55 protein-coding genes, 2 tRNA genes and 1 rRNA gene (1 of these 58 cut by a window edge) are annotated in these 57,671 nt (G+C 44.6%); 43 read left to right on the top strand and 15 right to left on the bottom strand.

The genetic code is table 11. The features are described from left to right. The 6 genes from FGL80_RS02610 to FGL80_RS02585 form a co-directional block, all read right to left on the bottom strand. A protein-coding gene (locus FGL80_RS02610; protein ID WP_147001788.1) for an acetylornithine transaminase crosses the window boundary here: on the bottom strand, positions 1-116 show its 5' end (the start). 1,006 nt of this gene lie to the left of the window's left edge; the window shows 116 of its 1,122 coding nt (coding positions 1-116); its start codon is at positions 114-116; its stop codon lies off the left edge, out of view. A 13-nt stretch (positions 117-129) separates the two neighbouring features. After that, positions 130-867 carry an acetylglutamate kinase gene (gene argB / locus FGL80_RS02605; protein ID WP_055307306.1) on the bottom strand — a complete coding sequence of 246 codons (738 nt, stop codon included), beginning with the start codon at positions 865-867 and terminating at the stop codon, positions 130-132. Positions 868-888: 21 nt separating this feature from the next. Continuing rightward, on the bottom strand, positions 889-2,106 hold the full coding sequence (argJ, locus tag FGL80_RS02600) for a bifunctional glutamate N-acetyltransferase/amino-acid acetyltransferase ArgJ (RefSeq protein ID WP_055307307.1): 1,218 nt from the start codon (positions 2,104-2,106) through the stop codon (positions 889-891). Positions 2,107-2,125: 19 nt separating this feature from the next. Then, on the bottom strand, positions 2,126-3,166 hold the full coding sequence (argC, locus tag FGL80_RS02595; protein ID WP_147001787.1) for an N-acetyl-gamma-glutamyl-phosphate reductase: 1,041 nt from the start codon (positions 3,164-3,166) through the stop codon (positions 2,126-2,128). A gap of 121 nt (positions 3,167-3,287) precedes the next feature. Continuing rightward, positions 3,288-3,794: a YbhB/YbcL family Raf kinase inhibitor-like protein gene (locus tag FGL80_RS02590; protein ID WP_055307309.1), complete on the bottom strand. Its 507-nt coding sequence runs from the start codon at positions 3,792-3,794 to the stop codon at positions 3,288-3,290. Position 3,795: 1 nt separating this feature from the next. Further along, entirely contained in the window at positions 3,796-4,185 is a 390-nt protein-coding gene (locus FGL80_RS02585) for a hypothetical protein (RefSeq protein WP_055307310.1), read from the bottom strand. 96 nt (positions 4,186-4,281) lie between these two features. Between FGL80_RS02585 and FGL80_RS02580 the strand changes: the two genes are divergently transcribed. Further along, a complete protein-coding gene (locus tag FGL80_RS02580; RefSeq protein ID WP_010001397.1) occupies positions 4,282-4,587 on the top strand; it encodes a helix-turn-helix domain-containing protein in 306 nt (101 codons plus the stop codon). Between the two features lie 31 nt (positions 4,588-4,618). Beyond that, complete coding sequence (locus tag FGL80_RS02575) at positions 4,619-5,458, top strand: alpha/beta fold hydrolase (protein WP_055307311.1); 840 nt, start codon at positions 4,619-4,621, stop codon at positions 5,456-5,458. A 34-nt stretch (positions 5,459-5,492) separates the two neighbouring features. Here the strand turns inward: FGL80_RS02575 and FGL80_RS02570 are convergent, their stop codons facing one another. Continuing rightward, positions 5,493-6,155 (bottom strand): potassium channel family protein, encoded by a 663-nt coding sequence (locus FGL80_RS02570; RefSeq protein WP_010001394.1) that lies wholly within the window; start codon positions 6,153-6,155, stop codon positions 5,493-5,495. A gap of 19 nt (positions 6,156-6,174) precedes the next feature. Continuing rightward, on the bottom strand, positions 6,175-7,578 hold the full coding sequence (locus FGL80_RS02565; protein ID WP_055307312.1) for a TrkH family potassium uptake protein: 1,404 nt from the start codon (positions 7,576-7,578) through the stop codon (positions 6,175-6,177). A gap of 243 nt (positions 7,579-7,821) precedes the next feature. Here FGL80_RS02565 and FGL80_RS02560 point away from each other — a divergent pair, with 243 nt between their 5' ends. From FGL80_RS02560 to FGL80_RS02545, 4 genes are all read left to right on the top strand, one after another. Beyond that, a complete protein-coding gene (locus FGL80_RS02560) occupies positions 7,822-9,378 on the top strand; it encodes an ABC transporter ATP-binding protein (RefSeq protein WP_010001391.1) in 1,557 nt (518 codons plus the stop codon). After that, positions 9,378-10,514 (top strand): ABC transporter permease, encoded by a 1,137-nt coding sequence (locus FGL80_RS02555; protein WP_029510031.1) that lies wholly within the window; start codon positions 9,378-9,380, stop codon positions 10,512-10,514. Before FGL80_RS02560 ends, FGL80_RS02555 begins: the two co-directional genes overlap by 1 nt. Before the next feature lie 2 nt (positions 10,515-10,516). Further along, positions 10,517-11,473, top strand: coding sequence for an ABC transporter permease (locus tag FGL80_RS02550; protein ID WP_029510030.1), 957 nt, complete (start codon positions 10,517-10,519; stop codon positions 11,471-11,473). A 221-nt stretch (positions 11,474-11,694) separates the two neighbouring features. Next, positions 11,695-12,921 (top strand): NupC/NupG family nucleoside CNT transporter, encoded by a 1,227-nt coding sequence (locus FGL80_RS02545; RefSeq protein ID WP_055307313.1) that lies wholly within the window; start codon positions 11,695-11,697, stop codon positions 12,919-12,921. A 23-nt stretch (positions 12,922-12,944) separates the two neighbouring features. On the opposite strand, the gene FGL80_RS02540 is transcribed toward FGL80_RS02545, so the two are convergent. Further along, complete coding sequence (locus tag FGL80_RS02540) at positions 12,945-13,859, bottom strand: lactate/malate family dehydrogenase (RefSeq protein WP_147001786.1); 915 nt, start codon at positions 13,857-13,859, stop codon at positions 12,945-12,947. A 228-nt stretch (positions 13,860-14,087) separates the two neighbouring features. Here FGL80_RS02540 and FGL80_RS02535 point away from each other — a divergent pair, with 228 nt between their 5' ends. From FGL80_RS02535 to FGL80_RS02525, 3 genes are all read left to right on the top strand, one after another. Beyond that, a complete protein-coding gene (locus FGL80_RS02535) occupies positions 14,088-14,819 on the top strand; it encodes an AzlC family ABC transporter permease (protein ID WP_010001386.1) in 732 nt (243 codons plus the stop codon). A 2-nt stretch (positions 14,820-14,821) separates the two neighbouring features. Next, positions 14,822-15,142, top strand: a complete 321-nt coding sequence (locus FGL80_RS02530) for an AzlD domain-containing protein (protein WP_147001785.1) — start codon at positions 14,822-14,824, stop codon at positions 15,140-15,142. A 149-nt stretch (positions 15,143-15,291) separates the two neighbouring features. Further along, a complete protein-coding gene (locus FGL80_RS02525) occupies positions 15,292-16,629 on the top strand; it encodes an amino acid permease (protein WP_055307316.1) in 1,338 nt (445 codons plus the stop codon). Positions 16,630-16,653: 24 nt separating this feature from the next. Here the strand turns inward: FGL80_RS02525 and FGL80_RS02520 are convergent, their stop codons facing one another. Genes FGL80_RS02520 through trpX form a run of 3 tightly spaced genes read right to left on the bottom strand, consistent with a single transcriptional unit; the run spans position 16,654 to position 19,302 of the window. Beyond that, positions 16,654-17,409: an ABC transporter ATP-binding protein gene (locus FGL80_RS02520; protein ID WP_055307317.1), complete on the bottom strand. Its 756-nt coding sequence runs from the start codon at positions 17,407-17,409 to the stop codon at positions 16,654-16,656. After that, complete coding sequence (locus tag FGL80_RS02515) at positions 17,402-18,301, bottom strand: ABC transporter permease (RefSeq protein ID WP_055307318.1); 900 nt, start codon at positions 18,299-18,301, stop codon at positions 17,402-17,404. The genes FGL80_RS02520 and FGL80_RS02515 overlap by 8 nt, the downstream gene beginning before the upstream one ends. Continuing rightward, a complete protein-coding gene (trpX, locus tag FGL80_RS02510) occupies positions 18,298-19,302 on the bottom strand; it encodes a tryptophan ABC transporter substrate-binding protein (protein WP_055307319.1) in 1,005 nt (334 codons plus the stop codon). The genes FGL80_RS02515 and trpX overlap by 4 nt, the downstream gene beginning before the upstream one ends. A 474-nt stretch (positions 19,303-19,776) precedes the next feature. Here trpX and FGL80_RS02505 point away from each other — a divergent pair, with 474 nt between their 5' ends. The 4 genes from FGL80_RS02505 (at position 19,777) to trhA (ending at position 22,222) form a co-directional block, all read left to right on the top strand. Beyond that, positions 19,777-20,172, top strand: coding sequence for a fluoride efflux transporter FluC (locus tag FGL80_RS02505; protein ID WP_147001784.1), 396 nt, complete (start codon positions 19,777-19,779; stop codon positions 20,170-20,172). Further along, a complete protein-coding gene (locus FGL80_RS02500; protein ID WP_055307320.1) occupies positions 20,169-20,510 on the top strand; it encodes a fluoride efflux transporter FluC in 342 nt (113 codons plus the stop codon). Before FGL80_RS02505 ends, FGL80_RS02500 begins: the two co-directional genes overlap by 4 nt. 55 nt (positions 20,511-20,565) lie before the next feature. After that, positions 20,566-21,447 carry a DegV family protein gene (locus FGL80_RS02495; protein WP_010001375.1) on the top strand — a complete coding sequence of 294 codons (882 nt, stop codon included), beginning with the start codon at positions 20,566-20,568 and terminating at the stop codon, positions 21,445-21,447. Positions 21,448-21,583: 136 nt separating this feature from the next. Continuing rightward, complete coding sequence (gene trhA / locus FGL80_RS02490) at positions 21,584-22,222, top strand: PAQR family membrane homeostasis protein TrhA (RefSeq protein ID WP_055307321.1); 639 nt, start codon at positions 21,584-21,586, stop codon at positions 22,220-22,222. 88 nt (positions 22,223-22,310) lie between these two features. Here the strand turns inward: trhA and FGL80_RS02485 are convergent. Next, positions 22,311-22,383: transfer RNA gene (locus tag FGL80_RS02485), tRNA-Lys, on the bottom strand. 189 nt (positions 22,384-22,572) lie between these two features. Between FGL80_RS02485 and FGL80_RS02480 the strand changes: the two genes are divergently transcribed. Next, positions 22,573-23,424: an undecaprenyl-diphosphate phosphatase gene (locus FGL80_RS02480; RefSeq protein WP_010001373.1), complete on the top strand. Its 852-nt coding sequence runs from the start codon at positions 22,573-22,575 to the stop codon at positions 23,422-23,424. 36 nt (positions 23,425-23,460) lie between these two features. On the opposite strand, the gene FGL80_RS02475 is transcribed toward FGL80_RS02480, so the two are convergent. Beyond that, positions 23,461-24,105, bottom strand: coding sequence for a hypothetical protein (locus FGL80_RS02475; protein WP_055307322.1), 645 nt, complete (start codon positions 24,103-24,105; stop codon positions 23,461-23,463). 92 nt (positions 24,106-24,197) lie between these two features. Continuing rightward, entirely contained in the window at positions 24,198-24,851 is a 654-nt protein-coding gene (locus FGL80_RS02470) for an NAD(P)H-hydrate epimerase (protein WP_029510015.1), read from the bottom strand. A 135-nt stretch (positions 24,852-24,986) separates the two neighbouring features. Here FGL80_RS02470 and FGL80_RS02465 point away from each other — a divergent pair, with 135 nt between their 5' ends. The 29 genes from FGL80_RS02465 to FGL80_RS02325 all read left to right on the top strand — a co-directional run bounded on the left by FGL80_RS02465 (position 24,987) and on the right by FGL80_RS02325 (position 57,663). Next, positions 24,987-25,610, top strand: coding sequence for a carbonic anhydrase family protein (locus FGL80_RS02465; protein WP_055307323.1), 624 nt, complete (start codon positions 24,987-24,989; stop codon positions 25,608-25,610). Between the two features lie 90 nt (positions 25,611-25,700). Then, on the top strand, positions 25,701-27,212 hold the full coding sequence (locus FGL80_RS02460; protein ID WP_147001783.1) for a peptide chain release factor 3: 1,512 nt from the start codon (positions 25,701-25,703) through the stop codon (positions 27,210-27,212). Between the two features lie 529 nt (positions 27,213-27,741). Further along, positions 27,742-29,013, top strand: coding sequence for a uracil-xanthine permease family protein (locus FGL80_RS02455; protein WP_055307325.1), 1,272 nt, complete (start codon positions 27,742-27,744; stop codon positions 29,011-29,013). Between the two features lie 396 nt (positions 29,014-29,409). Then, complete coding sequence (gene atpB / locus FGL80_RS02450; protein ID WP_029510011.1) at positions 29,410-30,135, top strand: F0F1 ATP synthase subunit A; 726 nt, start codon at positions 29,410-29,412, stop codon at positions 30,133-30,135. A gap of 149 nt (positions 30,136-30,284) precedes the next feature. Continuing rightward, positions 30,285-30,512 (top strand): F0F1 ATP synthase subunit C, encoded by a 228-nt coding sequence (gene atpE, locus FGL80_RS02445; RefSeq protein WP_010001510.1) that lies wholly within the window; start codon positions 30,285-30,287, stop codon positions 30,510-30,512. Positions 30,513-30,538: 26 nt separating this feature from the next. Further along, on the top strand, positions 30,539-31,048 hold the full coding sequence (gene atpF, locus FGL80_RS02440) for a F0F1 ATP synthase subunit B (protein ID WP_010001511.1): 510 nt from the start codon (positions 30,539-30,541) through the stop codon (positions 31,046-31,048). Between the two features lie 11 nt (positions 31,049-31,059). Then, positions 31,060-31,602 carry an ATP synthase F1 subunit delta gene (atpH, locus tag FGL80_RS02435; protein ID WP_055307326.1) on the top strand — a complete coding sequence of 181 codons (543 nt, stop codon included), beginning with the start codon at positions 31,060-31,062 and terminating at the stop codon, positions 31,600-31,602. Positions 31,603-31,614: 12 nt separating this feature from the next. Then, entirely contained in the window at positions 31,615-33,129 is a 1,515-nt protein-coding gene (atpA, locus tag FGL80_RS02430; protein WP_010001514.1) for a F0F1 ATP synthase subunit alpha, read from the top strand. A 15-nt stretch (positions 33,130-33,144) separates the two neighbouring features. Further along, complete coding sequence (locus tag FGL80_RS02425; RefSeq protein ID WP_055307327.1) at positions 33,145-34,053, top strand: F0F1 ATP synthase subunit gamma; 909 nt, start codon at positions 33,145-33,147, stop codon at positions 34,051-34,053. A gap of 105 nt (positions 34,054-34,158) precedes the next feature. Beyond that, on the top strand, positions 34,159-35,559 hold the full coding sequence (gene atpD, locus FGL80_RS02420; RefSeq protein WP_010001517.1) for a F0F1 ATP synthase subunit beta: 1,401 nt from the start codon (positions 34,159-34,161) through the stop codon (positions 35,557-35,559). A 14-nt stretch (positions 35,560-35,573) separates the two neighbouring features. Next, positions 35,574-36,014, top strand: coding sequence for a F0F1 ATP synthase subunit epsilon (locus tag FGL80_RS02415; RefSeq protein ID WP_010001518.1), 441 nt, complete (start codon positions 35,574-35,576; stop codon positions 36,012-36,014). A 330-nt stretch (positions 36,015-36,344) separates the two neighbouring features. Further along, entirely contained in the window at positions 36,345-37,391 is a 1,047-nt protein-coding gene (locus FGL80_RS02410; RefSeq protein ID WP_055307328.1) for a phosphate/phosphite/phosphonate ABC transporter substrate-binding protein, read from the top strand. A gap of 153 nt (positions 37,392-37,544) precedes the next feature. Then, positions 37,545-38,291: a phosphonate ABC transporter ATP-binding protein gene (gene phnC / locus FGL80_RS02405; RefSeq protein ID WP_055307329.1), complete on the top strand. Its 747-nt coding sequence runs from the start codon at positions 37,545-37,547 to the stop codon at positions 38,289-38,291. After that, on the top strand, positions 38,291-39,112 hold the full coding sequence (gene phnE / locus FGL80_RS02400; protein WP_055307330.1) for a phosphonate ABC transporter, permease protein PhnE: 822 nt from the start codon (positions 38,291-38,293) through the stop codon (positions 39,110-39,112). The genes phnC and phnE (FGL80_RS02400) overlap by 1 nt, the downstream gene beginning before the upstream one ends. A gap of 11 nt (positions 39,113-39,123) precedes the next feature. Further along, entirely contained in the window at positions 39,124-39,933 is an 810-nt protein-coding gene (phnE, locus tag FGL80_RS02395; protein ID WP_055307331.1) for a phosphonate ABC transporter, permease protein PhnE, read from the top strand. A gap of 42 nt (positions 39,934-39,975) precedes the next feature. Continuing rightward, entirely contained in the window at positions 39,976-41,484 is a 1,509-nt protein-coding gene (locus tag FGL80_RS02390; protein ID WP_055307332.1) for a bifunctional metallophosphatase/5'-nucleotidase, read from the top strand. Positions 41,485-41,634: 150 nt separating this feature from the next. Then, positions 41,635-42,261 (top strand): LysM peptidoglycan-binding domain-containing protein, encoded by a 627-nt coding sequence (locus FGL80_RS02385; protein WP_055307333.1) that lies wholly within the window; start codon positions 41,635-41,637, stop codon positions 42,259-42,261. Between the two features lie 148 nt (positions 42,262-42,409). Then, complete coding sequence (locus FGL80_RS02380; protein ID WP_055307334.1) at positions 42,410-43,324, top strand: transcriptional regulator; 915 nt, start codon at positions 42,410-42,412, stop codon at positions 43,322-43,324. A 25-nt stretch (positions 43,325-43,349) separates the two neighbouring features. Beyond that, positions 43,350-44,597 (top strand): NADH-dependent flavin oxidoreductase, encoded by a 1,248-nt coding sequence (locus FGL80_RS02375; protein WP_055307335.1) that lies wholly within the window; start codon positions 43,350-43,352, stop codon positions 44,595-44,597. Positions 44,598-44,721: 124 nt separating this feature from the next. Further along, positions 44,722-44,793, top strand: a tRNA-Glu gene (locus tag FGL80_RS02370). 135 nt (positions 44,794-44,928) lie between these two features. Then, a complete protein-coding gene (gene helD, locus FGL80_RS02365; protein ID WP_055307336.1) occupies positions 44,929-47,295 on the top strand; it encodes an RNA polymerase recycling motor HelD in 2,367 nt (788 codons plus the stop codon). Next, positions 47,292-47,966: a type I pantothenate kinase gene (locus FGL80_RS02360; RefSeq protein WP_055307337.1), complete on the top strand. Its 675-nt coding sequence runs from the start codon at positions 47,292-47,294 to the stop codon at positions 47,964-47,966. The genes helD and FGL80_RS02360 overlap by 4 nt, the downstream gene beginning before the upstream one ends. 127 nt (positions 47,967-48,093) lie before the next feature. Further along, positions 48,094-49,596 carry an MDR family MFS transporter gene (locus FGL80_RS02355; RefSeq protein ID WP_055307338.1) on the top strand — a complete coding sequence of 501 codons (1,503 nt, stop codon included), beginning with the start codon at positions 48,094-48,096 and terminating at the stop codon, positions 49,594-49,596. 1 nt (position 49,597) lies between these two features. Then, a complete protein-coding gene (locus tag FGL80_RS02350; protein ID WP_055307339.1) occupies positions 49,598-50,278 on the top strand; it encodes a DUF4811 domain-containing protein in 681 nt (226 codons plus the stop codon). A 125-nt stretch (positions 50,279-50,403) separates the two neighbouring features. Further along, positions 50,404-51,849: a glycosyltransferase gene (locus FGL80_RS02345; RefSeq protein WP_055307340.1), complete on the top strand. Its 1,446-nt coding sequence runs from the start codon at positions 50,404-50,406 to the stop codon at positions 51,847-51,849. Then, a complete protein-coding gene (locus tag FGL80_RS02340) occupies positions 51,846-52,679 on the top strand; it encodes a hypothetical protein (protein ID WP_055307341.1) in 834 nt (277 codons plus the stop codon). Before FGL80_RS02345 ends, FGL80_RS02340 begins: the two co-directional genes overlap by 4 nt. 80 nt (positions 52,680-52,759) lie before the next feature. Then, positions 52,760-53,977 (top strand): phosphoglycerate kinase, encoded by a 1,218-nt coding sequence (locus FGL80_RS02335; RefSeq protein WP_010001539.1) that lies wholly within the window; start codon positions 52,760-52,762, stop codon positions 53,975-53,977. A gap of 122 nt (positions 53,978-54,099) precedes the next feature. Further along, the gene (gene cysS, locus FGL80_RS02330) at positions 54,100-55,512 is read left to right on the top strand and encodes a cysteine--tRNA ligase (RefSeq protein WP_055307342.1); all 1,413 of its coding nucleotides are present in this window, start codon (positions 54,100-54,102) and stop codon (positions 55,510-55,512) included. Positions 55,513-56,113: 601 nt separating this feature from the next. Beyond that, positions 56,114-57,663, top strand: a 16S ribosomal RNA gene (locus FGL80_RS02325). The last annotated feature ends 8 nt before the right edge of the window (positions 57,664-57,671 follow it).

Below are 57,671 nucleotides of genomic sequence, written 5' to 3'. Positions count from 1 at the left end.
ACGCCAATGCCGCTGGTTAAATCACTATAGGCCTGTCCTTGGTCGTCAAACCAAGTGGCATTTTGCGCTTGGATAAAAGTCACGGGTGCACGGTGATAATTAGGAAAGAGGGTCATAAGGTACTCCTTGTTAAAGTGTAACGACCGTGCCCGGTTGGGTGACGGTGTTGGTGATATGGACATGATGAACCCCGCGTTTGACCGCGCTTAAGGCACTGTTGATTTTTGGAATCATGCCACCAGTGACGAGGTGATCAGCGGTTAATTGTTGCGCCGTTTTTTTGGTGAGTTTTTGTAATAAGCAACCACTGACTTTCACGCCGGCAACGTCAGTGAGTAAATACAAGGCGTCAGCGTGGAGTTGTTTGGCAATGGCGGTGGCTGCGTGGTCAGCGTTGACATTTAACCACTGGCCGTCATTTGTCATGGCAAGGGGGGCGATAATTGGGATTAAATTTTGCTGCCAAAGTTGTTGGATGAGCTGGGTGTTGACTTGGTGAATAACGCCCACATAGCCATAAAGTGCCTGATCCAACACATGGCCGGTTAACAGTTGATTACTACCGGCATTAAGTCCGATGGCTGCGATGCCGTGTTGCCGAAAGGCTTCGGTTAGCGCTGGTTGCACTTGGCCGAGGAGCGCCATTTGTGTGATATGAAGGCCTTGCACGGTGGTGACCCGAATACCGTTAAATTTTTGTACCGGTTCGTTGAATTGCGTCATCAAATTAGAAATCTGATCACCACCGCCATGGACGATGGCCACTTGAATATGTTGTTTTTGCCAGTGTTTAATCGTGTCAAAAAACGCAGGCGTGAGCTGTTGGGCGGCATTACCGCCAATTTTAATGATGTATTTTTTGGTCATCGCTTCGCTCCTTGGTGTAACTTATGTGGTGTAGAGGGCGTTAATTTTTACATAGTCGTAAGTCAAATCCGATCCCCAGGCTTGGCCGGTGGCTTCTCCATTGTTGAGATCAATTTGAATCGTGATGTGCGGGTCTTCTAGTGAATTTGCCAGTGCTGTCTGGTTAAAGGCAACAGGGGCGCCAGCTTGCATGACTGGGTAGTCATTAATGCTGATGGCAATGGTATCTGGGGTAATAGCCGTTTCGGTAGCGCCAATGGCGGCAATAATGCGACCCCAATTGGGATCTTTGCCAAACATGGCGGTTTTCACCAATGATGAGCCGACCACCTTTTTGGCAATGAGTCGGGCGGCGGTGGCCGAAGCCGCATGGGTAACGGTGACGGTGATAAGTTTCGTTGCCCCTTCGCCATCGTTGGCAATCGCAATGGCCAGCGTCGTGGTCACGTGATGTAGCATCGCTTTAAATTGTTCGTAGGTAGCATCGGCTTGTGTAATCAGTGGATTGCCAGCAAGGCCATTGGCCATGACTAAGACCATGTCGTTGGTACTGGTATCGCCATCAATGGTGATTTGGTTAAAACTCGTCTCGACGTCTTCTGCCAAGGCTTGTTGCAATAGCGAACTGGTAATATTAGCATCCGTGGTGATAAAGCCAAGCATGGTGGCCATGTTGGGATGAATCATACCGGAACCTTTTGCGACGCCGCTCATTGTGACTTGTTTTCCGGCAATGGTGCCTTGAATGGTCACGGCCTTTTCGTTGGTATCCGTGGTCATAATGGCGTGGGCAAACCCTTTGGGGTCACCGTCATGCTGAAGCTGGTGAATGCCTGTGGTCACGGTGTCAATAGGGAGTATTTGCCCGATAACACCAGTTGATGCGACGCCCACCAAGTTGGGCGCAATACCCAATTTATCCGCGGTCGTCGTTTGCATCATTTTGGCGTGCGTCAAACCAATTTGCCCAGTCACCGCGTTGGCATTGCCAGAATTGACAACGATCGCTTGTAGCTGGCCGTTTTGAATGGTTTGTTTGGTAACTTGGACGGGGGCGGCTTGGATTTGGTTGGTTGTAAAGACGCCGGCTACCGCAGCGGGCACGTCGCTGATCAGCCAGCCCAAATCTTTGGCTTTGTGTTTTAAACCAACATGTTGCCCGTCGGCGTGAAAGCCTTTTGGTGCGGCAATGCTGGGATGAGATAAGGTTGTGAATGGTGCGTCTAGTGTTTGGGTCATGTTTTTCCTCGGTATCGTGTTAAGCATATTGCGCAATGAGATTTAAACCAGTCGTTTCCTCAAAATGGTACAGATGATTCATATTTTGAATGGCTTGGCCGGCGGCACCCTTAATCATGTTATCCAGCACGCTGACAATCGTGAGATAGTGGGTGATGGGATTATAGGTGATGCCGATATCTGTGAAATTCGTCCCGACGACTTGCTTGATATCTGGTAGGGTATCTAGTGGCATCAACCGGACAAATGGTTTGTCGGCGTAGGTCTGGTGATAAAGGGTGTGAATGGCTGTGGGGGTTAAGGGCTGCTTTAATTTCACATAAGCACTGACGAAAATACCGCGGTTAATGGGGAGCAGTGAGGTTGTGAATTGAATATGGGCTAGACTGGGCTGCCAGCGTTGTAACTGTTGCATGATTTCTGGTAAATGTTGATGTTGATTCGCCTTGTACATCATCATATTTTCGTTGACAGTGACAAAATGGTTCGCCGTCGTTAACGATTTCCCAGCACCAGAGAGCCCACTTTTGGCATCAATGACAATGCTGTCGGTATCGAGTAACTGTGCTTGGGCCAGCGGTGCTAAAGCTAGGAGGGTGGCGGTAGCGTAGCAACCGGGGTTAGCGATGTAGGTTTTATCGTTGCTATAAAAATCGGCGAGACTGTAGCTGGCTTGGTCCAACAATGCTTGTGGTGCGGCGGGTTGATGATACCATTGTGTATAGTCTTTGGCGTTCAAACGAAAGTCCCCAGATAAGTCAATGACGGGAAAGTGTTGCGCAATAAATGGCGCAGCGAGCGTTTTGGTGACGCCACTTGATGTGGCGAAAAAAACTAAATCGGCGTTTTGCATAATATGCACTGGGTCAACGAGTGTTGGTGTCATTTTATACAGTGACTGCAAATGAGGGAAGGTTTGGTCAATCGTTTCCTGGGTCTCAGTTGTTTGATGAATTGAGACGATCTGCACGTATGGATGAGCGTGAAGTAAGCGTAGTAATTCCATTCCGGCATAGCCGGTGACGCCAACGATGGCCACTTTAATTTGAGTTGCTGTCATACTATTTCCTCCCGAGTCGTTGCTGTAAATCATAAAGCGTCATGAATTTAAATACAACAAATATGCAATCAGGTGTTGAATAATCCTAATTTTCTGCATAAAAAAACACCTCAATGAGGTGTTAAGCGCGGGCAGGCAGTTCTACGATTGCCATATCCAGTACGTGGCCTTGGCTTTTGGTCCGCAGTTCGTTTAAGAAGAAGCCATCTTGGAGATCCAGTTGCGTATCAAGGGCAAAGACGGTCAGCGTGTAGTTGTGCGTTTGATCCGGTGGCATAGGGCCGATGTAGGCTTGGTTGACCGCCGGATTGGCCGGTTGTTGGCACTTTTGCACAAAATGCCATGTTGAGTTCGTGCCCGAAACCGCTTGACCCGTTGCGCGCAAGTCTTCCGGCACATTGCCAACAGGGACATTGGCGGCGAGCCAATGAATCCAAGGAAATCCACCAACGGGGATGGCGTCATAGTCAATCAGACTGATTGACAGTGATTGTGTGCCGTCAGGGATATCCGTGATTGTGATAGGAAAGTTTGTGGTCGGCATGTCTTGTGTCCGATATTTTGCCGGTGCAAATTTGGCATACTTATCGGGAATGAAACCATTTTCGAGTGGCACAGTAAGCTGCATGTTATTCTCCAATTAAATTTTTCTTGGCTTGGGCCAAACGGGCACGAACGGCAACAGACATGTGACGGTTATAGCGCCGGACCGTGCTGACGGCATCAATGACAGCCGTTGTGCGCGCATCAAGGTCGCTGATGTTAGCGATGTCAGCGCGTGTTTTGGCTTCAAATCGTTCAATAAAGGCCAGCTGAAGTGCCAGTTCGTTCGCCCGCAGCGTTTCCGAGGCTGCGTGTTTGCCAGCGTCAGTTAGGGCTTGCACAGCGGCCGGATAACCTTCAAAAAAATCATCTGGATCAGTGGTATTTTCCCAGGTAATCGGCGTGTCGTCGGTGACGGGGGTGGGTTCTGGTGTCGTGTTAGTGGCTTTCTTTTTAAAGAAATTAAATAAAGACATGAGGCCAACCTTTCGTGATAAATTGCTTATCTTTATTGTACCGAACATCTGTTTTATTTGGTACAATAAATTTAACATTTAAACCTGGGGAAAATTATGGCAGCACGGAAAACAGTATTTAACGATAAACAGCGTATTTTGAGGCTCTATTCGGCTTTAATTAGCCATCGCGCTTTGTCGATTGAAGAAATCGAAGACATGTTTTTTATTGGCCGCAAGACTGTGCAACGGGATATCTCTGAAATTCGTGATTTTTTGCATGACCTGCAAATTGGGGAACCGATTCAATCCGAAATTGTCTATGATCGTAACTCACGCAAGTATAAATTAACCGAAATGGATAATTTGTTCCGCGTTTTCGATAAAATTAATCAAATTGATGAAAGCGATCCAATCGATTAAGTGCGTTAGTCAGCCGAAATGAGGTGGCCAAATGGCAAAGTACCACGTAAAAAGGGTTGTGCTTGTGATGGTCGTATTGGGACTACTGGCCAGTGTGGGCTTGTGGTTTGCGACGCAAAAAGTTGCCCGACCCGCTTCTCGTCAAACCATTATTTTATTGCATGGTTATGGGAGTAGCGCGCGGGCAACGAAGGCGTTGGCGACCGCGATTCAGGCGCAAACGCATTTGAAACGGCGCCAACAAGTCAACGTGTCACCGCAAGGTATGGTGAAATTGTCGGGAACGACGCACCAACTACAACAAGGTGGCATTTATCAATTGAATTTTGACGATAAACAAACAACTGCCCAGCAAGCTAGCGCAGCACTCGCGCGCTTATTACAAACGTTAAAAGCGCGTCATGTCAATCAAGTTGTCCTAGTTGGGCATTCGATGGGGGCGACTGCTGCGTTGCATGTGCTGTTGTCGCACCCAATACAAGATACGACGTATCCAACTGTTACGCATCTGGTTACCATTGCTGCGCCGTTTAATTCTGGTTTGGGGTCAGGCGGTTTTGACCATGCATTTGATCACAATACGATTGACCCGGCAACAAAACGCCCACGGTTGCAAGATGCGAGTTATCGTTACTTTGAGCAACATCGCGCTAATATGCCCGAACAAACGAAAATATTAAATGTGATGGGTGATATCGGGGATGGCAGTGATGGCGTCGTGACGAATTTTAGTTCGTGCGCGTTAAAATTTTGGGTCAAAAAAGACCAAATTTATCAGACTTTGACAATCAGGGGACCAAAAGTCCAACACAGTCAGGTTCGAGACAAGCCAGCCGTGACGCGACAAGTTGCCCAATTTATTATCGAATAATGGCATAAAAAAACACCGGTTAACCGGTGTTTTTTTACTTATTTGTCATTTGGTCGAAGTCATCTACCATATCTTTTGGTCCGACAACCGAGAGAATATCGAGAGGGTGCACACGATAACTAGATTCCGGTGCCACAATGACTTCACCATCGTGGCGTACAGCAATAACGTTCAAGCCGAATTTTTTGCGAATTTTTAATTCCGAGAGGGTCTTGCCGGTAAAGGCTGGATTCACAATTTGGACTTCGGCCATTGAATAATCATCTGATAGTTCAATGAAGTTTAACATGTTAGGGGCGAGTAACTTACGGCCGATTCGTTCACCCATTTCACGTTCCGGTTGAACGACGAAATCAGCCCCAATTTTCGTTAACACTCGTAAATGGGTCCGATTTTCAGCTTTGGCAATCACGTTTTTAGCCCCAAGGTCTTTGGCGTTGATGGTGGCTAAAATACTGGCTTGCATATTATGACCAATGGCAATCACGACATGATCGAAGCTCGCGATATCTAATTTACGTAAGACATCATCTTCTTGGGCGTCAGCGATGACGACTTGAGTGGCGATGTCGCGATAATCGTTGACTTGTTCTTCGTTAATATCAATGCCAAGCACATCTTGGCCATTGGCCACTAACGTTTCCAGTAAGGCACCACCAAAGCGGCCCAGACCAATAATAGCATAGGTTTGACGCATTTTTTTATCCTTTCAAATATTAACCGATAATGACAGATTCTTCAGGGTATTGATAAGGGGCGTGTTCGGTGTGCACATTGAGCACAGAGAACATGACCGTATAGACGCCGACACGACCAATAAACATCGTGAGCATAATGACACATTGGCCAAAGTCTGTGAGATGTGGCGTGAGGCCAAGGGATAATCCGGCAGTAGCAAACGCACTGACGACTTCAAAGACGATGTATTCGAGACCAAAATGGGCATCGGTACCTTGAGTGAGGAGGAGCAAAAATGATAGACCAGCCAGGAAGACCATTGAAACAAAAACAAGGAGTAGTGCGCGGGTAATATTTTCATCAGTAAGACGGCGATGTGCAAAGGTCACATCTTTTTTACCGCGCAGCGCAGCATGTGTTTTGAGTAATAAAACGCCTAAGGTAGTTGTTTTTAACCCGCCAGCAGTAGAACCGGGGGTGCCACCAACATACATTAAGATCATCGTGACTAAGATGGTGGCTTGTGACATGTCGGTAAAGCTGAATTGAGAAAAGCCAGCTGTCCGATAGGAAATAGACATAAAAAGCGTATTGAAGGCACGATTGAGTGGTGACAGGGTGTGTGCAATGGCCAAATTACTTTGGGTGATTTCATAAAGTAGCCAACCACCAACAATTAGGGCACCAGTCATGACTAAGGCGAGTTTTGAATGTAAACTTAATTTTTTAGTCCGTGAATACAACAAAACATCACGCCAAACCAAAAATCCTAGCGAACCGGCCACAATTAAAGCGGCAAAAATGAACATCACCCAAGGCTGACTCGTATACGCTGCCCCGTTACCAGGTAGCGTCGTGAACCCCGCATTTCCAAAAGCCGAAATGGCATGAAAGAGGGCAAAGAAACTGCCTTTTTTGATACCAAAATCATTGATAAAGAAAGGTGCCAGACAGAGTGCCCCGACAATTTGAATGATAATGGATAACTTGATGACGTAACCAAAAACTGCGCGTGTATCGTACAGGTTTTCGAGACTATAGACTTCTTGGATCATCATCCGGTTACGTAAGTCCATCTGTCGCTTGGTTGCCGTGAACAATAACACAGAAAAGGACATAAAACCTAGCGCGCCAACTTCAATCAAACACATGATGACAATTTGACCAAACAGTGTCCAGTGCGTGGCTGTGTCAACAACTGTGAGTCCTGTCACTGACGCAGCTGATGTCGAGGTGAATAAGGCATTGAGAAAACTATGTCGCATGTTACCATAGTGGCTGATGGGTAACATTAAGAGAAGGGCGCCAATCGTGATGACGGACAGGAACCCAAGGGTCAACCGTTGTGGCATCGAAAAATAGGACCAAAAAGTCCGTTGATGCGATTGATTATGAAATTTTTTCATTTCCGCCGCAGTGGGGAGTTCAATTTTTCGTGACATGCCTCTATTATAGCGTAATTTTATGCGGCGGAACAAAAGCAATGCAGATTTTTAAAACGTTTAGCAGCGGGATGTATAGTAAATCAATTGAAATAATTGCACCATAGCAAACATGGTATAATATTATTTGAAGAATTTTCCACGAACAGCATTTGTCCGTGGAATTTTTTGAAAATATATCAGAAAGTGAAAACGCGGTGATAATGTGCAAATACTGCCATTTCCCGCGCGCTGAGAAAATAAATGACCGAATCATTACCAGTCATTGAGATGCGTCATATCGTCAAAAAATTTGGCGATTTCGCAGCCAATGATGACATTAATTTAAAAGTCCAACAAGGTGAAATTCACGCGTTACTTGGTGAGAACGGTGCTGGGAAATCAACTCTGATGAATATTCTCACAGGCTTGTTGCAACCAACTTCAGGTGAAATCTTGATTAATGGGCAGCAAGTAACTGTTGATTCACCCTCAAAGGCAGCTGCTTTGGGTATTGGGATGGTGCATCAGCACTTTATGCTCATTGATGCCTTTACGGTGACTGAAAATATCATCTTGGGGTCTGAAGTGACGAAAGGCTTGTCACTCGACACCAAGTCAGCAGCCAAAAAGATTCAAGCATTGTCTGAACAATATGGCTTGCAAGTTGATCCCTATGCGAAGGTTTCTGATATTTCCGTGGGTCAGCAACAACGTGTTGAAATTTTGAAAACACTCTATCGTGGTGCTGATATTTTGATTTTTGATGAACCAACAGCGGTTTTGACCCCACAAGAAATCGAAGAATTAATTGCTATTTTGCATAACTTGGCCAAAGAAGGGAAATCAATTATTTTGATTACCCACAAGTTAGATGAAATTCGGGCGGCTGCTGACACGGTGACGGTTATTCGTGCCGGGAAGTCAATTGATACGTTCCCGGTGGCCGGCGTGTCATCACAAGAATTGGCTGACTTGATGGTTGGTCGTGAAGTGAGCTTTAAGACTGACAAGATTGATGCCACGCCTGGCGAAACGGTGTTGCACATTGACAATCTTGAAGTGCATGATGCACGTGGTGTGGCCGCGGTTAAAGACTTTTCACTGGACGTTAAGGCTGGTGAAATTGTCGGTATTGCTGGAATCGATGGCAATGGACAAACAGAATTAATCCAAGGCATTACGGGATTGACCAAAGTACAGTCAGGTCAGGTAGTTTTGCAAGGACAAGACATTACCAATAAGAAGCCACGCCAAATCACAGAAGCCGGTGTAGGGCATATCCCTGAAGATCGTCTCCGGTTTGGAATGGAAGTTGATATGACGTTGTCAGAAAACTTAGCATTGCAAACGTACTATAAGGCGCCTTTGTCACAACACGGCGTGTTGCAGGCTGATGCAATGGACAAGTTGGCTAACGAGTTGGTCAAGGAATTTGACGTGCGTTCGGCTGGTATTCATGTCTTGGCTGGGTCGATGTCTGGTGGTAATCAACAAAAAGCCGTGATTGCCCGTGAGTTGAATCGTGATAACGAATTGGTAATTGCCGCCCAACCAACACGTGGACTTGATGTCGGCGCGATTGAATATATCCATCAACGTTTGATTGATCAACGTAATGACGGTAAAGCGGTGCTGGTCGTCAGCTTTGAATTAGATGAAATTTTGAATTTGTCTGATCGTATTGCCGTGATCAATGCGGGTAAAGTTGTCGGGATTGTTGATGCAAAAGATACAAATAAACAAGAATTAGGATTGCTGATGACAGGGATGAGTCTAGCCGACGCCCGTGCAGCGCTTAAAGAAGAGGTACACGCCTAATGGCAGCACAAAAAAATTCATTTTCTGTGGCCTTATTCTCAGTCCTTTTTGGGTTGATTATTGGGGCCGTTATTATGCTGGTTTTCGGGTACAATCCGATTTCTGGTTATGTGGCGTTACTGGGTTCAGCCTTTGGTTCAATGCAAGACATCGGTGGTGTCTTGACTCAAATGACGCCATTGATTTTAACAGCGCTTGGCTTTGCCGTGGCGCAAACAGCTGGATTCTTTAACATTGGGTTATCTGGTCAAGCCTTAGCTGGCTGGGTTGGTTCAGTCTGGTATGCGTTGAGCTTTCCAGATATGCCGGCTTATCTGATGATGCCAAGTTCTATTTTGCTTGGTGTTGGGTTAGGTGCGATTGCGGGCGCTATTCCGGGTTGGTTACGCGCCCAGTTTGGTGCCAGTGAAGTGATCGTGACCATCATGATGAACTATATCTTGTTGTTCTTAGGGAATAACATTTTGCAAAATACGATGTCAAAGAGCATTAAAGAATCAGCCGAAACGACCAAGCAAGTTGGCGCCAATGCGTCATTGCAAATGAAGTGGCTGACGGATTTGACGCAAGGCTCAAGTATTTCAGCGGGTATTTTCATTGCTTTGATCATGATTGTTGTGATCTGGTTTGTGATGACTAAGACAACGCTTGGCTTTGAAATTCGTGCCGTTGGTTTGAATGCAGATGCGGCAAAGTATGCAGGGATGTCAGACAAGCGTAATGCAGTGATTGCCATGGCCATTTCTGGTGGTTTAGCTGGTTTAGCTGGTACCATTGAAGGGCTTGGGAACTATCTGAACTTCTTTACGCAAAACGGTTCGCCAGCCATTGGTTTTGATGGGATGGCGGTTGCGTTGCTTGGTAGCGGCTCATACCTTGGTATCTTAGCATCCGCAGCAATCTTCTCAGTATTGAAGATTGGTGGTCTAGGAATGCCGATGTCATCAGGTGTCCCATTTGAATTAGTTGATATTGTGACAGCCTCAATTATCTTCTTCGTGGGCGCAAAGTATTTGATTCAATTGATTCAAAAGCGTGTCCATGAAATGGACGAAAAAGCAGCTGAAGCAGCTGCGATTAAGAAGGCAGCCAAAGCCGAGTCGGTTGCCGGTAAAAATCAGAAAGGCGGTGAATAAAGATGTCATTAATGGCGATGTTATCACTCGTAATTTCTAGTACATTGGTTTACTCAACGCCGTTGATTTTCACGTCAATTGGTGGCACGTTCTCAGAACGTGGCGGCGTCGTCAACGTTGGTTTGGAAGGTATTATGGGCATGGGCGCATTTGCGGCGGTTGTCTTTAACCTGACATTTGCTAGCACATTAGGTTCAGCCACACCATGGTTTGGTTTGCTTGCCGGTGCTGTGGTTGGGTTGCTTTTCTCTTTGTTGCACGGTGTCGCAACGATCACATTGCGTGCGGATCACATTATTTCGGGTACCGTGATTAACTTGATGGCCCCAGCTTTGGGTGTGTTCTTAATTAAAGTCCTTTATGGTAAGGGACAAACTGTGCCAATCTCACAAGACTTTGGTTATACGTCAATTCCAGTTTTGTCACACATTCCGATTCTTGGGGATCTCTTCTTTGCGAAGACGTCTGGGCCAGCTTGGCTAGCAATCGTGGTGGCAGTGCTATCTTGGTACGTGATTTTCAAGACGAAGTTTGGTCTGCGTTTGCGTTCAGTTGGTGAAAATCCGCAAGCGGCTGATACATTAGGCTTGAATGTGGCACGTTTGCGCTATTCAGGCGTTATGCTTTCGGGCTTGCTTGGTGGTGTTGGTGGTGCCGTGGTTGCACAATCAATTTCATTGAACTATTCAGCCAGCACTATTGTGGGTCAGGGATTCATGGCGATGGCAGCGATGATCTTTGGTCGTTGGAATCCAATTGGTGCATTGGGTGCTTCGCTCTTCTTTGGTTTGTCACAATCACTTGCCGTGGTTGGTGCACAGTTGCCAGGTTTGAAGAATGTCCCATCAATTTGGCTACAAATCGCACCGTATGTCTTGACGATTATTGTGCTTGTCTTCTTCTTTGGTAAGACACGCGCGCCAAAGGCAGATGGTGTCAACTATATTAAGGCAGCTTAAATAAGCTGATTGATTAAAATCCTAGCTGGATCCAGCTAGGATTTTTTTGCCCGAAAATAAGGTTAGATACTGCCAAAGATGAGCGACAATATTTTAATTTATAATCATTTTTTGTTGTTATATCGCTATCCTGTTACAATAGACAGAGACATAAATTTTCTAATGAAACGTGATAGCTCATCACCATGGCAGAAAAGCGAGAGAGTTAAGAGGTAATTAAAATGCTTGTGATCATGAACATACTCAGTATTCCCATATTTATTGGGATTGCGTATTTGTTTTCAAACGATAAAAAAAATATTCAATGGCGATCAGTGGTGACGGTGTTAGGCATTGAATTATTATTGGCGTGGTTTTTCACGCAATTTAAAATGGGCCAAATTGCCGTTCAGGGTGCGGCTGACGGGTTTAACTGGTTAGTTTCAGTGGCCGCAGAAGGAACGGCTTTTGCCTTGCCTGATTGGTTGACAGCTAATAATGGCGGTCCGAACTTTGTGACGTCGGCCTTATTGCCAATTTTATTGGTTGTGCCATTATTTGATATTTTGACATATATTGGCTTGTTACCATGGTTTATTAAATGGATTGGTAAGGGGTTGGCCTTTATTACAGGACAACCAAAATTTGAAGCCTTTTTTTCCATTGAAATGATGTTTTTGGGGAATACGGAAGTGTTGGCTGTGTCAAAAACGCAGCTTGATCAGATGTCAGCCCGGCGTAATTTCACTTTGGCGATGATGTCGATGAGTTGTGTGACCTCAGCCATTATTGGATCTTACACGCAAATGGTGCCAGGTAAATATGTGTTGACAGCAATTCCGTTAAACATCTTAGGGGCAATCATCATTTCCGCCATCCTGAATCCCACTAAAGTGGCACCCGAAGATGACGTGATTGTCGGTGTTGCTGACGATAACAATCAAAAAGCGCCTTTCTTCTCATTTTTAGGTGATTCGATTCTTGGGGCAGGGAAGTTGATTTTGATTATCACCGCAACAGTCATCGCCTTTGTGTCATTAGCGGCTATGATCGACCAGTTATTGAGTTTAACTGGCCTACGCTGGTTGACGTTGGAAAATATGTTTGGCGTGGTCATGTTCCCGTTTGCCTGGCTCTTAGGTTTTAATGCCCATGAAGCCTTTCAAATTGCCCAGTTCATGGGTACTAAGTTAGTAACCAATGAATTTGTCGTCATGGGTGAAGTATCCAAAAACATCATGGCGCAAAAAGGGCTATTTGCTAATGAACATGCGCGAATTGTCTTAACTGTGTTCTTGACGAGTTTTGCCAACTTTGGCACATTGGGGATGATTATTGGCGCCTTTAAAGGGTTGGTCGATCAGGAAAAGAATGATTACCTTAGCGCGCGCGTCCCTTATATGTTGCTTGCAGGTATTTTAGTTTCACTAGTTTCAGCGGCAGCCGCTGGGTTGTTTGTTTGGTCATAAAAAAGCGCAGAAATGCGCTTTTTTTATAGATAGGCCGCTGTTTTCTCGGCAATGGCAGTGGCCGATTGCTTGAGGCTGTCCTGTTCAGCAGCTGTGAGTGTTAAAGAAAAGTCCCCAACAATACCACCACGACCAATAATGGCAGGCGTTGAAATATAGCTGTCGAATTGCTGGTCGTAATGGGAAACAATCGCTTCTTGGTGGGCATCTGACAGTACAAGTTGGGCTAATGCTACAGCGGCATGGGCAATGGCAAAGTTGGTATACTTTTTACCAGCAAAGACAGTAAAGCCACCATCGCGCGCATCGGCGGCAATTTGGGCCAAATCAAGCTGGTAGGTGGCGGCCAACTCAGTTGCGGTTTGGCCAAGTGCCCGAACAGTTGACCAGGCGGCAAATTGTGACGCACCATGTTCGCCTAACATATAGCCACTGACGCTGCGTGGATCAATGCCCAGGGCGTCACCGAGGGCGCTTTTCAAGCGGGCAGTGTCTAAATAAGTCCCCGTGCCAAAAACTTGCGGGGTTGGTAAGCCGGTCACTTGTTGATAAAGGCCAGTCATCACGTCGACTGGATTAGAAATGACAATTAAGACACCTTGAAAACCCGCGTTTTTTAAGCCAGTTCCGACTTGTTGCACTTCTGGTGTATTGGCGCGTAATTCCGTGAAACGATCCCCACCAGGCTGGATGAGGTCAATATGACCCAGCGCTGAAATGACGACATCAGCATCGGCTAAGTCAGCGGTTGTGCCGGCAGTTACTGTCACATGTTGGGGTAATAAACTAGCGGCATCACGAAAATCAAGTACTTCTGATGCCAATTTATCTGGGTTTTTATCAACTAGAATCAATGTATCTGCGAGACCTTGGCTCACAATCAGATGGGCAACTGTTGCGCCAACATGACCAATCCCGACAATACCAATTTTTCGCATAAAACCACCTCGTTAATTTAAAATGTGTTATTGATTAGATTGTACACATTTTTATAGGAAAAAGCCAAATTTTGCTCATGTTTCACGTGAAACAGCATAAGTTGCGGATAGTAAAAATGAGCTAGGGAAATAGGCGAGAATAGGCGCTGATTGCGTGATAATTATTGGTTTAATTTGTGATAAAATAGAAACTTGTGTGATACTTTAAAAATATTAAGGGAGTTCATCATGTCATTGATGTCCAAAACCGATTTCCGCAAAGTGTGGTATGCTGTGCTACCACTTTTTGTCAGTTACTTACCATTAGGACTGGCGAGCGGTATTTTACTAGAATCGGTACATTTCAACGTCTTTCAGACGTTCTTGATTTCAGTGCTTGTTTTTTCAGGTGGCGGCCAATTTTTAGTGGTGGCGCTGCTGGCAACGCAAAGTAGTGTCAGCACAATCTTAATGATGGTGTTCTTTTTAGAACTACGTTATGCCCTTTTGGGGGCAACCTTGTCACGCTATCTTAAGCATGAAAGTAACGGGTTCTTAGCAATCTTTTCACAATCGATGAATGACGAAAATTATGCTGTCAATCATTTGAAATTTATGACCGATAGCTCTTGGGATGGTCAAAAGGCCCTCTGGGTTAACTGGCTGTCGATGTTTGCTTGGACCTCAGCGAACATGGTAGGGACGCTTGGTGCCCAATTTATCAAGATTGATAGTAGTTTAGTGCATTTTGCACTGACTGCCATGTTTGTTTATATGCTTGTGATGCATGTGAAAAATAAAAAGCGTCTGGTGGCCGCAGTGGTCTCTGCTGTATTAGCCGTACTCTTTATGGTCACGATTAAAAACACCTTTGGAATTGTGTTAGCAACACTAGTTGCGTCTTATGCTGGACATAGTTTTGAACAGTGGCAGCACAAGCGCCGTGCTCTCGCTAATCCAGCGGTTGCTGTGGAGGAATAAGGATGTCGGATTTAGCAATTTACGGTCTTATTTTCGGGTTGTTTTTAGCCGCGTACATACCGCGGGTGCTCCCAATTTTCTATTTTTCAAAACGGCAAATTCCTAGTTGGTTCCACGACTGGATGAAGTATGTGCCTATTTCCTTGTTTGCGGCTTTAGTGGCAAAAGATGTGTTCATTAAAGGCACAACATTTGAATGGCGTTGGCCATATGTTGTGACGGTGATCATCGTCTTCTTGGTTGCTTATAAGAGTCGCTCAATGGTGATTTCGGTGATTACCGGCTTGATTACAATTTATTTAACAACGCTATTTTTAGGTTAAAAGTCTGCTTCGGCAGGCTTTTTTTAATGATCTCACTACTGGGGAACTATACATGAATACTTTTCATCTAAAGATGAAAAAGTTTAGTTTTATTTCTCGATGTGTATCCTCTAAGATGAATATAAACGTTATTTAAGGGGGAAAGAGTCATGACACAAAAACATCAGCTGGCACGGACGCTATCAGGTCGGCATATTAACATGATTGCCCTCGGCGGAACGATCGGGACCGGTTTGTTTTTAGGTGCAGGGGGATCTATTCAAAAGGCTGGACCAGCCATTTTATTGGTCTATATCATTACCGGTTTCTTCGTTTTTGCTATGATGCGGGCATTGGGCGAGTTATTACTGTCTGATGACGATCAGACCACCTTTATTGGATTTATCAAAAAATATCTCGGACCACGCGCTGGCTTCGTGATGGGGTGGACTTATTGGATTGGTTGGATTATTATTGCGATGGCTGAATTAACGGCCATTGGACAGTATATGCAGTTTTGGCTGCCAGGAACGCCAGCTTGGTTGTGGGAATTGCTCTTTTTAGGGTTATTGTACACCATGAACATTGTGGCGGTGAAAGCCTTCGGCGAAGCAGAATTTTGGTTTGCTTTGATTAAAATTGTAGCGATTGTGGCCATGATTGTAACGGGAATCATCATGGTTGTTGGCCATGTGCGGACGTCAGCTGGCGTAACACAACTGTCAACATTGTGGTCACATGGTTTAGTGGCTGATAATGGGCGTCAGCTTTTAACGACTTTCCAAATGGCTTTCTTTGCTTTCTTGGGTGTTGAATTTGTCGGCATTGCCGCTTCAGAAACACAAAATCCGATTAAAACGATTCCAAAATCAATCAATTCCATTATTATTCGTATTTTGATCTTTTATGTTGGGGCCTTATTGGCTATTATGATCATTCAACCCTGGACGGATTACAATGCTGATCACTCACCGTTTGTCCAAGTCTTTTCAAATATTGGGATCAGCACGGCAGCCGGGATCATTAATTTTGTCATTCTGACAGCTGCGGCTTCGTCACTGAACAGTGCCTTGTTTACGACTGGGCGCATGCTCTTCTCACTATCACCGAAAAAAAGTTATTTGGCGCAAGTGAATCGGCGTTGGATTCCGCTGCGGGCGATCACAGCATCGACTATCCTGGTCGCGTTGGCCATCGGTTTGAACTATGTCTTCCCAGAAGATGCTTTTAGTCTGGTGACTTCAACGGCGTCAGCGACATTTATTGGGATTTATGTTGCCTTGTTGGTGACGCATCTGAAATACCGTCGCTCAGCTGATTTTAAACAAGGTGAACAACATTTTAAGATGCCCTGGGCACCTGTATCAAATTATTTGACGATTGCCTTTATGTTAGGCATTTTTGTGATTTTACTATGCTCACCGGCAACTATGGGGACAACGATTTTTGCTATCGCATGGTTTATTGTACTCACCGTTTTGAGTTTATTGCGTGTTAAAAACAACTAAAAAAACCGCCGAAAGGCGGTTTTTTTAAGCCATGAAATAAGTTAAAATCTTGGTTTCATCTAAAGCGGCTTTCTCGTCGTCACGTACATCGAGCACAATTTGACCCGCATTGAGAATAATTAAGCGGTTACCATACTTTAAAGCATCGGCTAAATTATGGGTAATCATCAAGGCGGTGAGGTGATTTTTGACCACCTGGTCGTTTGTGGCATGCATGAGTTGTTCAGAAGTTTTGGGATCTAGCGCTGCGGTATGTTCGTCAAGCAGTAACAATTCCGGTTTGACGCGGGTAGCCATGAGAAAACTCAACGCTTGGCGTTGCCCACCCGAGAGATCACCAGTTGCAGTTTGCAAGCGAGTATCTAAATTGTTCCCCATGACCTTGGTCAGTTGGGCATATTCAGCCAATTTTTCTTTGGTAAGTCCGCGTGGCCGTAACGTCCGTTTTTGCCCACGCTTTTCGGCTAATAACAGATTTTCAGCGACGGTCATCCGTGGGGCTGTCCCCATTTTAGGATCTTGGAAAACGCGTGCGATGGTGTCAGTTCGGGAAACGGCTGTGGTATGGGTAATGTCTTGTCCGTTATGCAATAAAGTGCCTGACGCAACGGAGAGATTACCGGCAATGGTGTTAAACAGGGTGGATTTCCCGGCACCGTTGGTCCCAAGAACGGTAATGAAGTCACCGTCATAAATATCAAAGTTGAGATGATCAAGAATTTTGACGTTGTCACCAACGGTTACAACAATGTCTTGTAGTGAAAATACAGGTTTAGTCATGTGGTGTGACTCCTTTTTTGATGACGTGTTCCAGCCGTAAAGCCTGACGTAATTGTGGTAACATCATGGCAACTGCAAGGACAATCGCTGAAATCAAATTCAAATCATTTGTTGAGAAACCAAGTTGCAAAACGGCTAATAGGACCAGACGGTAAATAATTGAGCCGACAATGACGGCAACGAGGCGTTCGTTCAAAGACAACTCACCGAAGGCGACTTCACCAATGATAATCGAGGCCAGCGCAATGACAATCACACCAATACCCATGTTGATGTCGGCATAGCCGTTGTTTTGTGCGATCACAGCACCGCCAAAGGCGATTAAACCATTGGAAAGCATCAAGCCCATAATCGTCATGCGATCGGTCTTAATGCCAATAGATTGTGCCATTATGGCATTGTCACCCGTGGCAATAAAAGCTTGCCCAAGTTCTGTTTGCAAAAAGAAGATCAGGCCGAGGGTGATGACAGTGATAATCACAAAGCCGACCACAACGGCATCAAAATACTTTGGCAAGCGTTGGAGAAAGGGCGCTGAGAAAATGGATTGTTGGTTGAGCAAGGAAATATTGGCTGAACCCATAATGCGTAAATTAATTGATAATGATGCCGTCATGACTAAGATACCAGCCAAGAGAATCGGAATCCGGCCTTTGGTGTAAAGCAAGCCAGTGGTTAAACCAGCTAATGTCCCAACGACAAAAGCGGCAAGGGTGGCCAAGTAAGGATTAAGCCCGTGCGCAATCATGGTCACGGCAGTTGCTGCACCCAGGGGAAAGGAACCTTCAACGGTCATGTCGGGGAAGTTTAAAATGCGGAAGGTGAGAAATAGGGCAACGCCTAGAACGGCCCAAAGTAGCCCTTGGCCAATACTTGATACGATCATACTCATTTGATGACTTCTCCTTTGGTTTCTGCTGCTTTAATCATACTGTCGGGGAGTTGAATCCCTAATAGCTGCGCTTGCTTTAAGTTCACCACCATATCCCCTTGGGTAATGGTTTTAACGGGGTAGGTGGCAGGATCTTTACCTTTGAGAACCTTGGCGGCCATGATACCGGCTTGATAACCGATATCATATTGACTCACAGAAATGGTGGCTAACCCACCATCTTTGACCATGGTATCAACTGCTGGAATGACCGGGATTTTGTTTTGATTAGTCACGTTAATCAACGTCTTCATGGCACTGGCTACCCCATTGTCTTGTGGGGCATAGACTACATCCACTTGACTTGCCATGGTTTCGGCGACTTGTTGCATATCATTAGTCGTTGAAATGGTATACAGCTTAACGTCGTAACCCGCTGACTGAGCAAGCTTGGCCATATTTTTGGCGTTGTATTCACCACCATGATCAGAAGTGGTATAAATGATCCCCAATTTTTTAGCGTGTGGGACAGCTTGTTGGATCACGCTGAGATGTTGCGATAGGGGTGAGTCACCAGTTGTACCGGTCACGTTGTTGCCGGGCCTTTGGGCTGTTTTGACTAAACCCGAACCAGCCGGATCAGTAATACCGGCCAAAATAATCGGGTTATCACCGTTGGCCGTGTTAGCTAATGACAAAGCGGCTGGTGTCGCAATCCCAATGGTGAGGGCGGCATTTTCATTGGCAAATTTTTGTGACATCGTTTTTAAATTGGCCTGATTGGCTTGGGCATTTTGATAATCAATTTTGATTTTCTGTCCGCTATAGCCTTGTGATTTTAGGCCAGCGAGAATTCCGCGATGAATCTCATCTAGTGCGGGATGAGTCACCAACTGTAGAATCCCGATAGTGGGGACCGCGGCGGCCTTTTTGGCGCTACTGTTGGGGTGACTGGTTGTCACAAATGCCACGGCAAGAAAGGCGACGATAGCCGTGATTGTGGCTAATAAGCGTTTATTCATCTTCAAATCTCCAAATTTCCTCTAAAATAAAATTGACCTTGGACGGCCACACAGGGCTTTCCAAGGTCAAAAGAAAAGTCTGTATGGCATATTCCCATACAGACTCGAATGTTTCACAAAATGCGTCGGTATGGATAAAACAAATGTTTTAAACATCAGCTTTATCCGTTACCGAAAAGCTGACTTACCGACGCCACCAGGCGTTGTTCAATTGTGCAAACGCATTTTGCATGATTTTTTCTCCGAGTTGTTTATGGATTTAAGAATACTAAGAAGTGCATGCGTTGTCAATAGCGACTTTAACATTTTTCCTGGTGCGTTTTTTTAATCCATACTTGATTTTTTCGGATCACAATCGATATTTACGGTGTGATAGCAGGAAAATTTTATGAAAATATTGAAAATAACTATGATTTGAAAATGTAAACGGTCGCTTTTTTGCTCATTGACGACAAAGTTGTTAGAATAGAAAGTATGCAAAAACAACAGCATTATTTAACAGAGCTGGTTCTTGTGAGTTTAGGTGGTGGCGTCGGTGGCAGCCTACGCTACCTCTTGCACTTTGTTCCAGGTATTGGCCCTTTACCAGTGATGACCATGGTCATTAACTGGTCTGGTACTTTTCTCTTGGCCTGCCTGGGTGCCTACCTTGCACAAAGGGCGAGTCGGCTAGCAAATTGGCAAACGTTTATCGGTACCGGTATGATTGGTGGTTATACCACGTTTAGTACAATGATCTTGCAGTACTTTCAATTGACGGCAGCACATATCGCATGGGCTTTAGGCTATTTACTGCTGACGATCGTTGGCGGTCTGATTTGCCTACGTTTCGGTAGTTGGTGTGGACGTTGGTTAGCTGGTGTGCAATGACCGTATTAATCGCGATCTTTATTGGTTCTTTTGTCGGGACGATGTTACGTTACTTGTGCTTGACGTTTTGGCCTTGGCAGACGACATATTTAACCGCTGTCTTTACCGTTAACATATTAGGGGCCTTTTTTATGGGCATCATGTTTGCCACTAATACCTTGCAAGTTTGGCATGGGGCGATAGCCACTGGTGTTCTTGGTGGTTTGACCACTTTCAGTACCATGATGACCCAAAGTGCCCAACGGCCACGTCGACAAAGCGTCTATTTGTTCGTACAGGTTGCGACGGGGTTAGTGAGTTTTGTCTTAGGTAGCCTACTGGCTGTCATTTTAAAATAAATCAATGAGATACCGGCCGTTGTCCCCTTATTAACGACTGGTTTGGGAGAGAATAATGTCTAAAATAGCAATTATTAGTGATTCAGCTTCAACGATACCCACCACTTTACGGAACCGGTATCATATTTTTCAAGTCAATGATCCAATTATTTTTGGGGATGAAGTCTATAAAGAAACAGTTGATGTTCAAGGTCTTGGCGAATTAGTCAAGATGATGAAAGACAAGAAAATGATTGCCTCAACGTCACAACCAGCGCCTGGGGATTGGGAAGAAGCCTTGAATGATGCCAAAGCAGCCGGGTATGATGCGGCTTTGATTATCCCAATTTCTTCTGGTCTATCGGGTGCCTTCCAAACAGCGCAAGCCGTGGCGGCTGGGTATGATGGCATGGCTGATGTTCGGGTATGGGATTCAAAGTTTGCGGTGCTGGGCTCAGGCATGCAAGCTGTGATGGCCGCTGACATGGCTGAGAAAGGTCGGTCAATGGATGACATCTGGACGGCTTTGACAGCTTTACGTGAGACCTTTGATGTCCGTTTTGCGGTCAATGATATTTCACATTTGCAACGGACAGGTCGCTTATCACGTGGGGCGGCGTTAGTTGGTGGTTTGTTAAATATCAAGCCAATTCTATCAATGGACGTCCAAGGTGAAGGTAAGATTGGTGCTGTTGGCAAGGCGCGCAAGATGAGCGGTGCTTTAAAAGAGATCAAAACGGCATTAGATCAGTACCTGACACAAGTAGATTATCCTGTTCGGGCTATTGTGGTTGATGGGAATAATCAAAAGCTAGGAGATAAGTGGTTAAAGGACTTGCAAAGCGAGTACCCAACGGTAGCGTTTGAACGTGGTGAAATTGGGGCTTATATTGGGGTTCATACCGGTGATGGGGCCATGGGTGTTTTATGGGCCCGTGATTGGGAAACATTAGTTTAATGATACATGATGACAGTAGTCGAGGGTGGCCTTGGCTACTGTTTTATTTTGTCGCTGGTGATAGGAAGTTTAATCTCGCCTTAATGCGGCATGATATAATAGAACGGTACAATTAATATATGGGGACGACGACTAAATGAAACAATCAAAAACATACCAAATTACGTATGAGGTATTAAACGCTGTCACGCACGGCTTGGGATTTTTGCTAGCTGTTGGGGCAGGTATTGCGTTAATTTTTCATGTTTTGCGGCGCCCGGTAACGGGCCTAGAAATAACAGCCATTGCCATTTATGTGACAACGGTGGGTTTCTTCTTGTTAGCTTCAACGCTCTTTCACTCACTCGTATTTACGCGTGCAGCAAAAACGCTTCAATTCTTTGATCATGCCGGGATTTATTTGGTTATTTTAGGTAGCTATACACCGTATACTTGGCTATTGATTAAGGGCTGGGTTGGTTGGACAATCTGGAGTGCTATTTTGGTCATGACCATTGCCGGCTTTATCTATGATTTATTTTTTGTTGGCCGTTGGCCATGGGTGTCCGTGACGATTTATTTGGTCATGGGTTGGTTGATTGTCTTAGCGATGCCCGTACTTTGGGGCGTTTTGTCACACACAGCCTTTTGGTTATTGCTGGCTGGTGGGCTCACTTATTCAGCAGGGACAATTTTCTATCTCGTACCAAAAATTCCAATGGGTCACGTTTACTGGCACGTGTTTGTGCTAGGTGGCGCTGGGTTAATGTTTGCTAGCATTTATATCAGTTTATAAAAAAGCAATCATCAGTTGATGATTGCTTTTTTTGATGTTTTAGCGCAAAGAAAAACAGCGCATCAGATCTGATGCGCTGTTCATGTAGTGGACAGTCAGGGGCTCGAACCCTGGACCCACGGATTAAGAGTCCGTTGCTCTACCAACTGAGCTAACTGTCCATCGTGTTGTATTGTTTCAAACAACATATAATATAATATCATGGGATTAAAATTTGTGCAACACTTTTTAGCAAAAAAATGTCGATATTGATATTTTATGGCGAGTCGCAAGAATATAGTATAAAATAAAGAAAGTTAAATTGGAAGGAATTGTAGTTGTTAACAACGCAACTACACAATAATTAACCTATGTTAGACTTTATCAAATCAGTGATCATTGGGATTGTTGAAGGCATGACCGAATTCTTGCCTGTGTCATCAACTGGCCACATTATCTTAGCAGAATCGTTGATGAAAATTCCTGGTGGTGCCCTTTGGACTAAGAGTTTTACGGCAGTTTTCGACTACGCCATTCAGCTTGGCGCGATCTTTGCCGTGATTCAACTTTACTTCCATAAATTGAATCCGTTCTCAGCGCAAAAAACACCACGTGAACGTTTTCAAACTTGGCGTTTGTGGATGAAAGTCATTGTTGGTGTTTTGCCAGCCGTTGTGTTTGGGCTATTGTTGAATGACTTTATGGATGCGCATTTGTTGAATCCATGGGTGGTATCAGCGACATTGATTATTTACGGTATTGCGTTTATCGTGATCGAAAATCGCCAAAAGGGTATTGCCCCACGGGTGACTGATGTTAGCAAGGTCACGTATCAAATGGCATTGTTCATCGGTTTGTTCCAATTACTTTCATTGGTGCCTGGGACGTCACGTTCTGGGGCAACAATCCTTGGCGCAATTTTGCTGGGGGCCTCACGCTTTGTTGCGGCTGAATTCTCATTCTTCTTGTCAATTCCAGTGATGTTTGGGGTGACACTTTTGAAAGTGGGGATGTACTTGCTACACGGCGGCTCATTTACTGGTGGTCAGCTCGGCGTCCTCTTTGTTGGGTTCGTTGTATCATGGCTGGTTGCTTTGTTCGCCATCAAGTTCATGTTGCGCTATATTCAAAATAATGACTTCAAGGCCTTTGGTTGGTACCGAATTGTGATCGGTATCGTCTTCTTGATCTTGGGTGCTGCTGGTTTGCTCCACATGGCCTAATAAAAAAAGCTTTCAAACGATGGTTTGAAAGCTTTTTTAAATGTCTTGAAATAATGCTGCCCAAGCTTTTTGAGAGAGTTTCGCCGGTTTTGGTCGGCGTGGTTTGGGTTGATAGGTGGCTTGTTTATAGTAACGGACAATTTCGGCTTGGACGTCTTTTTCTAAAGGTAAGCCCACTCTGACAAAATCAAGAGCATCAGGTGGTAAATCAGGGTAGTTGTGATGGTGTGTGATAAACCATTGTTGCATGGTTGGGTTGAGGCCAGCATGGCGACGGATACGTTGTAAAATTTCGTCGAGGCCAAAGTTAATATGATGAATTTGCGTTTGTAGTTGCCGCATAACGGTTTCAGGAATACCCAGATGATCGGCAAAATGGGTGATCCCTAATCGGATTTCTGTGCCTTCACCATTTTCTAAGACATATTGATGCTTGAGTCGGCGGCCACACGCACAGTATAGTTGTTTTTCTGTGGGCGTATCATAGGCGTCGTTATAGTGGTACGCTTTGAAAAGCCATTGGCCATCGCGACCGAAAAGTTGGCGATCCATCATCAAAGAGGTCTGACGGTAGCGAATATGTTGTATCAGCACGGCTTGTTGTTCGGCGGTTAATTGTTCCCACGTTTCTTGGCGTCGTGCTTTGGTGAGGGCAACTTTATGAGATTTTGGTCTTGTCATTGTAAAATTATCAGGTCATGCGTTCGTTTTAACAAACGCTTGTTCTTAGTGGTGGTAAATAAAAGCTAGGCCGCTAGCCTAGCAACGGTGTGTTATGGCCGTTCAGGTACTGAAAAAGTCATATCTGGGGGTGTCAGTAGACCAATGTCTTTGACAACAACCTGACCAGAGAGATGACCACCCACTTTTTGGGTGAGGCCAAGCTTGTTATAACCAAACGTGACGGTCGTATGTGCTTTTAGTGCCGCCCCGCGGACTTCACCGGTTGACGCATCAATACCGGTTGGTGTATCAACTGCAATGACAGTTTTTTCGATGTGATTGGCCGCTTTAATCATTTTCTGCAAGCCTTCTGGAAGGATATTATTTAAACCAGTACCGAAGATAGCATCAATAATCAAAGTTGCTTGGTTAAAGTCACTTTTTTCGGCCCGTACCAACCCATATTTTTCGATAATGGCGAGTTGCCGATGGACGGCATCCTTAGCGCGTGCGACGTTACCCACAAATTGTAAGGAAACGTTGAAGCCTTGTGCGTAAAGCAGGCGGGCAATCGCGACACCATCGGCCCCGTTATTCCCTAAGCCGGCAAGAACGAGGATATGATCTAAATTAAAATGGCCAGCGCCAATGACGTCAAGGACTGCCATTGCGGCACGTTCAATGAGTACGTCTTGTGGCATCCCAATTGTTTCTACGGTATAGTTATCAATTTTCTGCATTTCTGCAGCTGTTACAAGTTGCATGCGCGTCACTTTTCTTTCTCAATCTGCATTTTATTATACAGGATATTCGCGTATCGTGGGATATGATTTCCTTGACTTGTTAATGTTCGTCTTTTTATTTGATACAATAGTTAGTAAATCTATTGGGGGCAGCACATGCAACACCTTGACTACAGTCAGCAAGATACTTGGCGACAAGCTGACGACACACCATTTCAATCACCGATTGATATCAATCAACAGCAGAGTAAGCCGGTGATGGCCTCGGCCATGACCTTAACATTTCAAGGTCAAACCACTTATGATGATCGGGTTGTGGGTGAACAATTCTTAGTGAATGGCACATTGCAATTGGATGGCGAAACTTGGCAATTGGAACGTTTCCATTTTCATGATGGGGCAGAACATTTGATTGATGGTCGGCGGCATGATGCCGAAATTCATTTTGTGTTTCAACAAGGTGAGCGCGTCTTAGTCTTAGCTGTTTTAGCTGATGTCGCAAGTGACGTGACGGCAACTCCTATTCAGGCAATTTTAAACGGGCCGGTCGCCGCACAAACGCTCGTTGGGTTATTACCGACTGACCGCGCGTATTATCGCTATGTGGGCTCTTTAACAACACCACCGTTAGGACAAAATGTGACGTGGCTCGTTTTGGCACAACCCATTAGCATGTCAGCCGCAGATGCTGCTTTGTTACATGCGCGCTATCCTGAAAACTATCGTGATGTACAAGCGTTAGCTGGCCGTGAAATTCTATCTGTGTCAGGTAAAAAATAATAACGTGGTCTTGTTATTTGACAATGCTAAGCGCCGTGTGCGGTGCTTTTTTTGTTGTGAAACACCACTGTATCAGGTAAACTAGAGATTATGGAAAACTTTCAAGAACAATTAAAAAATCGTCGTACTTTTGCGATTATTTCGCACCCCGATGCCGGAAAAACAACGTTGACGGAACAATTATTGCTCCATGGTGGCGTGATTCGTGAAGCGGGAACCGTTAAGGGGCGTGGCTCTAATAAATTAGCCTCATCTGACTGGATGGCCATTGAACAGCAGCGTGGGATTTCAGTGACTTCTTCGGTCTTGCAGTTTGATTATGACGGCAAGCGGATTAATATCTTAGATACACCCGGGCACGAAGACTTCTCTGAAGACACGTACCGGACGTTAATGGCCGTGGATTCGGTTGTCATGGTGGTCGATGCCGCAAAAGGTATCGAGCCGCAAACTAAGAAGCTGTTTGAAATCGTGGCGCAGCGTGGCATTCCCGTCTTTACGTTCTTTAACAAAATTGATCGTGATGCGCGACCAGCCTTGGATTTATTAGATGAATTAGAATCAGTTCTGGGTATTCAAGCTTATCCAATGAATTGGCCGGTGGGTTCAGGGCAGATTTTGCAAGGCATTTATGACTTGCAACGTGACACGATGGTACCGTTTAAAAATGCGTCATCGCATCCAGAAGTGGTGGACGAAACCATGGATGAAATTGAATTGTTGCGTGATGCGGGGAATCCATTTGACCGAGACGCCATTGCTCATGGCCAATTGACGCCAGTTTTCTTTGGTTCAGCCTTGGTTAATTTTGGGGTGACAGAATTCTTGCGTGATTACTTGGCCTATGCGCCAGCACCAGCTGCCGTGACGACGGTTGATGAACAAGTGGTTGCACCAGAAGATGCGCAATTTACTGGTTTTGTCTTTAAAATTCAAGCCAACATGGATCCACGCCATCGCGACCGGATTGCCTTTGTGCGGATTGTGTCCGGCGAATTTAGTCGTGGCATGGATGTGACCTTACAACGCAACAGTAAAAAGTTGAAGTTGTCGAATGTCACGCAATTCATGGCTGAAGAACGTGAAAACGTCCAAACGGCCGTACCTGGTGATATTATTGGTGTTTATGATACGGGGAATTTCCAAATCGGCGATACGATTTATGCGGGTAAAAAGGTGGTCCAATTCCCAGATTTGCCAACCTTTACCCCAGAACTCTTTAACCGTGTGATTGCCAAAGATGTGATGAAACAGAAGTCGTATCACAAAGGCATTCAACAATTGGTCCAAGAAGGGACGATTCAAATCTACAAGTCTTGGCAAGGGAGTGACTACATTATTGGTGCTGTCGGTCAGTTGCAGTTTGAAGTGTTCCAATTCCGTATGGAAAATGAGTACAACGTGGAAATTCAATTTGAACCAATCGGTTCAAAAGTTGCTCGTTGGATTGCGCCTGAACAATTAGATGAAAAGATGTCATCTAGCCGTAACTTGTTGGTGAAGGACCGCTATGATCAACCGGTTTTCTTGTTTGAAAATAAGTTTGCCATGAATTGGTTCCACGACAAGTACCCAGATGTCGTACTCGAAGAGAAAATGTAATGCCAAAAACAATCGCAGTTAAAATTTGTGGTTGTTTTTATTTTTAATACTATTGTAAGCGTTTACATTGTGTGGTAGAATAAAGACAACAAATAAAGAGGAGGCCATTAATGACGCAAAGTAATTTATCAGAAATTGCAGCGTTAGGGCATCAACTTGTAGACAATGGTTAATAACAATAGCATCCTAATGGATAACATCAAAGCGTGATTTGAACCATTAACCAGCGTGATAAAAATTTATCCACTACGTCAAATAAACATAACAGCAGATGGTATTTTCTGGACAATAGTGACAAGTATCGTAGGGGTGATAAATTGGCAAGAAGCGAGAAGATGACCAAACGTGAATGTTTCAGCTTCAATCTGCGTTTGCAGCGCAATCCTATAATTTCATACAACGGAACCTGACATTATGCATAGCATGAGTCAGGTTCTTTGGTTTATAATGGAAATGTTGGAACTCGCGCTGGTTGTGGGTTTTAGAATATTTAGGAGGATGTGTTAACGCGAGTTGACAAAACACGATTATGACGACAAAAGCAAATAATGCGATTTATGATGTCCATGATAAGCCGCCTTTTTGGACGTGGTTTGGCCTATCATTGCAACACCTATTTTCAATGTTCGGTGCGACAGTTCTTGTGCCGTTGTTGGTTGGTTTAAATCCTGGGGTGGCGCTATTTACCTCAGGTGTCGGCACGTTGCTCCACATGCTGATTACCCGTGGAAATATCCCAGCTTATATGGGTTCGAGTTTTGCCTTCATTATTCCGATGACGTCATTGATGAAAACGGTTGGGTATCCTGGGGTTGCCCAGGGAATTATCTCTGTCGGCCTTGTCTACCTTGTGGTGGCGGGGATCGTGACCTTTGTTGGGACACGTTGGATTGACCGTTTGTTCCCAGCAGAATTAGTCGGTCCAATCATTGTGGTGATTGGGTTGAGTTTGGCTGGTTCAGCCGCTAATTCAGCTACGATGTTAAATGGGAAATATGATTGGAAGATCTTTGTGGTGGCTTTAATCACATTGCTGGGCACGATTGCCTTTAACATGTTTCTCAAAGGCTTTTTGGGCCTATTATCAGTCCTACTCGGGATTATCTTTGGTTACATTGTCGCTTTGATATTTGGCTTGGTTGATTTATCACCAGTTGCTGCCGCACATTGGTTCCAATTACCAGATTTTGAAACATTTATTGGTAAAGATGGTTTTCAGTTCTATCCTGCTGCTATTTTGAGTATGGCACCGCTTGCTTTGGTCACCTTGTCTGAGCACTTGGGTCATTTGATGGTGTTGTCAAAAGTGACGGGACATGATTTCTTTAAGAATCCTGGTCTTAAGCGGACATTAGCCGGTGATGGTACGGCCTCAATTGTTGCAGGATTAGTTGGTGGACCGGCGGTTACGTCGTATGGTGAAAATATTGGCGTGATGCAGTTGAGTCGTGTTTATTCCGTTTGGGTTATTGGTGGTGCTGCCGCCTTTGCTGTTGTTTTCAGTTTCATTGGTAAGTTATCGGCTTTGATTTCAACAATCCCAGGTGCGGTGACGGGTGGTGTCGGCTTTGTGTTGTATGGTGTCATTGCGGCGGCTGGTTTGCAAGTCATCGTTGATAATAAAATCGATTACACGCAGAAGCGCAATTTGATGATTGCAGCGCCAATCTTAGTGATTGGTATTGGTAATTTCCATTTGCAACTCGGGCCACAAGTTGATTTTTCTGGTGTAGCGATTGCAACATTATTAGGCATTATTTTGAATTTAACGTTGCCAAAAGTGGCGGCAAGTGAAAAGTAACAAGTGGGTCACCACTTGTTTTTTTTATCACAAAAACCAGCATATTTAATACCGAATAATGGTGATGTTTGTCTGGATCAGATGATGTATCGCGCGATGATGATCCGATAGACCGTATTATCGGGTAATGGGTCCGGTTTTGTCATTAAACAGGACTATACCTAGATATAACCTTATTTTTAAAGTTATAATGCCGTCAAAAAAATTGACAAATCTTGTCTAAATCACGTCAGAATTATATTTTTTCTGATTTGAAAAAAATGAAACGTTTTCTTTGTGAAAAAGTGGGGTAAAACAGTTGTATTTCATTCTGAAAAGCGTATTATAGATTTATATGTTATGACGAATAGCCGTTTACGACCATTTCGCCAAATTTATTGAGAAAGGAGAAGGCGCATGGATGACCCTACGGCACCGTTTGAGTTTCTTGGCCTCACGTTTGACTGGGGTACGATAATTTCAACGTTGCTGGCTATGGCAATCGTTGTGATTGTATCAATTGTGCTCACACGACAGTTGTCGATACGACCAGGTAAGCGACAGAATTTGATCGAATACTTACTTGATTTTACGAACAACATCGTGGATGGCCAATTGCCACAGAAACAAGCACGCCAATTTGGTTTGTACGCATTTACGTTGTTTTTCTTCATTATTGTGGCAAACGAAATGGGTATGCTGCTGCAATTGCAGGGTGCAAATGGGGTGACTTATGTTAAGTCCCCGACTGCGGACCCGATCGTGACGATGACGTTAGCCGTGATGACATTGATGGTAGCCCACGGTATGGGTGTCCAACAACTTGGTTTTAAGGGTTACCTTAAAAATATGTTGTTGACCCCTTATGCTTGGATGCTGCCCCTTAATATCATTGAACAATTGGCTAACTTCTTAACGTTATCACTGCGTTTGTTTGGTAACATTTTCGCTGGTGAAATGTTATTGACACTCGTGGCTAAAAGCCTCGCTTGGCCAGGACACTTTAATGGGTTCTGGACAGTGTTGGCATTGCCGATTGAAATGGTCTGGCAAGGCTTTTCACTCTTTATCGGTGGAATACAGGCCTACGTATTTGTAATCTTGACTGGCGTGTTTATCGCCCAGTTGTCAGGTAACGAATAAATGGAATAGGTTAAGAGAAGCCGGTCGTTTATGCGGACGCGCTACTCTTGCCAAACAACACGCGGGAGCGTTTCATCTAAATAAAAATAGAATGCTGTTGGCACGACGTGTATTGTCTGCTGTCGACACGATGAATAAGGAGTAATCTCATGGATTTGCACAATCTTGGTGTAATCGCAGCGGGTATTGCAGCCGCTGGAGCCGCTATTGGTGGTGGTATTGGAAACGGTGTTTTGATTTCACAATTCTTAGCAGGTATGAGTCGTCAACCAGAACTTGAAAGCCGTTTGTTGTCTCGTATGTTCTTGGGTGTTGCGTTGGTCGAAGTTATGCCAATTTTGTCAATCGTCTTCGCCTTCATGTTGATGAGCAAGTAATCATATAGAATGAGTGGAGGAAAATCATGTTTGGTTTAACAACCTTAGCAGCACATCAATTGCCACTCGGTAATATGCTGTTTATTATCATTTCATTCCTCGTGCTGATGGTTATTTTGAAGAAGGTGGCTTACGGGCCGTTGACTAAAGTACTTGACGAACGTGCTGCTAAAATTTCGTCGGACATTGATGGTGCTGAAAAAGCGCGTCAAGAAGCCGAAAAGTTAGCCGCACAACGGCAAAGTGAATTAGCTGATACGCGCCAACAGGCAACAAAGGTTGTCGCTGACGCAAAAGCTAGCGCACAAAAGCAAAGTGAAGCATTACTTGCTGCTGCTTCTGAACGTGCAACTTTAATTAATCAGCAAGCGCAAACAGATGCTGAGAAGCTCAAGGAAGACGCGATTTCTAACGCAAAAGATGACGTAGCAGCGCTCTCAGTAGCGATTGCTTCAAAGCTGATGCAAAAGGAACTCTCGTTAGATGATCAACAAGCATTAATTGATGCTTACATTTCAGATTTAGAAACTAAATAAGGAGTATTGGGATGGCAAAAAATCTTAAAGATGTCGCTAACCAATACGCTAAAGCAATTTTTGCCTTGTCTAGTGAACATCAGATGGTTGATGAAACGCTAGCAGATCTACGTGCAATTAAGGCCGTGCTTGCAGACAGCCCAGAATTTATTCAGGCAGCAACATCAAATGATGTTGACGCACAGGTCCGTGATAATTTGTTACAGACATTGACACAAGGTGCAGTTGAACCTGTACAAAATTTGGTGAAACTATTAGCACGTAATCAACGTCTCAACGTTTTGACCTTAGTGGTTGATGCGTTTAATCAATATTATAATGAGGCCAACGGGATTGTGGATGTGACAGCGACAACAGCTGTGGCACTGGACGATGCACGTTTATCAAAATTAGCCAATGTTTTTGCCGCCAAAACAGGGGCAAAGCAGGTTAATCTGACAAATGTTGTGGATACAACAATTCTTGGTGGGGTGATTTTGAAGTCACAGTCAACCTTGATTGATGGTAGTCTACAAACAAAAATTGCCAAAATGAAGGCACAATTATTAGGTTAGTGAGGAAGAATAATGGCGATTCAAGCTGAAGAAATTTCTGCTTTAATTAAGCAACAGCTCGAAAAGTTCGACACAACGCTAACTGTAGAAGAAGTGGGAACTGTTACTTATATTGGTGACGGTGTGGCCCGTGCAACTGGCTTGGCTAATGTTATGGCTGGCGAATTGCTCGAATTTGCTAATGGCACGTTCGGTATGGCCCAAAACCTCGAATCAAGTGAAGTCGGGATCATCATTCTTGGTGATTATGACGATATTCGCGAAGGTGATACAGTTAAGCGTACTGGCCGCATTATGGAAGTACCGGTCGGCGAACAATTAATTGGGCGTGTTGTGAACGCGTTGGGACAACCCATTGATGGTATGGGTGAAATCAAGACAGATAAGACACGTCCGGTTGAAGTTAAAGCACCAGGTGTCATGGAACGTAAGTCTGTCTCTGAACCATTACAGACAGGTATTAAAGCAATTGATGCCCTTGTACCAATTGGTCGAGGCCAACGTGAATTGATTATCGGTGACCGTAAGACAGGTAAGACGTCTTTGGCCATGGATACAATTTTGAACCAAAAAGATCAAGACATGATCGTCATTTATGTGGCGATCGGACAAAAAGATTCAACTGTGCGTACACAAGTTGAAACATTGCGTCAACTTGGTGCGATGGATTATACCATTGTCGTGAATGCTGGTCCTTCAGAACCAGCACCAATGCTGTATTTGGCCCCTTATGTTGGCGCAGCAATGGGTGAAGAGTTCATGTATAACGGCAAGAACGTGTTGATTGTGTATGATGATTTATCAAAGCAAGCCACGGCTTATCGTGAACTGTCATTGATTTTGCGTCGTCCACCAGGCCGTGAAGCCTATCCAGGTGATGTCTTCTACTTGCACTCACGTTTGCTAGAACGTGCAGCCAAGTTGTCGGATGAACTGGGCGGTGGTTCAATGACGGCATTGCCAATCATTGAAACACAAGCTGGTGATGTTTCGGCTTATATTCCAACTAACGTGATTTCAATCACGGATGGTCAAATTTTCTTGGATGCTGAACAATTCTATGCTGGTGTACGACCAGCCATTGATGCGGGAACTTCTGTGTCACGTGTTGGTGGTGATGCGCAAATTAAGGCAATGAAGAAGGTTGCCGGCACATTGCGTTTGGACTTGGCATCATTCCGAGAACTTGAAAGCTTTGCGCAGTTTGGTTCTGATTTGGATGCGGCAACACAAGCTAAGTTGGCGCGTGGCCGTCGAACAGTTGAAGTTTTGAAGCAACCATTGCATCAGCCAATGCCGGTTGAACAACAAGTATTGGTGTTGTATGCTTTGACACACGGTTATTTGGATGACGTGGCAATTGCAGATATTCAACGTTTCCAAGATGAATTGATTGCTTATGTCTCAGCTAATGCAGCCGATATCTTTAAGACAATTGTTGCAACAAAGGACTTGCCAGATGAAGCTGTTATGAATTCAGCAATTGAAGCCTTTAAGGCTGGTTTTGCTGGTTCAGCAGCAGAATAATAGGAGGACGCTGCAATGGCTTCTTTGCAAGATATTCAGCGTCGTATCTCATCCACAAAAAAGACGCGGCAAATTACGAGTGCCATGCAAATGGTCTCAACAGCTAAACTCAACCAAATTCAACGTTATAGTACGGGCTATCAAGCCTACGCTGCACGCTTAGAGGCGGTTGTCGAACATTTAGTATCGGCGAACTTGTTCCACAATGCTGATGCTAAACACATTCCACTCATTGCGCAACGCCCAATTAAGAAAACTGGGATTCTTGTGGTAACCTCTGACCGTGGATTGGTGGGTTCTTATAACGCTAATATCATTAAACAAACCAACGCCTTGTTGGGACGTTTAGGGTTGGATCAAAACAACACGGTGATTTTGGCAGTTGGTGGTAATGGGGCTGATTTCTATAAAAAGCGTGGCTTTAACGTGATCTTAGAACATCGCGGTGTGTCTGATATCCCATCGTTTAATGAAATTCGTTCGGTTGTTAGAACGGTGACAAGTTTGTATGAAACAGAAGTGTTTGATGCATTACATGTCGTGTACAATCACTTTGTGAACCGCTTGACGAGTGAATACCGTGATGTCCAGCTTTTGCCTTTAACAGGTGATACGTTGGATGCGATGGGTGGGACAACTGCTGATAAAGCAGAATTAGACGTTCAAAGTGCGTATGAAATTGAACCCGATACGACGGCTGTCTTAAACGTGGTGTTACCGCAATTTGCACAGAGTCTCGTGTATGAGGCTGTTCTTGATGCGAAAACGGCCGAACATGCAGCTTCATCGACAGCGATGAAAAGCGCTACTGATAACGCTAAAGACCTTATCAGTGGTTTGGAGTTGCAGTTTAATCGTGCGCGTCAGGCAGCAATTACGACAGAAATTACAGAAATTACAGGTGGTATGGCAGCACTTGAGTAAAGTGCGACCAACTGTAACAATTAATCAAATTAAATGCTGCGTGTTTGCAGTGATGTGTGACACAAATTTAAAGATGTCATATGCTAAATTGAAAGGAAAACGACAATGAGTACTGGAAAAGTCGTACAAGTGATTGGTCCGGTCGTCGATGTTGCGTTTGAACCAGGAGATGTCATCCCTGAAATCAATAACGCGCTCAAAATCGATAAGGGCAATGGTCAAACTTTGACAGTTGAAGTATCATTGGCACTGGGCGACGGTGTGGTTCGTACCATTGCGATGGATTCAACTGATGGCCTCCAACGTGGTATGTCCGTAACGGACACTGGCGCTGCGATTCAAGTGCCAGTTGGGGATGCAACGTTGGGACGTGTGTTCAATGTTTTGGGTGAACCAGTGGACAACAACGGTCCTGTGGCACCTGACACACCACGTCATTCAATCCATCGTGCTGCACCTAAGTATGATGAATTGGCAAGTTCAACAGAAATTTTAGAAACTGGGATTAAGGTGATTGATTTGCTAGCACCTTATATCCGTGGTGGAAAAATTGGTTTGTTTGGTGGTGCCGGTGTTGGTAAGACGGTGCTAATTCAAGAATTGATTCATAATATTGCACAAGGTCACAATGGTATTTCTGTCTTTACAGGTGTCGGTGAACGAACACGTGAAGGTAACGATATGTACCATGAAATGGCTGAATCAGGTGTTTTGAGTCAAACAGCCATGGTTTATGGTCAAATGAACGAGCCACCAGGTGCACGTATGCGTGTTGCGTTGACTGGTTTGACGATGGCGGAAAGCTTCCGTGATAACGAAGGTAAGGATGTGTTGTTGTTTATCGATAACATTTTCCGCTTTACGCAAGCCGGTTCTGAAGTGTCAGCTTTGCTTGGTCGTATTCCTTCAGCCGTTGGTTATCAGCCAACGTTGGCAACAGAAATGGGTCAATTGCAAGAACGAATCACGTCAACTAAGAAGGGTTCTGTCACATCTATTCAGGCCGTTTATGTGCCTGCCGATGATTATACTGATCCGGCACCAGCCACAACGTTTGCGCACTTGGATGCCACAACGAACTTGGAACGTTCTCTAACACAACAGGGAATTTATCCGGCCGTGGATCCATTGGCGTCAACATCTTCAGCGCTTGATCCACAAGTTGTTGGTCAAGAACATTATGAAGTGGCGACAGAAGTACAACGGACTTTGCAACGCTATCGTGAATTGCAAGACATTATTTCAATTTTGGGAATGGATGAATTGTCAGACGAAGAAAAGACAACGGTTAACCGTGCGCGTCGTATCCAATTCTTCCTATCACAACCATTCTCAGTTGCGGAAACATTCACTGGTATTAAGGGTGAATATGTCCCTGTTTCAGAAACGGTGCGGTCATTTAAGGAAATCTTGGCTGGTAAGTATGATGACTTGCCAGAAGATGCGTTCCGTAATGTTGGTGTAATTGAACAAGTTGTTGAAAAAGCCAAGACAATGGCCCAATAAGGGGGTATTGAGAGATGGCAGATGAAAAGACCGCAACAGGCATTACAGTCCAAATTGTGACGCCTGTTGGTGAAATATATAATGAACCAAACGTAGATTTGGCCATTGTGAATACGCAAGGTGGTCAAATTGGTGTCATGAGAAAGCATGTGCCGTTACTCGTTGCGCTGACAATTGATGAATTAATCGTCAAAAAAGGTGATCAACGCGAAGTTTTAGCGGTGAATGGTGGTATTGCGGAATTTTCAAATGACCTGTTAACAGTTGTTGCTGACAGTGCTGAAACTTCTGACACCATTGACGTTTCTCGGGCGCAGAATGCTAAGGAACGTGCGGAAGCGCGTATTGCGCACGCCCAAGACGACAAAAATGATGCCGAATTGGAACGAGCACGGGTTGCCCTAATGCGTGCCGTTAACCGTATCCATGTTGCGGCGGTCAAACAAGGCAATTAATGTGCTGTAAGATAAAACATGAAAAACCGAACAGTAATGTTCGGTTTTTTTGTGTCTTTTTAATAGCATGCGTTGTTCAAAAAGCAAACGTTCGGATTAAGTGTTATATTTTGGTTTAATGTTCGTGACGTGCCGGCTGTTTCATTTTTAAATGAGGAGATTATAATCTGAAATTGGACTGACTGCCATATTTTTCTGCTATATTGTAAAGAACGCAAATATACACCATCTTTACGCAACCATGCCGTGTTTTTTGACACGGCTTCCGTATGCTGAAGACAGTCATATTTGAGACACAAATTGCACGATGGGTATAAGGAGAGAAATACCATGAGTAAGAATGCGAAAACACTCGCAGGGATCGCTGTTGTTGTGATAATTGCAATTGCAGCCTATTTTGGTTTCACACATACAGGGTCAAAGCCAACGTCAGAAAAGACGATTCAGGACCTCAAGGTTTACTTTGTGCCGTCAAAGCAACCAGATCAAATCATTACCATGACCAAGCCGTTAAAAGGTTTGCTCATTGCGCAATTGAAAAAAGAAGGCTATGACGTTAAAAACGTTGATATCAAAGTTGGGACAAGTTACGAAGCAGCTGGAGAAGCCTTGACTTCGGGAACGGCTGATGTCGGGTTCATTCCTGGTGGCACTTATGTCATGTACCAAGATGGTGCGCAAGCGTTGCTGACAGCAACACGCGCTGGTCTGAACAAGGATTCTGCTGATGCAGCCAAGTGGAATGATGGCAAGCCAACTGAGAAGACAGATAAGCAGGTGTCAACGTACCGGTCAATTTTGATTGCTGGGCCATCAGCTAAGGGACAAGAATTGGCCAAAAAAGTCAATGCTGGTGAAAAGTTGACCTGGGATGATTTGAATTCAGCCAAGTGGGGCTTGTCATCAACAACGTCATCAGCCGGTTACATTTATCCATCACTATGGTTGGATAAGCGCTATGGTAAAACGGTTGCTGATTTGAAAAACACCGTGACAGTTGATTCATACGGCTCAGGCATGGCACGTTTGGCTGCTGGTCAGATTGATATTTTGCCAGCTTATGCCGATGCTCGTAGTGATTTTGCGAAGATGTGGACAACAGATTACCAACAACCAAAATCAATCTGGGCCGAGACAAACGTTATCGGTGTATCACAGAACATTTACAACGATACAATCTCAGTTTCAAAGAAGTCTAAGATTATGACACCGGCATTTCAAAAAGCTTTGTCACAAGCTTTCATTGATTTAGCTCAGACACCAGAAGGTAAAAAAGTGATTGCCATCTACTCACATGAAGGTTATGTGCCAGCGAAGTCATCAAACTATGATGGCGAACGCGCTGCTCAAAAGTTGCTGAAATCAACTCAAAAGTAAACACACAGGATGAGATGGCGCTGATAACAGCGTCATAGTCAAAGTGTTAGAACAGTGAGTGGCTATGATAGAAAAGCAGCGCAATTTTGCGCCGCTTTTCTTGCGTTAGAACGGCAAGACTGGCGCACGGCACAGAAAATGAGGACGGCAAAAATGATCAAATTTGAACATGTCTCAAAAACCTATCCCAATGGGGTCAAGGGGCTACAAGATATTAATTTAGAAATTCAAGACGGTGAGTTTATTGGCATTATTGGGATGTCAGGTGCAGGAAAATCAACGCTGATTCGGACGATTAATCGCTTGAATAATATTACTGAAGGCCAACTCACTGTCGATGGGATTGAAATTTCGACTTTGAAAGGACAAGCCTTGCGACAATACCGGCGTAAAGTCGGGATGATTTTCCAATCGTATAACCTCGTGCCACGTATCTCGGTCATCAAAAACGTGATGAGCTCGCTGGTGCCAGATATGCCATTTTGGCGCGTTTTGTTTGGGGTATTTTCCAAGACAGAAAAAATTCGTGCGCTAGAAGCGTTGGATCGGATGTCAATGTTAGATAAAGCATTCGTGCGGACAGACCAATTGTCTGGTGGTCAACAGCAACGGGTGTCATTAGCACGGACTTTAACGCAAAACCCAAGCGTATTACTGGCTGATGAACCTGTGGCAGCGTTAGATCCGGTAACGGCGCACGAAGTCATGGATGACTTTAAGCGGATCAACCAAGAATTAGGCCAAACGGTTCTGATTAACATTCATCACGTTGACTTAGCCCTAGAGTATACGCAGCGCATTATCGGTATTCGTGCGGGGCAAATTGTTTACGATGGCCCAGCTAGCGGCATCAATCAAGCCACCCTGGACTTAATCTACAGTAAAGATGAGGGACAGTAATGGGCTGGTATGATAAATTATTTGAAGCCGAAAGCTATCAGTTAGCTAACGGTAAAGTGGTTTCACAAAAATTTACGCGATTGCCACTCATTATCGTTTTATTGTTGATTGGTATTAGTCTCTCGGTATGGGTAACTGGGTTTAGTTTAGTCACTTTAGTGACTAATTTTGTCGGTTTTTGGCAAATTCTGGCGAGCATGTGGCCACCCAATTTGGCCTATTTTTCACAAGTGTGGCAACCGTTGTTGGTCACGATTCAAATGTCATTTTTTGGTTCGTTTTTTGGGGCGGCGCTGGCTTTGCCATTTGCCATTTTAGCTGCGCATAACGTCATGAATCATCGACTAGTCAACTTAGTGGTGCGCTTTATTTTGACCGTTGTGCGAACGATTCCAACATTGGTGGCAGCCTTGATTGCGACTTATATTTTCGGATTGGGCACCTTTGCCGGTACCGTGGCTATTTTCCTTTTTAGTTTCTCGTTTGTTGGGAAGCAATTATTTGAATATATTGAAACGGTGAATATGGGGGCTTATGAAGCGTTAATCGCTACTGGCGCCAGCGCACCGCGGGCGTTTGTAACCACCATCTTGCCACAAATTCTACCGACTTATTTATCAACGTCGTTATTTGCGTTTGAAGGTAATGTGCGTTACGCCGCTATTTTAGGCTATGTTGGCGCTGGTGGTATTGGGATGATTTTGAACGAAAAAATTGGCTGGCGAGAATTTCAAAGTGTGGGCATGATTTTGCTATCAATCTTTGTCGCTGTGATCGTGATTGAGATGGTTAGTCAACAATTACGTCGCTATTTGAGTTAAGGGGAGAGCAGATGAATCAAAAATTAACGTCAGTTCTCAATCAAGCACCACGCCGTGGCCGTCAATATGCCCTGATTGCGCTGGTATTGCTTGTTTTAGTTGGGTTATCGTCGCCGGCACTAAAGGGTGCAGACATGACCGCTAAAGGTTTTGACATTGGCCAAAGTATTTTAATGGGGCTTGTTACACCGGATACACAATTGCTGTTTGGCTTAGGTGACAGTGGTGTTGCCTACTTGATTTTACAAACAATCGCCATTGCATTTCTTGGGACTTTGGTTGGGGCAGTGATTGCTGTGCCGCTATCATTTGTATCAGCGACTAATATTGTGCCGCGACCGGTTGTAATTGTGACCCGTTTTATCATTATGGCCATTCGGACAATTCCGTCATTAGTTTATGGTTTGATGTTTATTCGGGTCACGGGTCCTGGGCCGTTTGCTGGCGTGATGACGCTGGCGGTGGTTTCAATTGGAATGATTTCGAAGTTATTTATTGAAACAATTGAGGATTTGGATCCCGGTATTTTGGAATCATTGGATGCGTTTGGGTCAACTTTTTTCCAGAAAATTCGCTACGGCGTTTTACCACAACTGGGACCAGATTTTATTTCAATTTTAGTGTACCGATTTGATATGAATTTACGGGAAGCGACTATTTTAGGGCTTGTCGGTGCTGGTGGTATTGGAGCGCCAATGATTTTTGCACTGAGTGCTTATCATTGGCATCAAGTAGGCGCTATTTTAATCGGACTCTTCATTTTGGTCTTTGTCGTGGAAATTTTGTCGGATAAATTACGACAAAAGATTTTACGGGGCTAGGACAACTAGGCGACCAAGGTCGTCTTTTTTTAGGAGGAGACAATGAAACAATTTAAGTTGTATTATACATCTGACGTCCATGGCTATTTACTCCCAACAGACTACATACAAGTTGGTACGCAGCCGTTAGGATTAGCCAATGCAGCCGCCCATTTTCAAAAAGATGCGCAAACGCTTATTATTGATGGTGGCGATATGTTTCAAGGCTCACCAATGTTGCAATATTTACAACAACATCCGACACAAGATGCCGTGGCGACGGCCATGAATCTGGCGGGTTACGATTATGTGACCCTAGGAAATCATGATTTTAATTTTGGCTATGATGCCCTCCAGCAACATTTGGCGCGCTTGGATGCAACGGTGATTGCCGAAAATGTGACGGATTTGAACGGCCACACCTTGTACCCCGCACAAATTAAGACGCTAGGGGATGGGACACGGATTGGGTTAATGGGCTTAGTCACCGATTACATCAATATTTGGGAGCAACCAGACCATTTAAACGGCATTAAAATTACCGCACCATTGCACCAGGCACAACAAACCGTTGCTTATTTACGAGCACATGCTGATGTGGTGATTGGGCTTTATCATGGGGGTTATGAACGCGATTTGACCACTGGTCAGTTACTGAGTGACACGACAGAAAATATGGCGTGGGCATTAACGCAAGCGCTTGATTTAGACATCTTACTAACCGCACACCAGCATGGCGACGTGCAACCGCAAGTGATCAATGGGGTGTTAACGCTACAACTACCCAACCAAGCGAAAAAATTTGCAGTGATAACAGGTCAAAAGCATCAGGATCAATGGTATTTTACTGCTGAAACGAAACCAGTTGGTGACAGCGCACGTCCGGACATCGTCACAGCCCTCGCGCCGTTACAACAACAAGTTGAGGCGTGGCTGGACCAACCGATTGCGACATTAAATACGCCAGTACCACCGGCAGCACCCTTGCAATTAGCGCAATTTGGTCATCCTATTTTGCAGTGGATTGCTGCCGTACAACTCGCAGCCTCTCAAGCTGATGTGACGCTGGTGAGTTTAAACAATAATCCGGTGAGTTTACCGGTCAATGTCACGTTACGACAAATTTTGCAAAACTATCCCTTTGATAACACCTTAGTCACTAAGCAGATCACGGGTCGCGCGTTGCGGGCTAGTTTAGAACACACTGCAGACTACTTTATATTAGAAGAAAACGGCCAGCTGGCGATTAATCCAGCTTGGCTTCAGCCTAAAGTTGAACACTATAACTATGATTTGGTGTATGGGTTGCAGTACACGTTTGATATCACGCAACCAGTTGGGCAACGGGTGACGGCAATGCGGTTTAACGGACAAGCAGTGCAAGATGATGACACGATAACTATTGCTATGAATAGTTATCGTGCTGTTGGTGGTGGCAATTATGCGGCTTATCAACAAGCACCGACTGTTTTTAGTGATGATCGGTCCGTACAAGAATTGCTCACGGCCTATTTTAAAACGCATCAACAGCTCCCAACTGCCCCAAAACTCGCCTTCAACCTGAAATATTGAACAAATTGGATTGTTAAAGTTTAGTAAATAACAGTGCGTAATATAACTGACATCATCCCGATGTTTGCTTATTATATTTAAAGCATAGAATACTCTACGTAACATATCGTAAGAAAAACTTAAATCAATCCAATAAGAGGTATATATTTCATGCTTAGTTTTAAAAAGACATTAACAGTTGCTGCTGGTGTAGCCAGCGCATTTGCTTTCGGTGCATCACATGCTAGCGCCGACACAACAGATTCACAAAACCGTCCAACAGACTATGTTGTTAAGGCTGGCGACACATTGAACAAGTTGTCAAGTGAATACAACACAACAGTTGAAGACATCGCTGCTAAGAACAACATCACTGATGTGAACTTGATCTTTGTTGGTCAACACTTAACTTTTGCTGAAGCAGCTGCGTCACAAGCAACCGCTGCACCAGCACAAACACCAGTGGCACAAGCACCTGCAGCACCTGTTGCCGCACCAGTAAAACAAGCGCCGGTACAACAAGCACCCGCTGCAGCGCCTGTTCGCCAAGCTGCACCACAAGTATCATCTTCAGCTGCTTTGAATGCTTTGATTGCGCGCGAATCTGGTGGTAACGTGCATGCACGTAACGGTCAATACTATGGTATCGGTCAATTGTCAGCACAAGCACGTGCCGTTTACGGTGGTAACTCAGCCGACTATAACGACCAATTGAATGCCATGAAGGCTTATATTGCAGCACGTTATGGTACAGCCGAAAACGCTTGGGCACACTCACAAGCAACTGGTTGGTATTAAAATTTAGCGTGAATACGCCCGACTTTATACTTTAAAAGATCACTGCGGTGATCTTTTTTTGTTGCCATTTTGGCTGGACTTGTTTGACACCTTTTTAGCCAGTCGGTATACTTGTATCAACGCAAGAGGGCCTTTGGGGAGGGGAACGATGACAATGTTAGAGAGCCAATACTATAATCAGGCATTAAAGTTTTTTGTGCATGAAAAACGGGTGCCGGTTAAGCGTATTTTGACGGAAGCCAATATTTCACGTAGTCGTTTTTATGCTTATCTTAACGGCGCGGGTGATTTGGGGATGACGCGGTTGTTATCTATCCTCAATGTCTTACACGTTAATTTGACTGATTTTTTGATGTATGCACGTGTCTTACAAGAAGAGACTTGCCAAAAAATGGGCAAAAAGCCGGTACAGCAAGGTTTGTCACAATCAGAACAATTACAAATAGCCGCACAAGTTGCGACGCAAGTGCATGATTATGCACCATTGGTGCAGGTGTTGCGTCAAGTACAGCAAACCGTTGATTATGATGAAGAACGAGCACAAATTCAGCCGTTGTTGCCACTGATAACCGGTATTTTGTGTGCCTCAACGTACCGGACAGCAACTGAACTCGCGCTTTTTTTAGTGGTGATGCCACATTTAACTTATGACCAACTACAAATGAATTTTCCTAAAGCCCAAGCAGCCCTGATGCAGCGATTGGCAGATAGTCAGGACGTAGCGCCTTATTTGACAAATTTTTTAGTTGAAATGCAATACAAAATGTTGATGGCAACCCTGCAACAGCAAGATATGACCACAAGTATGCAGCTTGTGACACAAATTGCGACCGTCCCAACTGATGCATTAGCTTGGCATGCGCAATTCATTAAAAAAATTGTCGCTGTGATTCAAGCCATTTTACAAGATCAGACCGCCACAGCCAAAATGTTGTACAGTAAATTAATTGAGCTAGTTTATTTTATCCAACCAGCAGACCAATGGCTCAGTTATGAAAAGTTACTGTACCATGATTTTGACCATTTCGAAAAAGCAATTCTCGTCACCAACGCCGTACGATAATTGCTTTTTCTTGTATAATAGACTTATGCAAATAAATTATGATTTTTTAGACAACTATACCTTTAAAAATAAAGCGATGACGGTGCGTAACCGCGTGGTGATGGCGCCAACGACATTACGCTCGTCACTAGAAGATGGTAGTGTATCAGATAATGAATTGCATTTTTATCAATTACGTGCACAAGGGCCGGGGATGATTGTGACCGAAGTGGCTTATGTGAACGAATTAGGCCGCGGTTGGGAGGGCGGCCTTTCAGCGGCGCATGATGATAATATTCCTGGTTTGCGCCGATTAGCAAGTGCGATTCAATCTGGTGGTGCGAAAGCCATTTTACAAATTTTTTCTGCTGGTCGCCAATCGACAAGTGCGATTTTACGTGGCAAAACCCCTGTTTCGGCTTCAGCACAGCCTTATCCAAAAGGTGATCACGAAACACCACGGGCATTAACGCATGATGAAATTGTGCAAACGATTGATGATTTTGCACAGGCCACACGACGTGCCATCTTAGCAGGATTTGATGGCGTCGAGTTGCATGGGGCGAACTTATATTTGATGCAACAGTTTTTTTCACCAGATAGTAACCGGCGGGATGATATTTGGGGTGGCTCGTTAGAAAAACGTGAGCGTTTTGGCTTAGCTGTGACGGCCAAAGTAGCGCAAACCATTGATAAATATGCTGATCGGCCGTTTTTGTTAGGTTACCGCCAATCGCCGGAAGAACCGATGACACCAGGGATTACGCTAGCGGATTCGTTAGCATTTGCCAAAAAAATTGCAGCAGTGCCGGTGGACTATTTACATTTATCATTGAAAGATGCTTTTCAAACACCTTTCAGAGATAAAACAGACACGGCCATGATTATTTCACATTATAAGCAGGCATTACCAGCAGACTTCCCGATTATGGTGGCTGGTCTATTGAAGCAACCAGAACAAGTTGAACGTTTGATGGATGAAGGGGTGACGTTTGCGGCCTTAGGACGTGAATTGATTGTGGAACCAAACTGGGTACAAAAGGTGGCACAACATGACATACAAGCTATTCGGTATGCGGTTTCACCAGCTGATTTTGGGTTGTTAGGGGTGCCAAAGCCACTAGAAAAGTGGTTATTGACACGCTTTAGAAATGGTTTGCCTATTACAACTGATCCAGAGTTTGATCCCAAAGTGCCATGGCAATACTATAAGCACAACGTTGCGAACGCGCCACGGCCAGTTGAGCCAACTCAACTCTTAACGATGAAACCAAAAGCGTCACAATTTGAGTAAACCAATGTGAAGGCAAATAAATTGTAAAAATTGATGACATTTTTTGATAAAAAGTGTTGACGGCGTTTTGATTTCTTGCTATACTAATATAGTTGTTTGATACAGATCAAACATCACTGACCATGGCTCGTTGGTCAAGTGGCTAAGACGCTGCCCTTTCACGGCGGAATCGAGAGTTCGATTCTCTCACGAGCTATATCAAGTCGCAACTTCGGTTGCGGCTTTTTATGTATCCAAAAGCACTGACCAATTATTGGTTGGTGCTTTTTTGTGTTCTGGCTGGATAAAGCGTATAATTAAAGCACTGAATTTGAAGAGAGCGAGACGGATTTTGGCCAACGAAATTAAAACTGATGAAACAAAATACTTGAACAAAACGCTAACAGCAATGAACAAAGCATTGCACACAACTGAGGCTGAAATTAAACGAACAAATAAAAACATTAATAATGTTGCCCAGAGTTGGGGGGATGTTCGCCTCAAGACGGACACTTATTCTGGGATTGTCGAGACAGCCGCCTCAATTCGGCAACAGCAACAAATGCTTTCTGAACGAGAAAATTCTAAGACACGAGCAGAACAACGCTTTGCCACGTTGACGAAGCAAATTGAGCGGCCGTACTTTGCGCGGATTGATTTTAGCGAGTCAGCAAGTGATTCTGGCGAAGCCGAAACGATTTATATTGGTCTTGGGTCATTTAGTGATGAAGACCATAAGTTTTTAGTATATGATTGGCGTGCGCCAGTGGCTTCTATTTACTATGATGGCGGCATTGGTGACGTGTCTTATCTGACACCAGATGGTACCCAACAAGCCAACGTGACTTTGAAACGGCAATTCCAGATTGAAGATGGTGTGATTGTCACACTCTTTGACACGGAGGAAGCGATTGGGGATGCGATGTTGATGAACGCCTTGTCGGGTGAATCATCAACCAAAATGAAGTCCATCGTCACAACTATTCAAAAAGAACAGAATAAAATTATTCGTAACACGGCTGCAGACTTGTTATTTGTACAAGGTGCTGCTGGTTCGGGGAAGACGGCGGCTGTCCTGCAGCGTGTTGCCTATTTGTTGTACCGCTACCGCGGTAAGTTGACGTCTGGGCAAGTGGTGTTATTTAGTCCAAACCAATTATTTAATGACTATATTGATAATGTTTTGCCAGAACTTGGTGAACAAAATATGGTCCAGATGACATTTTATCAGTATGCATCACGCCGTTTACCAAAGATTGCGGTGGAAACCCTGCAAGAACGCTTTGAATATGATCACACCTCCGCTGCAATTAACTTAGCGAAGGGGAGTTTGGCGATGTTTGACGCGGTTACCGCGTATGCTGAACATTTGAACCGCGCAGATATGCGTATTCGCAATATTATGTTCCGAGGTGAACCATTGGTAACTAAAGAACGCATTGCCGAAATTTATTATCAATATAACGACAACTATAAGTTGGGCCAACGGTTGGAAGCAACACGTGACAGTCTCATGCGGATGTTAAGTGCACGAATTGGCACGGAAATGCGCAAAGACTGGGTTGAACTTGAAATTGAAAATCTTTCTAAGCAAGAATATGATGAATTAGTTGGTGCCGGCCGTGTCCGGATGGGCGATGATCAAGAGCAAGATGCGGCTGCTAAAACACGGTTAGCACAGCTGGGTGAAGGCCCTAAAGAGCGCGAGTTTGCGAGTGAAAAAGCAGAACGACAATTCTTGTCACGACAAATTGTAACGCGTGCTTTAAAGCCATTAGCACGTCAAATTCGACGGGGCAGCTTTTTGAATATTAATGCGCAGTTTGTTGATTTCTTGCGTCATGCCCATGAGTATATTGATTTGTCAAAATTTGGTGTGTCCATGGCAGATTGGACCGCCCATGTTGAAAGCGTGATTGGGGCGCTAAAAAATAAGCAATTATCATTAATCGACACGACCATTTACCTATATCTTTATGATCTGATTACCGGAAAAAATGGTGAACGTGATATTCGCTTCTTATTTATTGATGAAATCCAAGATTACACGCCTTTCCAACTGGCCTTTTTGAAGTTTAGCTTCCCGCGCGCAAAATTCACGGTGTTAGGTGATTTGAACCAAGCCATCTTTACCAAAGATAATGCCACGACGTTGCAACAAGACTTTGCGACCTTATTTGATTCAGATCGCGTTGAAACGGTTAAATTGACCCAAACGTATCGGTCAACTCAGCAAATCACCGACTTTACCAAGCACATTTTGCGAGGTGGTGAAGATATTGATGCCTTTAACCGTGCAGGAAATAAGCCGGAATTGTACGTGTTACCTGATGAGGATGCGATGCTGGCACAACTCCGTCAGCGGTTAGCAACAGATGCTGAACAGAAAACATCGACGGCCATTATCACCAAAACACTGGAAGATGCCCAAAACTTGGCTCGTCAGTTAGGGGATCACTCGGTCACATTGATCCAATCTGAAAATCAGCGACTCGCACAAGGGGCGATCATTGTGCCATCTTACTTGGCTAAAGGGTTAGAATTTGATTCAGTCGTGATTTGGCATGCAGATAATACCCGTTATGGGGATGATTCAGAACGCCGTTTGTTATATACGGTAGCGAGCCGTGCGATGCACGAGTTGACGATGCTGGCGCAAGAACAAGCATCTGTTTTGTTAGATGACGTGCCGACAGATCTCTATGAGGTTAAGGCATGAACACGTTAGTACAAGCGATTCAACAACGCTATCAGGGTGACTTCATGACAGTGGGAATTACCGGATCGGTGGCGGTTGGGAAAAGCACGTTTGCGGCCAATTTGGCTGAGGCATTAGCCGTTAACGTCGCTGTTGTCAGCACGGATGATTTTTTGATGTCTAACGCGACGCTCATGGCGCAGGGGTTATTTGATCAAAAGGGCTTCCCACAAACGTATGGATTGGACAAAATGGCACAGATGATTGCGGCCTTTAAAGCTGGTCAATCGACAGTCACAATACCGCTTTATCGCCAAGATATTGCAGATATTGATGCCCAAGCCCAGCAAACGATTCAGCGTCCGGATATTTTAATTATTGAAGGTGTTGTTGCCCTGCAATTGGCAGCACTTGATTTTAAAATTTATTTAGATGCGTCATTAGCAGATATTAAATCTTGGTATTTGTCACGAACATTGGCCATGACGGCGCAAGCGCAAGACGATCCGACATCATGGCGGTATCAATTTGCCCAAATGCCGGTTGCTGAATTATCAGCATTAGCGATGACGACCTGGGATGAAACGAATCAAGTCAATCTGGATTGCTATATTTTACCCACACAACAGCATGCGGATGCCATTGTCAGTCTGGATTCGGAACATCAGATTCGCCGTATAACAATAAAATGATTGTAATTAATTGTCAACTTTGTTGACAATTTTTTTAGTTAGCGGTAAGATATTCTACATGATCAAATGGATCATTTGTTTAGAAAACGCTAATTAATGTGATGATGATCAAAAAAAGGAGTTATATATGAGTGAAAAAATTCTCGACGTGCATGGCAAACCCGTCAATCGTATGGCGATGATGATGGTCTTGCTTGTCGGCGTGTTCTCAGTTATGCTGATGCAAACAGCGTTAGGGACTGCGTTACCTGCGTTAATGACCGCTTTTAACGTGAATGCCTCAACCGTCCAATGGTTAACAACTATTTTCTTGATGGCGAACGGTATTATGGTGCCTGTTTCAGCTTACTTGACAACACGCGTGCCAACGAAGGCTTTGTACCTTTCGTCTTTGGGGCTATTTACTATCGGGACCTTGGTGGCTTTTGTGACGCCAACCAATGCTTTTTGGTTGTTGATGGTAGCCCGTGTCTTGCAAGCCATGGCAGTCGGCATCTTGATGCCTTTAATGCAGGTGGTGTCGCTATCATTATTTGATGCAGAATCACGTGGTAAAGCCATGGGACTTGGTGGCTTAGTTATCGGTATGGCACCAGCCATCGGACCAACGTTATCTGGTTGGATTCTTGAAGAGGATCATACGTTATTGGGCGTCACATTAGTGAGTTCTTGGCGTTCTATCTTTGGTGTGGTACTCCCAGTGGTCATTGTGGTTATGATTGCGTCATGCTTCATTTTCCATGATGTCTTACCAACGCAAAAGGTGACGTTGAACGTGCGCTCATTAATTGAATCAACCTTTGGTTTTGGGTTGGTTTTGTATGGCTTTGCGATGGTTGCCTCAAATGGTTGGGGCAGTGCGCAAGTTATTGTGCCATTAGTCATTGGCTTTTTGACCGTGATCGAATTTATCTGGCATCAATCAAAAATGGACAAGCCGTTTTTGGATATGTCCGTCTTTAAATCAAAGCAGTTCACGATTACAACAATCTTGGTATCACTTGCCATGATGGCCATGATTGGTGTGGAAATGGTTTTGCCAATTTACATGCAAAACATCCGTGGCTTAACGCCACTTCACTCTGGTTTGATCTTGTTACCAGGTGCCTTGATGATGGGGATTGTGTCACCAATTGCTGGGGCATTTTACGATAAACATGGCGCCAAGCGTTTAGCGATTACCGGCTTTACGATCCTGATTATTGGGACAGTACCATTGATTTATTTAACTGCTGATACCCCAACACTTTACATCACCGCACTCTATACATTGCGTATGTTTGGTATTGCCATGACCATGATGCCATTAACGGCGTCGGCGATGGGTGCCTTGTCACCACAAACAGCTGCCCAAGGGACAGCGGCAAACAATACCATGCGTCAAGTGGCTTCTTCTTTGGGAACGGCTGTGTTAGCTTCAGTGATGCAATCGGTCACACAAAATCACATGCCAGCATCAACTATGAAGGGCGCAGATCCATTGTTATTTGGTAAGAAAGCCTTGGACGCCACGTTAACTGGTTTCCACGCCTCATTCTTCCTGGCTGCAGGATTTGCGATTGTTGCCATCTTAATCGCTTTCTTCCTACACAGTGGTAAGGTCAATACACCGGCAAAGGAGGCAGCATAAGATGATTATTATTATTCTGGCAGTATTTGCCGTTCTAGCCTTTTGGGCAAATATGACGATTAAGTCAACTGTGACACGTTATGTGACGGTAACCGTCATGTTTATCGGTTTGGCGTTGAGTGTCGTTGCGATTGTTGCCAACATGCATAGCCATTTTGGGATGAAAACAGTTGTGACAACGACTAAAACTGAAATTTATTCAGCGGGTTCACCGCAACAACAATTTGGGGTACTTTTGTATCAAAGTGTTGGGACTGCGGGTAAAGAAAATGTTTATATTTACAAGGCGTCACCGGACGCCAAGAAAACAACACTGGCTAAACCGGATCTACAGACGACCTCTCAGCGTGTTGCTGTTGATGGTCATAAAGCCTACAAAATTGTGCAAGCAACGCGTTATGTTTACCGTAACAACACTTACAAGTTCTTGTTTGGTTGGGCAGGAAATAATCATCAGTTGAAGCACAAGCATGTGATTTATCAAGTGCCGGCAACTTGGATTGCGATGACGCCTGATCAGGCGAAGTCGTTGGCTGCCAAGATGGCACCTAAGACACCAGAAGAACAAGCTGGTGCTGCGGCTAAGCAAGCGGAATTAGCCGCTTTGGCAAAGATAGACCCAGATCGGGCCGCCCGCGCACAAGTTGATCAGATTAAACAAGTGTTGCAAATTACACAATAAGCACAAATAAAAGCGACAACTTCGACTTTAGAGGTTGTCGCTTTTATGCTATGATAATGAAAATAATGGGCTAGTGTACCGATATGGTACGGGTCACAATCAGCGACAGGAGGGTGAATTTACGCATGTATTTTTTTGTCAATCAAGGCATTGGCCATAGTAATAGTGGTGTCGAACATGCCCAGTTTTATCGTGCGGCCCGTTTTCGCGAACAAGGTTTGCCGTTTAAGTTGGTGTTTACTGACCATTTACCACAGTTACATCAACATATGTCGGAATGGCAACTGGCTGAACATGAAGTCATTGGGCTTTATGACTATTTGTTAAGTGATGACCCAGATGATTATCTACAACAGGGGACGCGCGACCCACAAGTCTATTATGAAGAATCACTTTGGGACACTGAGCAAACACAACGATTACTGTTTAGACAAGCCACCGGTCGGTATACCGAAACGATCCAACGCCGAAAGCACCGAACACGCGATGGTGAATATGTTGTGGTTGATGATCGCGTGATTCTTGAAAATCAGCAACATCGGGTGGCTTGGCATTATCAATATGATGGCGAAAATGGTAAACGCCCTGTCAATATCCATGTCGATAACTTTCGCGGTCAACACTACTTATTCACAACGCAGGAAGAGTTGATAACCTTTTTCTTTGCAGAACTGCAGCGTTATTTTACCCAAAATGTTTATTTTGTTGATCGTGGTGTCTCGCACGAAGCAGCATTGATCAGTTTAAAGCAGGCTGGGTCACCATTACAGCTTGGGGTGGTCATTCATGCGGCGCATTTTGTTGGTTTTGTTAACGGACACCCGCTTTGGAATACTTATTATCAATATGTATTCGATCATTTAGCTTTTGTCGATGTCATGATTGTATCAACCCATCAGCAACGGGAGGATATCCTATCGCAATTACAAGCGCTAGGCGTATCGGATGTTGCCCATAAAGTTGTGGCGATACCAGTTGGCGGGGTATCGGCCATTGCGCCAACGCGTCACTGGCAGGGGCCTACGGCCAAATTTGTCACCGCGGCACGTCTGCACGTCGAAAAAAATTTAACGCAGGTGATTATGGCCGCCAAACAATTGCGTGATGCGGGGATGTCCCTCACATTAGCGATTTATGGTGTGGGACAAGAATATGCGCCCTTAGCACAATTAATCCAAACACATCAGTTAGCAGACGTCGTGACGCTAAAAGGGCTGAGTCAGGATATGTTAGTGGACATGCAACAGTATGATGCGTTTGTCTCGGCTTCCTATTCTGAAGGTTTTGGTCTGGCTTACATGGAAGCGATGAGTTTAGGATTGCCAATTGCAACTTATGCGAATCGCTATGGGGCACAAGCTTTAGTGCGTGACGGCGAGAACGGCTATTTAGCGGCATTTGAGCCACAGGCAACTGCTGAAGCACAGAATATCACACATTTGGCCACGGCAATGCGCCGCATTTTTGATAACTACGATGCGTTATCGCGTGGTGCTAGCCGACGATCAAGTGCATTTCTCAATGCTGATATTGCCATGCAGTGGGGGCGTTTATTGGAGGCTTTGATATGATGATTGAAATGATTAATGCCTTAACTTACAGTGATGCACCAGGTGTTGCTTGGCAAATTGAACGTGTACGTACGGGACAAAGTGACGTTTTGTGGTTGGCAACACCGCATGAAGACGCGGTTCATCTTGTGAAAAAATTAGGACTGTTGCCAGAGCAAGTTTATGATATGTATGCGCAACGGTATTTAACGGCTATTGATGACACGACGGGTATTTGGTGGACAGATTTTCCAGTACCAGCTGATGCGCAATTTTTGATTTATAGTGATTGGACCAAACATATTGTGAGTCGTGGTTATGATCGTGCGCGGGTGCGTTGGTTCAATGATGCGCAACGTTTTGTCCAAGCGGTGATTTGGCTAGATTTAGCGGGTAAAGTAGACTATAAAGAAATCTATCAGCGTAATGGGGCGTTATTTGCTAAACAATATTTTAGTGCGGGTGAGTTGCAACAATCCGATTTTTATTTTGGCAAACAAAATGTCCAAGTACGTGATTTTTACTTTGAGGGCCACCGTAATTTTGTATATGCGTATGATCAAAAGTATGATTCTGCCGCCAGTTATTTAACTGCTGTTTGTCAGCGCTGGCCACAGGCACAATTTAATGTGACGCAGTTAGATCGCACATTGGCGTTTGTCCCAAAACAGACAACATTAACATTGGTAGATGGGGTACTAGATGCCAAAGGGCGTTTACGGGCACAATTAGCAGATATTTTACGTGATGACACCCATTCAGTGACCACGATACGGGTGTCAGAACAGGACTACCAAGCCTTGCAAGTCCTAGGATTACCGTTGCAAAAAGTCCAAGTCGTCACAATTTGAATACCTTTTCACATATCCCAACACAACGTTGGGATTTTGTTCTATAATAGGTATGTAAGAATAAAATTTTGGAGGCTATCATGGCTAAATTGACTGTTTCAGATTTGGAACTTTCAGGTAAGAAAGTATTGATGCGCGTTGACTTCAACGTGCCAATCAAGGCAGGCGTTATCGGAAACGATAACCGTATTGTGGCAGCGTTGCCAACAATCAAGTACGTACTTGAGCATGGTGGACGTGCGATCTTGTTCTCACACTTGGGTCGTATCAAGTCTGAAGACGATAAGAAGGACTTGTCATTGGCACCAGTTGCTAAGCGTTTGGGTGAATTGTTGGGTCAAGAAGTGAAGTTTGTCCCACAAACACGCGGTGCTGAACTTGAAGCTGCTGTTGCAGATTTGAAGGATGGCGAAGTTTTGATGGTTGAAAACACACGTTTTGAAGACGTTGCGGACGGCCAAGAAGTGAAGCATGAATCAAAGAACAATGATGAACTTGGTAAGTACTGGGCATCATTGGGTGATGATATCTTCGTCAACGATGCCTTTGGTACAGCACACCGTGCCCACGCCTCAAACGTTGGTATTTCAGCAAATGTGTCACAAGCAGCTGCTGGCTTCTTGATGGAAAAGGAAATCAAGTTCTTGGGTGACGCTGTGGCAAACCCAGTGCGTCCGTTTGTTGCCATTATTGGTGGTGCCAAGGTTTCAGATAAGATTGAAATCGTCAAGTCATTGCTTGAAAAGGCCGACAAGGTAATTGTTGGCGGTGGGATGGCCTATACTTTTGATGCTGCAAAGGGTTACAAGATTGGAAACTCATTGTTTGAAGCAGATAAGGTTGAATTGGCTAAGGAATTGATGGCAGAAGCTGGCGACAAGCTTGTTTTGCCAGTTGATTCAGTTGCCGCTGATGCTTTCTCAAATGATGCCAAGACAGAAGTTGTTGATGCAGCAGCTGGTATCCCTGATGGTTACATGGGACTAGACATTGGACCAAAGTCAGTGAAGTTGTTCCAAGACACATTAGATGGTGCTAAGACAGTTGTTTGGAACGGTCCAATGGGTGTCTTTGAAATGCCTAACTTTGCTAAGGGAACTTTGGCTATTGCTGAAGAATTAGTGAAGGTCACTGAAAACGGTGGTACAACAATTGTTGGTGGTGGTGATTCAACTGCAGCCGTACAACAATTAGGTGTTGCTGACCAATTGTCACACATCTCAACTGGTGGTGGTGCTTCATTGGAATACCTTGAAGGTAAGGAATTACCAGGAATTGCCGCAATTACAGAAAAGTAAACTTTAAAACAGCCAAACGGCTGTTTTTTTTATTTGGTTTTGGTCAGGTTCGGCTTCGGATAATTTTGACGATGTCATGTATAATAGGACTAACGAAGTCAACTAAGATTTAGGAGTGTCGTATGATTCAGGTTTATAATACATTGTCTCGAGAAAAAGAAGTTTTCAAACCGCTAACACCGGGTAAAGTGAGTATGTATGTCTGCGGACCGACAGTGTATAACTACATCCATATTGGCAATGCGCGATCAGCGATTGCCTTTGATGTGATTCGTCGCTACTTTGAATATCGCGGTTACACTGTTAAATATGTATCGAATTTTACCGACGTGGACGATAAAATTATCAAACGCGCCCGCGAAGAAGGCGTCGATGAAATGACGATTGCCAACAAATATGCTGATGCTTTTCATGCCGATACGTTGCCACTTAACATTAAGCCTGCAACGATTCGGTCGCGCGCAACTGAAGTGATTCCAGATATCATCACTTTTGTACAAGATTTGATTGATAAAGGGTATGCGTATGAATCGGCGGGGGATGTTTATTTCCGTGCCAAGCAGTTTAAGGGTTATGGTATTTTGGCCCATCAAGACTTAACAGAAATGACAGCCAATGCCGCCGGCCGTTTAGATGATGAAGAACAAATCCGTAAGGAAGATCCAATTGACTTTGCGGTTTGGAAGGCTAGCCGTGATACCGATGAAATTTCTTGGGCATCGCCTTGGGGCAATGGTCGGCCAGGTTGGCACATTGAGTGCTCGGTCATGTCACAAAAATATTTGGGTAAAACAATTGATGTTCATGGTGGGGGCATTGATCTGGCGTTTCCACACCATACAAATGAAATTGCCCAATCAGAGGCACGGACGGGCCAAAAATTTGTGAATTATTGGTTACATAACGGCTTTGTGAATGTTGATAATGAAAAGATGTCTAAGTCATTAGGTAACTTTACCACCCTACATGACATGTTGACGGATTACGATGACCCGATGGCAATTCGCTATTTACTTGCCACAACACATTATCGTCGGCCAATTAACTATGCGCCGGACACATTGGCACAGGCACGCGCTGCGTTAGAACGGATCCGGACAGGATATCGCAATTTACAATTCCGCTTAGCAGATGCTGTCCCTGGTCAAGACACAGCGCTCGAAACAACCATCCAACAGCAGGTTGAAGCCTTTGAGTTAGCAATGGACGATGATTTTAATGTGCCAAATGCCGTGGCTGCAATTTTTGAGTTGATTACACTAGCAAATACGTATGCAGAAGCAACAACTGTTTACGATAATACGGTTAAAACACTGTTAACGACAATTGAGACGTTGATGGGTGTTTTGGGAATTGATGGTTTATCAGGAGCGTCAGATCTGACGGTTGAACAACGTCGTCTAATTGATGCCCGTGCCATTGCGCGGACATCGCAAGATTATCAAACATCAGATGAACTACGCGATCAACTCAAGACATTAGGTATTATCATAGAAGATACACCACAAGGGCAGCGATGGCATCGCGCCAAGTAAAAACCGCTTCGGCGGTTTTTTTATTATTCATTGCTTATACAAAGACAAACTTATAGATGGTGTTATCAGTATATATTGAATAAAAAACGAACAAATAAAGTGATAAAAAAGCCAACAAAGGTATAAAACGAACGTGTAAAAAAGGAGTAAAAAAGGGGTTGACGCAGGGGGATAAAGGCGGTATATTAGTATATGTTCTAACGGCGGCGGACAAGCAAGCGGTTACAGTGAGAGATTTCTGAAAGAAATTTCGAAAGAAGTAGTTGACAAGCGAAACGCAACGTAGTAGAATAATAAAGTTGTCTTAGCGGTGCGAAAGCGCAGCGGGGGCGATTACGAAAAAACATTTTGAAAAAAGGTGTTGACAAGTAATCAACCACGTGATAAGATAATATAGTTGTCTCAGCGACAACAAGTAGCACATTGAAAACTGAACAAAACTTTGAACAAACGAATCTGTTACTAGTTATTAGCAGTAATAACTGAAACAAATTTGCGAAGTCAATTCGTAACAAACAATAAACGGATAGTCGTTATAGAGATATAGCAATTAGTCAGTTTAATCGAAGAGTACATCTTCAAACGATGAATTTAATTCATTTAAATTGAGAGTTTGATCCTGGCTCAGGATGAACGCTGGCGGCGTGCCTAATACATGCAAGTCGAACGCGCAGCGAAAGGTGCTTGCACCTTTCAAGCGAGTGGCGAACGGGTGAGTAACACGTGGATAACCTGCCTCAAGGCTGGGGATAACATTTGGAAACAGATGCTAATACCGAATAAAACTTAGTATCGCATGATACAAAGTTGAAAGGCGCTACGGCGTCACCTAGAGATGGGTCCGCGGTGCATTAGTTAGTTGGTGGGGTAAAGGCCTACCAAGACAATGATGCATAGCCGAGTTGAGAGACTGATCGGCCACATTGGGACTGAGACACGGCCCAAACTCCTACGGGAGGCTGCAGTAGGGAATCTTCCACAATGGGCGAAAGCCTGATGGAGCAACGCCGCGTGTGTGATGAAGGCTTTAGGGTCGTAAAGCACTGTTGTATGGGAAGAAATGCTAGAATAGGGAATGATTTTAGTTCGACGGTACCATACCAGAAAGGGACGGCTAAATACGTGCCAGCAGCCGCGGTAATACGTATGTCCCGAGCGTTATCCGGATTTATTGGGCGTAAAGCGAGCGCAGACGGTTGATTAAGTCTGATGTGAAAGCCCGGAGCTCAACTCCGGAATGGCATTGGAAACTGGTTAACTTGAGTGTTGTAGAGGTAAGTGGAACTCCATGTGTAGCGGTGGAATGCGTAGATATATGGAAGAACACCAGTGGCGAAGGCGGCTTACTGGACAACAACTGACGTTGAGGCTCGAAAGTGTGGGTAGCAAACAGGATTAGATACCCTGGTAGTCCACACCGTAAACGATGAATACTAGGTGTTAGGAGGTTTCCGCCTCTTAGTGCCGAAGCTAACGCATTAAGTATTCCGCCTGGGGAGTACGACCGCAAGGTTGAAACTCAAAGGAATTGACGGGGACCCGCACAAGCGGTGGAGCATGTGGTTTAATTCGAAGCAACGCGAAGAACCTTACCAGGTCTTGACATCCTTTGAAGCTTTTAGAGATAGAAGTGTTCTCTTCGGAGACAAAGTGACAGGTGGTGCATGGTCGTCGTCAGCTCGTGTCGTGAGATGTTGGGTTAAGTCCCGCAACGAGCGCAACCCTTATTGTTAGTTGCCAGCATTCAGTTGGGCACTCTAGCGAGACTGCCGGTGACAAACCGGAGGAAGGCGGGGACGACGTCAGATCATCATGCCCCTTATGACCTGGGCTACACACGTGCTACAATGGCGTATACAACGAGTTGCCAACCCGCGAGGGTGAGCTAATCTCTTAAAGTACGTCTCAGTTCGGACTGCAGTCTGCAACTCGACTGCACGAAGTCGGAATCGCTAGTAATCGCGGATCAGCACGCCGCGGTGAATACGTTCCCGGGTCTTGTACACACCGCCCGTCACACCATGGGAGTTTGTAATGCCCAAAGCCGGTGGCCTAACCTTATGGAGGGAGCCGTCTAAGGCAGGACAGATGACTAGGGTGAAGTCGTAACAAGGTAGCCGTAGGAGAACCTGCGGCTGGATCACCTCCTTTCTAAGGAT

The sequence above is a fragment of the Leuconostoc lactis genome, from assembly GCF_007954625.1.
GTDB classification, from domain to species: Bacteria; Bacillota; Bacilli; order Lactobacillales; family Lactobacillaceae; genus Leuconostoc; species Leuconostoc lactis_A.
Note: the sequence above shows the minus strand (reverse complement) of the source record. Positions and strands in the feature narration are given on the sequence as shown.

Excerpts from the sequence above, each read along its gene's own strand:
- argB (WP_055307306.1), bottom strand. The coding sequence starts at position 867 with ATGACCAAAAAATACATCATTAAAATTGGCGGTAATGCCGCCCAACAG.
- argJ (WP_055307307.1), bottom strand. The coding sequence starts at position 2,106 with ATGACCCAAACACTAGACGCACCATTCACAACCTTATCTCATCCCAGC.
- argC (WP_147001787.1), bottom strand. The coding sequence starts at position 3,166 with ATGACAGCAACTCAAATTAAAGTGGCCATCGTTGGCGTCACCGGCTAT.
- FGL80_RS02590 (WP_055307309.1), bottom strand. The coding sequence starts at position 3,794 with ATGCAGCTTACTGTGCCACTCGAAAATGGTTTCATTCCCGATAAGTAT.
- FGL80_RS02585 (WP_055307310.1), bottom strand. The coding sequence starts at position 4,185 with ATGTCTTTATTTAATTTCTTTAAAAAGAAAGCCACTAACACGACACCA.
- FGL80_RS02580 (WP_010001397.1), top strand. The coding sequence starts at position 4,282 with ATGGCAGCACGGAAAACAGTATTTAACGATAAACAGCGTATTTTGAGG.
- FGL80_RS02575 (WP_055307311.1), top strand. The coding sequence starts at position 4,619 with ATGGCAAAGTACCACGTAAAAAGGGTTGTGCTTGTGATGGTCGTATTG.
- FGL80_RS02570 (WP_010001394.1), bottom strand. The coding sequence starts at position 6,155 with ATGCGTCAAACCTATGCTATTATTGGTCTGGGCCGCTTTGGTGGTGCC.
- FGL80_RS02565 (WP_055307312.1), bottom strand. The coding sequence starts at position 7,578 with ATGTCACGAAAAATTGAACTCCCCACTGCGGCGGAAATGAAAAAATTT.
- FGL80_RS02560 (WP_010001391.1), top strand. The coding sequence starts at position 7,822 with ATGACCGAATCATTACCAGTCATTGAGATGCGTCATATCGTCAAAAAA.
- FGL80_RS02555 (WP_029510031.1), top strand. The coding sequence starts at position 9,378 with ATGGCAGCACAAAAAAATTCATTTTCTGTGGCCTTATTCTCAGTCCTT.
- FGL80_RS02550 (WP_029510030.1), top strand. The coding sequence starts at position 10,517 with ATGTCATTAATGGCGATGTTATCACTCGTAATTTCTAGTACATTGGTT.
- FGL80_RS02545 (WP_055307313.1), top strand. The coding sequence starts at position 11,695 with ATGCTTGTGATCATGAACATACTCAGTATTCCCATATTTATTGGGATT.
- FGL80_RS02540 (WP_147001786.1), bottom strand. The coding sequence starts at position 13,859 with ATGCGAAAAATTGGTATTGTCGGGATTGGTCATGTTGGCGCAACAGTT.
- FGL80_RS02535 (WP_010001386.1), top strand. The coding sequence starts at position 14,088 with ATGTCATTGATGTCCAAAACCGATTTCCGCAAAGTGTGGTATGCTGTG.
- FGL80_RS02530 (WP_147001785.1), top strand. The coding sequence starts at position 14,822 with ATGTCGGATTTAGCAATTTACGGTCTTATTTTCGGGTTGTTTTTAGCC.
- FGL80_RS02525 (WP_055307316.1), top strand. The coding sequence starts at position 15,292 with ATGACACAAAAACATCAGCTGGCACGGACGCTATCAGGTCGGCATATT.
- FGL80_RS02520 (WP_055307317.1), bottom strand. The coding sequence starts at position 17,409 with ATGACTAAACCTGTATTTTCACTACAAGACATTGTTGTAACCGTTGGT.
- FGL80_RS02515 (WP_055307318.1), bottom strand. The coding sequence starts at position 18,301 with ATGAGTATGATCGTATCAAGTATTGGCCAAGGGCTACTTTGGGCCGTT.
- trpX (WP_055307319.1), bottom strand. The coding sequence starts at position 19,302 with ATGAATAAACGCTTATTAGCCACAATCACGGCTATCGTCGCCTTTCTT.
- FGL80_RS02505 (WP_147001784.1), top strand. The coding sequence starts at position 19,777 with ATGCAAAAACAACAGCATTATTTAACAGAGCTGGTTCTTGTGAGTTTA.
- FGL80_RS02500 (WP_055307320.1), top strand. The coding sequence starts at position 20,169 with ATGACCGTATTAATCGCGATCTTTATTGGTTCTTTTGTCGGGACGATG.
- FGL80_RS02495 (WP_010001375.1), top strand. The coding sequence starts at position 20,566 with ATGTCTAAAATAGCAATTATTAGTGATTCAGCTTCAACGATACCCACC.
- trhA (WP_055307321.1), top strand. The coding sequence starts at position 21,584 with ATGAAACAATCAAAAACATACCAAATTACGTATGAGGTATTAAACGCT.
- FGL80_RS02480 (WP_010001373.1), top strand. The coding sequence starts at position 22,573 with ATGTTAGACTTTATCAAATCAGTGATCATTGGGATTGTTGAAGGCATG.
- FGL80_RS02475 (WP_055307322.1), bottom strand. The coding sequence starts at position 24,105 with ATGACAAGACCAAAATCTCATAAAGTTGCCCTCACCAAAGCACGACGC.
- FGL80_RS02470 (WP_029510015.1), bottom strand. The coding sequence starts at position 24,851 with ATGCAACTTGTAACAGCTGCAGAAATGCAGAAAATTGATAACTATACC.
- FGL80_RS02465 (WP_055307323.1), top strand. The coding sequence starts at position 24,987 with ATGCAACACCTTGACTACAGTCAGCAAGATACTTGGCGACAAGCTGAC.
- FGL80_RS02460 (WP_147001783.1), top strand. The coding sequence starts at position 25,701 with ATGGAAAACTTTCAAGAACAATTAAAAAATCGTCGTACTTTTGCGATT.
- FGL80_RS02455 (WP_055307325.1), top strand. The coding sequence starts at position 27,742 with ATGACGACAAAAGCAAATAATGCGATTTATGATGTCCATGATAAGCCG.
- atpB (WP_029510011.1), top strand. The coding sequence starts at position 29,410 with ATGGATGACCCTACGGCACCGTTTGAGTTTCTTGGCCTCACGTTTGAC.
- atpE (WP_010001510.1), top strand. The coding sequence starts at position 30,285 with ATGGATTTGCACAATCTTGGTGTAATCGCAGCGGGTATTGCAGCCGCT.
- atpF (WP_010001511.1), top strand. The coding sequence starts at position 30,539 with ATGTTTGGTTTAACAACCTTAGCAGCACATCAATTGCCACTCGGTAAT.
- atpH (WP_055307326.1), top strand. The coding sequence starts at position 31,060 with ATGGCAAAAAATCTTAAAGATGTCGCTAACCAATACGCTAAAGCAATT.
- atpA (WP_010001514.1), top strand. The coding sequence starts at position 31,615 with ATGGCGATTCAAGCTGAAGAAATTTCTGCTTTAATTAAGCAACAGCTC.
- FGL80_RS02425 (WP_055307327.1), top strand. The coding sequence starts at position 33,145 with ATGGCTTCTTTGCAAGATATTCAGCGTCGTATCTCATCCACAAAAAAG.
- atpD (WP_010001517.1), top strand. The coding sequence starts at position 34,159 with ATGAGTACTGGAAAAGTCGTACAAGTGATTGGTCCGGTCGTCGATGTT.
- FGL80_RS02415 (WP_010001518.1), top strand. The coding sequence starts at position 35,574 with ATGGCAGATGAAAAGACCGCAACAGGCATTACAGTCCAAATTGTGACG.
- FGL80_RS02410 (WP_055307328.1), top strand. The coding sequence starts at position 36,345 with ATGAGTAAGAATGCGAAAACACTCGCAGGGATCGCTGTTGTTGTGATA.
- phnC (WP_055307329.1), top strand. The coding sequence starts at position 37,545 with ATGATCAAATTTGAACATGTCTCAAAAACCTATCCCAATGGGGTCAAG.
- phnE (WP_055307330.1), top strand. The coding sequence starts at position 38,291 with ATGGGCTGGTATGATAAATTATTTGAAGCCGAAAGCTATCAGTTAGCT.
- phnE (WP_055307331.1), top strand. The coding sequence starts at position 39,124 with ATGAATCAAAAATTAACGTCAGTTCTCAATCAAGCACCACGCCGTGGC.
- FGL80_RS02390 (WP_055307332.1), top strand. The coding sequence starts at position 39,976 with ATGAAACAATTTAAGTTGTATTATACATCTGACGTCCATGGCTATTTA.
- FGL80_RS02385 (WP_055307333.1), top strand. The coding sequence starts at position 41,635 with ATGCTTAGTTTTAAAAAGACATTAACAGTTGCTGCTGGTGTAGCCAGC.
- FGL80_RS02380 (WP_055307334.1), top strand. The coding sequence starts at position 42,410 with ATGACAATGTTAGAGAGCCAATACTATAATCAGGCATTAAAGTTTTTT.
- FGL80_RS02375 (WP_055307335.1), top strand. The coding sequence starts at position 43,350 with ATGCAAATAAATTATGATTTTTTAGACAACTATACCTTTAAAAATAAA.
- FGL80_RS02360 (WP_055307337.1), top strand. The coding sequence starts at position 47,292 with ATGAACACGTTAGTACAAGCGATTCAACAACGCTATCAGGGTGACTTC.
- FGL80_RS02355 (WP_055307338.1), top strand. The coding sequence starts at position 48,094 with ATGAGTGAAAAAATTCTCGACGTGCATGGCAAACCCGTCAATCGTATG.
- FGL80_RS02350 (WP_055307339.1), top strand. The coding sequence starts at position 49,598 with ATGATTATTATTATTCTGGCAGTATTTGCCGTTCTAGCCTTTTGGGCA.
- FGL80_RS02345 (WP_055307340.1), top strand. The coding sequence starts at position 50,404 with ATGTATTTTTTTGTCAATCAAGGCATTGGCCATAGTAATAGTGGTGTC.
- FGL80_RS02340 (WP_055307341.1), top strand. The coding sequence starts at position 51,846 with ATGATGATTGAAATGATTAATGCCTTAACTTACAGTGATGCACCAGGT.
- FGL80_RS02335 (WP_010001539.1), top strand. The coding sequence starts at position 52,760 with ATGGCTAAATTGACTGTTTCAGATTTGGAACTTTCAGGTAAGAAAGTA.
- cysS (WP_055307342.1), top strand. The coding sequence starts at position 54,100 with ATGATTCAGGTTTATAATACATTGTCTCGAGAAAAAGAAGTTTTCAAA.